This window comes from Paenibacillus brasilensis (genome assembly GCF_009363115.1).
In the GTDB taxonomy this organism is placed as follows: domain Bacteria; phylum Bacillota; class Bacilli; order Paenibacillales; family Paenibacillaceae; genus Paenibacillus; species Paenibacillus brasilensis.
In genome coordinates, this window is the sequence record NZ_CP045298.1 from 2,397,501 (window position 1) to 2,455,171 (window position 57,671).

Here is a 57,671-nt window from a genome sequence, read left to right on the forward strand (position 1 = left end):
GGGGAGTGAAATAGATCCTGAAACCGTGTGCTTACAAGAAGTCAGAGCCCGATCTATGGGTGATGGCGTGCCTTTTGTAGAATGAACCGGCGAGTTACGTTCCCGTGCAAGGTTAAGGTGAAGAGCTGAAGCCGCAGCGAAAGCGAGTCTGAATAGGGCGAATGAGTACGTGGACGTAGACCCGAAACCGGGTGATCTACCCCTGTCCAGGGTGAAGGTGCGGTAACACGCACTGGAGGCCCGAACCCACGCATGTTGAAAAATGCGGGGATGAGGTGGGGGTAGCGGAGAAATTCCAATCGAACCCGGAGATAGCTGGTTCTCCCCGAAATAGCTTTAGGGCTAGCCTCGGAAAGAAGAATCGTGGAGGTAGAGCACTGATTGGGTGCGGGGCCCGCAAGGGTTACCAAGCTCAGTCAAACTCCGAATGCCATGGATTTAGTTCCGGGAGTCAGACAGTGAGTGCTAAGATCCATTGTCGAAAGGGAAACAGCCCAGACCATCAGCTAAGGTCCCCAAGTGTGTGTTAAGTGGGAAAGGATGTGGAGTTGCACAGACAACCAGGATGTTGGCTTAGAAGCAGCCACCATTGAAAGAGTGCGTAATAGCTCACTGGTCGAGTGACTCTGCGCCGAAAATGTAACGGGGCTAAACACACCACCGAAGCTATGGCTTGATGCTTTGCATCAGGGGTAGGGGAGCGTTGAATGCGGGTTGAAGGTGTACCGGAAGGAGCGCTGGACTGCATTCAAGTGAGAATGCCGGTATGAGTAACGAAAAGATCTGTGAGAATCAGATCCGCCGAAAGCCTAAGGGTTCCTGAGGAAGGTTCGTCCGCTCAGGGTAAGTCGGGACCTAAGGCGAGGCCGATAGGCGTAGTCGAAGGACAACAGGTGGAAATTCCTGTACCACCGTAATCCGTTATGAGCGATGGGGTGACGCAGTAGGGTAGTGACGCGGACTGATGGATGTCCGTCTAAGCAGTGAGGCTGATGTGTAGGCAAATCCGCACATCGTAAGGCTGGGCTGTGATGGGGAGCGAAAATTGTAGTAGCGAAGGTCATGATCTCAGACTGCCAAGAAAAGCCTCTAGCCAGGAGAAGGTGCCCGTACCGCAAACCGACACAGGTAGGCGAGAAGAGAATTCTAAGGCGCGCGGAAGAACTCTCGTTAAGGAACTCGGCAAAATGACCCCGTAACTTCGGGAGAAGGGGTGCCTCGGTAGGGTGAATAGCCCGAGGGGGCCGCAGTGAAAAGGCCCAAGCGACTGTTTAGCAAAAACACAGGTCTGTGCGAAGCCGCAAGGCGAAGTATACGGGCTGACGCCTGCCCGGTGCTGGAAGGTTAAGGGGAGTGGTAAGCCCTTCGGGGCGAAGCTATGAACCGAAGCCCCAGTAAACGGCGGCCGTAACTATAACGGTCCTAAGGTAGCGAAATTCCTTGTCAGGTAAATTCTGACCCGCACGAATGGCGTAACGACTTGGGCGCTGTCTCAACGAGAGATCCGGTGAAATTTTAATACCTGTGAAGATGCAGGTTACCCGCGACAAGACGGAAAGACCCCATGGAGCTTTACTGCAGCTTGATATTGAATTTGGGTACGATCTGTACAGGATAGGTGGGAGCCGTAGAACTTTGAGCGCCAGCTTGAAGGGAGGCATCCTTGGGATACCACCCTGATCGTATCTAGGTTCTAACTTGGTACCGTGATCCGGTACGAGGACAGTGTCAGGTGGGCAGTTTGACTGGGGCGGTCGCCTCCTAAAGAGTAACGGAGGCGCCCCAAGGTTCCCTCAGAATGGTTGGAAATCATTCGAAGAGTGCAAAGGCAGAAGGGAGCTTGACTGCGAGACCTACAAGTCGAGCAGGGACGAAAGTCGGGCTTAGTGATCCGGTGGTACCGCATGGAAGGGCCATCGCTCAACGGATAAAAGCTACCCTGGGGATAACAGGCTTATCTCCCCCAAGAGTCCACATCGACGGGGAGGTTTGGCACCTCGATGTCGGCTCATCGCATCCTGGGGCTGAAGTAGGTCCCAAGGGTTGGGCTGTTCGCCCATTAAAGCGGTACGCGAGCTGGGTTCAGAACGTCGTGAGACAGTTCGGTCCCTATCTGTCGTGGGCGTAGGAAATTTGAGAGGAGCTGTCCTTAGTACGAGAGGACCGGGATGGACGTACCGCTGGTGTACCAGTTGTTCCGCCAGGAGCACCGCTGGGTAGCTATGTACGGAAGGGATAAGCGCTGAAAGCATCTAAGCGTGAAGCCCCCCTCAAGATGAGATTTCCCAGTATGTAAGACCCCTTGAAGACGACGAGGTAGATAGGTTGGGGGTGGAAGTGCAGTAATGCATGGAGCTGACCAATACTAATCGGTCGAGGGCTTATCCTAAAGATAAAACGCAATGAAGTTTCGGATCCAGTTTTCAGGGTGTAACACCTTGAAGGTATGTAGAAGATACATACACATAGGCGAATTTACGATGTAAATTCATGTTTGGTGGCGATAGCGGAGGGGTTCCACACGTACCCATCCCGAACACGACCGTTAAGCCCTCCAGCGCCGATGGTACTTGGACCGCAGGGTCCTGGGAGAGTAGGACGTTGCCAAGCAACAAATAAAGAGGATCATTATCTCAATGAGATCATGATCCTCTTTTGTATATGGTCAAACAATCTATAGGGTCGAATTACTCCTATACTGCTTTCCCAAGTTAGAAATATTCATTTAAATATCGTGATTTATTTGGAAAGACTTATTTATAAAGGATGTCCTTCGTAGGAGTACACTTGTTTGTACAGGGAAATACTAAGGGTTAGAGCTACTGATGAAGGCTTGACACCCCTATACCGCTTTGCTAAGATTGCAATAATATATTTTCAGAGAGCCTTGATTTGTCCATGTCGGACAGACAACAAGACTAATACAGACTAAACATTTGAAGGAGGATCATCTTGGTGTGGGAAGATAAATTCGGTAAGGAAGGCCTTACCTTTGACGATGTTTTGCTGGTACCTCGTAAATCGGAGGTTCTGCCTAAAGAAGTAAGCGTGGCGACCCGTTTAAGTGATAGCGTGAAGTTGAATATTCCTCTGATGAGTGCTGGTATGGATACTGTTACTGAGGCAGTGTTGGCAATCGCGATGGCTCGTGAGGGCGGTATCGGTATTATTCATAAAAATATGTCGATTGAACAGCAAGCAGAAGAGGTGGATCGGGTTAAACGCTCGGAGAGCGGTGTAATTACCAATCCATTTTCATTAAATCCAAACCATTTGGTGTCCGATGCTGAGGCGGTTATGGGGAAATATCGGATTTCCGGTGTACCTATTGTAAATGAAGAAAACAAGTTGGTTGGTATTATTACTAACCGCGATCTTCGCTTTATTCACGATTTTAATCTTAAAATTAGTGAAGTGATGACCAAAGAAGAACTGGTAACTGCACCTGTAGGCACGACTTTACAGGAAGCGGAAGTTATTTTGCAAAAGCATAAAATTGAAAAGCTTCCTCTGGTTGATGATGAGAATTATCTCAAAGGTCTGATAACCATTAAGGATATTGAGAAGGCTATTCAGTTTCCAAACGCAGCGAAAGATGCACAGGGGCGTCTTCTGGTCGGTGCGGCTGTCGGTATTTCCAAAGATACATTTGATCGGACTGAAGCACTTGTAAAAGCTGGCGTAGATGTGATTGTCGTGGATTCTGCTCACGGCCATCATATTAACATCATTGAGGCGGTTCGCAAGCTGCGTAGTGCTTACCCGGATCTGACCATTGTAGCGGGTAATGTAGCTACTGGTGATGGAACACGCGAATTGATTGAAGCAGGGGCTTCGGTTGTAAAAGTCGGTATTGGTCCAGGCTCTATTTGTACAACTCGCGTAATTGCAGGGATTGGTGTTCCACAAGTAACAGCTATTTATGATTGTGCAACTGTGGCACGGGAATATAATATTCCGATTATTGCAGACGGTGGTATTAAATACTCTGGTGAGATTACAAAGGCCATTGCGGCAGGAGCTTCAGCGGTAATGCTGGGAAGTCTTTTTGCGGGGACGGAAGAAAGTCCGGGTGAATCAGAAATTTACCAAGGACGTCGCTTTAAAGTATATCGTGGTATGGGTTCAATGGCTGCGATGAAGCAGGGTAGTAAAGATCGGTATTTCCAGGATGACGACAAAAAGCTGGTACCGGAAGGCATCGAAGGACGTGTTGCTTATAAAGGGCCACTATCTGACACTGTTCATCAGCTATTGGGTGGTCTTCGTTCCGGTATGGGATATTGCGGTACAGCTAATATTGAGGAGCTTCGTAACGATACAAGCTTTATCCGTATTACTGGCGCAGGTCTACGTGAAAGTCATCCGCATGATGTGCAAATTACGAAAGAAGCACCAAACTACTCTTTATAAAGTTCGGCTTTGATAGACTTGACGACAGGCAGAGCGCATTTCGCTCTGCCTGTCTTTTTTTAGAGATACCCCTGTGATAGAATAGACAAGTGTCCGCCATTTTACGGAGTTATTGATAAGGCAAAGACACATCAAGACCCTTGAATGAGTCCATGCTGGATCTAAGATACAAGCAGAGAAATATACGAGATTTCCAGACGTTTGTCGATTTCGCTCCATGCTGGATCTAAGATACAAGCAGAGCATGCTCATGGTAGCCCGAATTTAGAAGATGAAATCCAATGAACGATAAGACACTAAACATTAATTACATTGCCTGATAGAGGCTATAACCACCGTCCCGTTATACATAGCGGATCGGGTTGAGGTATGAGAGGAGTTTGTATTCATTTGAAAGCGAACAATCAGAAACAAAATAGTAAACGCAGCATGATTAAGAAAAGCGTAACTGCTGTTATGGCGCTTAATATGATGTATATGTCGGCGTTGCCTGTTGTAGGCAATTTCGATCCGACCGTGGCTACTTTTGCCGCGGGAGCGACAACAGAGGCTACTAAAATCACGGGGACAGGCTCTGTTAACCCGCCTAGTCTGGCACTACGTTCAGCCATTCTGATTGAGCCTTCCACAGGGCAGGTGCTGCTGTCCATGAACCCGGATGAGCCGCTCCCGCCTGCCAGTATGACTAAAATGATGACTGAATACATCGTGGCTGAGCAGGTTAAGCAGGGTAAGCTCAAATGGACCGATAAGGTTACTGTCAATGAGAACGCTGCTAAGAGTATCGGATCGCGTATTTTTTTGGCTCAAGGTGATCAACATACGGTAGAAGAGCTTTATATTGCCATGGCGGTAGGTTCTGCTAATGATGCAACAGTAGCCCTTGCCGAACGTGTATCTGGAACGGAGCAGGACTTTGTTAAATTAATGAATGAGACAGCCCAAAAAATGGGCATGAAAAATACGTATTTTATCAATTCAACAGGTTTGGATCGCAAGGATATGCCGAAAGCCTATCAGCCGAACACAGATCGGGAAACTGTAATGACGGCGAGAGATGCAGCAATACTAGCGAGCAACATTATTAAGGACCATCCGGATTACAAACGTTTTACAACGATTCAATCCTATAAATTCCGCCCGACGGACAAGGCGCCCATTGTCAATTACAACTGGATGCTGGAAGCAAACAAAAATATTACCAACTTTAGAAAGTTCGCTTATCCGGGTCTGGATGGAATGAAGACTGGTCATACGACCAACGCGGGTAACTGCTTTACCGGAACAGCCGAACGCAACGGAATGCGGCTTATTAGTGTAGTTATGGGAGCAGACTCTGAACCCCATCGTTTTACAGAGACAGCCAAAGTACTGAACTATGGTTTTGATAATTTTGAAGTGAAACAGGTTGTAGCACCAAAGACAGTAGTGAAGGGTATAGAGAATGTGCCTGTCACCAAAGGTAAAGAAACAGAAGTGCCTGTAGTGACCAAGGATGCAGTAAGTTTCATCGTACCTAAGGGCGCGAGCAATCCTAAGGTAACCTTCACAACGAAAATAACGCCAGCAAGCTCTCTTGTGGCACCGTTGAAGCAAGGGGCAAAAGTCGGAACAATCACGTATACGTATAAAACGGATGGCTCGGATAAAGGCCAGATGAAAACTGTAGATTTGGTAACGGCGACGGCGGTAGAAGAGGGCGGCTGGTTCCGGATGTTGTTCCGGGCAATCGGCGACTTCTTCGGTAATTTGTTCCAGAGCATTAAAAACCTTTTCTAATTTGCTGGAGAAAAAACGATGTGCCTGGTTCCTCATTACCTATTTTTCAGTTAGAAATGATTGTGTATTTGGCGTTTGTGCGGTAAAATATTAAGTTAGAATCTAAACGTAACCCTTACAGGAGGCAACGACATGGAAACGGGAACTTCGCGTGTTAAAAGAGGTATGGCAGAGATGCAAAAAGGCGGCGTGATTATGGATGTCATGAACGCTGAACAAGCTAAAATTGCAGAGGCAGCAGGCGCTACAGCGGTAATGGCTCTTGAACGGGTGCCTTCTGATATTCGTGCAGCTGGTGGGGTTGCCCGCATGGCGGACCCGACGATTGTGGAAGAAGTTATGAAGGTTGTTTCTATTCCTGTTATGGCTAAGGCACGTATCGGTCATTTTGTGGAGGCAAAGGTGCTGGAATCTCTCGGTGTCGACTATCTCGATGAGAGTGAAGTACTGACACCTGCGGATGAAGTTTTCCATATCGATAAGCGGGAGTTCACTGTTCCATTTGTTTGTGGAGCTAAGGATCTGGGAGAAGCACTGCGTCGTATCGGCGAAGGCGCATCTATGATTCGTACAAAGGGTGAGCCTGGAACAGGGAATATTGTTGAAGCTGTTCGACATATGCGTTTTATCAACGGACAAATTCGGAAGGTGCAAAACCTGTCGAAGGACGAGCTGTATGCAGAAGCGAAAAACCTCGGCGTTGCTTACGAATTGCTGCTGGAAGTGCATGAGCACGGTAAGCTGCCAGTGGTTAACTTTGCAGCGGGTGGCGTAGCAACGCCTGCTGATGCCGCATTGATGATGCATTTGGGTGCAGATGGTGTCTTCGTGGGTTCGGGAATTTTCAAATCGGACAGCCCTGAGAAATTCGCGAGAGCAATCGTGGAAGCAACCACTCATTATACGGACTATAAGCTGATTGCAGAAGTATCGAAGAATTTGGGTACTCCTATGAAGGGCATTGAAATTTCCAAGCTGGCACCGCATGAACGCATGCAGGATCGTGGCTGGTAAGGAAAGAAGGGACCAGCATGAAAATAGGAGTATTGTCGCTGCAAGGTGCTGTGGCTGAGCATATACGTAGTATTGAATGTGCAGGTGCTGAAGGTGTGACGGTGAAAAAGATCGAACAGCTCAATGAGCTGTCCGGTCTTATCATTCCTGGCGGTGAAAGCACAACCATCGGCAAGCTAATGCGCAAGTATGAATTTATAGATGCTATACGTCAGTTTTCCGATCAAGGTAAGCCTATATTCGGTACCTGTGCGGGATTGATCGTGCTGGCCAAAAAAATTCAAGGGCAGGAAGAAGCACACTTGGGACTGATGGATATTACAGTATCGCGTAATGCCTTTGGTCGCCAACGAGAAAGCTTTGAAACAGACTTGAATATTAAAGGGATTGAGCAGCCGGTTCGTGCTGTGTTTATACGCGCGCCGTTAATCATGTCTGTTGGAACAGGAGTAGACGTGCTGTCTGAGTACAACGGTGAGATCGTAGCGGCCCGTCAGGGGCATTTGCTGGCTTCATCCTTTCATCCGGAATTAACAGACGATTACCGATTACATCAGTATTTCGTGGATATGGTCCGCGAATAGCGCGGCAAGTCAGGTTTGTAGTGTAGGAGGGATTACCTGTGTTAGATATAAAGATTTTGCGTAATGAGCTTGGTCGGGTTGAAAAGGCTTTACAGAACAGGGGCAAATCGCTGGATCTGATTAATGGTTTTACAGATTTGGATGTAAGCCGTCGTGAGCTGCTTCAGGAAAGTGAAGCGCTCAAAAATCGTCGGAATGTCGTATCCGGTGAAGTAGCCAAGTTAAAAAAGAACAAGGAAAATGCGGATGATCTTATTGCTGAAATGCGTCAGGTCTCCGATCGTATTAAAGAATTGGATGATCAAGTACGCGAGCTGGAGGTTCAGATCGACGAACTGGTGATGTCCATCCCGAATATCCCCAATGACACAGTGCCTGTAGGCGCCTCGGAAGAGGATAATGTAGAAATCCGTCGCTGGTCGGAGCCGCTTGAGTTTTCTTTTACGCCCAAAGCGCATTGGGAGCTGGCACAGAATCTGGATATTCTTGATTTCGAGGCCGCAGCTAAGGTGACGGGTTCCCGCTTTACGTTCTACAAAGGTTTGGGAGCGCGACTGGAGCGCGCATTGATTAACTTTATGATGGATTTGCACAGCAGTGAACATGGTTATGAAGAAATGCTTCCTCCATACATTGTTAATCGCGACAGTCTGTATGGAACAGGACAACTTCCAAAGTTTGAAGAGGATTTGTTCAAACTGCGTGATACCGAGTATTATCTCATTCCTACAGCTGAAGTTCCGGTAACGAACTATCACCGCGAAGAGATTATGAACGCAGAGCAGCTTCCAAAATATTATGTGGCATATAGCTCTTGTTTCCGCTCAGAGGCAGGATCGGCAGGACGGGATACGCGTGGTTTGATTCGCCAGCATCAGTTCAATAAGGTAGAGATGCTCAAGCTGGTTCACCCGGACACCTCTTACGAGGAACTGGAGAAAATGACGAATGATGCTGAGCGTGTTCTACAGCTGCTTGGTCTTCCATATCGCGTGCTGGCACTTTGCACTGGGGATATGGGCTTTACGTCTGCCAAAACGTACGACTTGGAAGTGTGGTTGCCTGAGAGCGGCATGTACCGCGAAATTTCTTCATGCTCTAACACGGAAGACTTCCAGGCGCGTCGTGCGAACATCCGGTTTCGTCCAGATTCGAAAGCGAAGCCTGAATTTGTACATACGCTGAACGGTTCAGGATTGGCTGTAGGGCGCACGGTGGCTGCTATTTTGGAAAATTATCAGCAGGAAGACGGAAGCATTGTGATCCCTGAAGTGCTGCGTCCATACATGCGTGGTGTCGAGGTAATTACCCCCAAACAGTAGGTATTGCATTTGTAGAAATTCTGTGGTAAAATAATTTTGTTGCGCCTGAGTTAATTTTAAAAGGAAGCAACTTGATCCATTTACCACCTGGAGAGGTACCGAAGCGGTCATAACGGGGCGGTCTTGAAAACCGTTAGAGTGCAAGCTCACATGGGTTCGAATCCCATCCTCTCCGCCATATTTTAAAATAACCAAGCCATTTGAATACGATAGCTGGTACATTAGCCTTTAGGCGCTATGAATCAGGAATCGTGGTGAATGGCTTTTTTGTTGTATAAAAAGCCTGCTTTTTTCACACGTTATCAGATGTGGAGGTGCTGGCATGAATCGAGAAATGACAGTAGATCAGCAGAAACTGGTAGAAGCTTGGCAGGAACAGCTGCCGATTCTTTTGAATTCAGGAGATAAAGCACAGGTGCAGGCAGATGAAGCAGACAGCCGGACTATACGAATCCACATTGAGGTAGAAGGCCGACAAATGTACTCCTTCGACTTTGCATGCACCTATGTAGATTCCCGAGAAGTGCAGGTTAACTTGGTCGATGTAGAACGAGATGGGAAGACTGTGGATGAGCGCACAGATATCATCCAACAGCTGGTGTCTGATTACACTCGGCATATTCACCAATGTGCTCAGACGTTACAGTCATTGACGCATTCATAATCATGAAGGAATAAGGGGGAGAAGGTACATGACGAAAGCCAAAAACGGTTTGGATAAGAACCTGTCCAACATTGTAGATGATTTGGAGCAGCGTCCAGTGAATAGTCATCAGGCACAGCAAGTGCAGCAGGATCGTAATGACCGCCGTCATCAGGATTCACTAAATCACGATAAAACGGAAGACCTGCACCATCTATAGTCCTATTTTAAATGGTAATAAACGGATTTTCTAATGTGTCAGAGTATAGACTGAGAACGGAGGATGCATAAATGAGCAAGCCTAAAGCTATTCCTGTTCCCGAAGCACAGGATTCTGGTGGAGGAAACGAAAGACGTGAGCGTAATCATCAACAAGAGCCATTGTCTGGTTCTAAAAAGGTGAAACAACGAAATCACGTCGATCACCACAACAGAGAAGGGTCTTAAGCAGTTAGACTTTTTTCCTAAAAATATATTGCATGATAAGTACACCCTGGTTAGAGAGCCAGGGTGTCTTTGTGCTTATTGCAAGAAAATTTTCCAATAAGTGTTCCGTTGTCTGTGAAAATGCGGTAAAATAGGGGGTGTGTATTTTTTGGTTAGTATTATAAAAGGGGTTAATTACGAGAGGAGAGAATCTACACAATGAGTAAAAAGTTATCCGTCTTGGTACTCACTATGGTGTTGCTTTTGATGGTAGCCCTGGTAGGTTGTAGCAAGAAGTTAGAGCCGAAGGAAGCTGTTACGACCGGTACTGCAAATGCAATGAAGTTGAACTCTTATGAATCCAAAAGTCAATTTACCGTTAAGGATCTGACAATTTCATCCGCTACTCTACCAAGTCAACAAAGTGCAATGATAACCAGTATGCTGAAAAATGCAGACATTACGCTGGATGGTGTGTATCAAAAAGAACCTTTGCAATCTGAAATGACGCTGGGCATTCATTTGAAAGGTGATCTTTCCACCAGCTTCACGATCCCAATGGTTATGACCAAAGATAAATTGTATGTTAAAATTCCGAATATTCCATTCTACCCGCTTCCACAGGATGTAGTGGGTAAATTCCTGATTATTGATCCACAAGAACTGGCTAAGAAATCCGGACAAGAATTTAACCCTGCGACGATGGATCAGGAAAAATCGCAAAAATTTGCGAACGAAGTGATCGCAGCGATTATGGGCGAGTATGACCAAGCTACGTATTTCTTTGATATTGATCCTAAGGATGCTAAATTGCCACAAGGCGTTGAAGCTAAACAAGTGGTTCAATTCAAAATTACGAACGACAATGTGAAGCAAGCTGTCGATACATTTGTTACTAAAGCGATTCCTAAAGTTTTTGATATTATGTCAAAAGACGAGTACACCAGCTTGTTCCAATTGAAGAAAGAAGATCTTACCGCAGCAAAACTTGCAGTAGAAACAAACACCAGCGATTTCAAGAAAAAGCTGGATGAGTTAAAAAATTATTTGACGGTGAAACAATTTGACATTAACACGGCTTTGAACAAGGATAACATTCCTGTGTATCAAGACCTGAATGCTAATGTGGAGATGAATGATCCGGCTACAAAAGACAATGTGAAATTGTCTGTAACAGGCTACACGCAATATAGCAAAATCAATGAAAAAGCAACATTTAAAGTGGGTATTCCAACAAGCGACCAAGTGTTGACTATAGAACAACTGCAACAAAAAATGCAAACTGTCGCTCCTTAAGTATAGAATGCAGTCTTGCAAGGCAGCATTCATCATGTGATGTAAGAAACCGCTCGGCTTAACGCCGGGCGGTTTTTTGTCTACTGCTATATTAGCCCCTGTACAGTCATTTAGGTCTGCCACACGTCATCCTCAGCTAGAAGTGCGAACATCTGGTGATCCTGCCAAGTGCCCTGAATTTGTACCAGCTTGCGGGCAATACCTTCCGGCTGGAAGCCGCATTTTTCCAATACGCGCTGTGAGCGAACATTATGCAAGAGAGTACCCGCCTGAAGACGGTGCAGGGAGAGCGCACGGAAGGCATATTGTATGATCAGCTTCAGGGCAGCGGTCATATGACCGCTGCCCTGAAGCTGATCTATCATGTAGCCGATATCGGCAAATTGTCCAGCTCCACGTACCAGATTGGAAATGGAGATATATCCGATGAGCCGCTCTTCCTTTAAGAGAAAGATACCGAACATGTACCCTCGATCCTCTTCGGTTTGAAGCAGCTTTTGCCGGATGTAGTCCTGCTGCTTCTCTAATGTGAAAAATGAGTCCTCGTAAAGCGGCTCGTACGGCGCACATGACTCCCTGTTTCGCATTCTAAGGGCGAGAAGGGATTCACTGTCCTTCAAGCCTATTAGCCGTAAAAAGATACCTTGAGGCGTGTTATACAAGCTCATGGGCATAGCTGATCTCCTTCCAAAGGAATTCGCAATCAGATGTAAAACGACTGATCGCGGTTGGTAAGTGCTTCGGATTTCATCCTTAGGATGAAGGAGGAGGAGAAGACAACTTCGCAGCCGCTCTCTTTTGTCGGAGATTTCGGAAGAAATTCGTCAGCAATGAGGCGCATTCCTCTTGGAGGACACCACTGGTCACCTCTGTGCAATGATTGAACCGAGGCTCCTGTAATAAATTCATCAGTGTGCCTGCGCAGCCAGCCTTGGGATCTGTAGTGCCATATATCAAGTGAGGAATCCTTGACTGCACAATGGCTCCGGCACACATTGGACACGGCTCCAAAGTGACATACAGTCTGCAATCCAGCAGACGCCAAGCACCCAGATGTTCACTAGCCTGACGAATAGCAATAATCTCTGCATGTGCTGTCGGATCAGCGTCAGTCTCACGCAAATTATAGCCACGGCCTATGATTTCGTTATCTTTTACGATGACAGCTCCAATGGGTACCTCACCCAACGCTTCTGCCTTGTACGCTTCCTGAATGGCTTCTTTCATCCAATAGGCGTGATCCATAATGGTCACTGGGAAAATGCTCCTCTCAAACGCGGAATTATCCAACGAACAAATATTCCGTTGTTAACATGATGTGAATAAAATTGTGGATAACACCACACTTGTCCACAGACATATCCACAGTTAATAATAAAACCTGTGTATTTGTGGATTACTTGTGGATGATTATCTGATTATATTGTAGGCAAACGCCCCTGTGTTGACAATACTATACACTTGGTATGTATTTATGTATATCCGGGAAATGTAAATGCTGGTATCACGGGCGTTATTACGGTATCATTGAGTTAGCAATTGCCAGTAATCGCCAGCATACGGCAAGAGGTGAGAATTTAGTGTGTCGATAAAAATCAGAATAACGATTATTTTGTCGGGGTCAGTCCTGTTTATCCTTTTATTAAATATCGCACTTAATTATTACACGACCCACGAAAATCTAAGAAGTGACAGTGAAACTAAAATGGTTCTGACGGCTAAAATCATCGGAGGAGCCATCGAACAAACTCGGCATAGCTGGGAGGCGGTTGACAAACAGCTCGGATACAATCTGTGGCTTTCTGCCACGTTGGCTGCCAATCAACTAGATCCTGACATCCAAAAAATTCAGCAGAAACAGCTTCAACAGATGGCCACACTCCATAGGGATATTAACATTTCCTTGATGATTCGCGATGGGGAGGGGTATAGGGTTGTCAAATCCTCCAATCCCAAAGAATTAACGTCTTCCGATCCATTGAATGGGCATTGGAAAAATGCAGTCGACCAATTGTATGAGCATGGACAGGCTAGAATGGCGCAAGGACAGAACTTGGACCATTTTTGGACCGGATCGTTTGACTACACAGGTTTAGACGCCTCACATATTAATAAATGGGGATTTTATTATGACCAAAAACGTAACTACTTAATTCGAATTTCCTTTCAGGATACTTCAGTGCAAGATTTCGAATCCATCCTAAGCCCTGATGAGATCGTAAAGCAGACTCAGCAAGTGGATTATCGCATTATGGAGATTACAGGAATTAACCCTGCAACCTTTGGTGGTGCTACGATGGACAAGAACGGGAACGATTGGAAATACTACTATATGTACAATAAACCGATCCAATTCGGCACGTATCAACTCACTAGAGTGCAGGAGGATCGTTTGGCTGTGTCCAGAGCTATTCTCTCAGGGGAGAGTATTGTACAAGATTGTTATATTAAAGGCCAGCGGGTTCTCGTCAGTTACATACCTTTTTATCCAGCTAACCGTGAAGCCTATGTTATCCGTATTGTTATGAATTATGATACGATCACCTCTGTTATTTCTAAACAATTGATTAGTTTAATTGCCATTTCCATTGTCCTCTTGGAGGTTGTCATTATTGGCAGCTACGTGCTAGCCAGTCTGTTCATCCGTCCCATTCAGTCCATTCTGGAGAAGGTGAACGAGATGGCCGATGGACAATTTGATACACGGCTAGAGATTAAGGGTGGTCATGAGCTTGCACGGCTGGGTGAGCGGATCAACGCGATGGCCTACAACCTGGGTATGTATACACGGAGACTCGAACAGATGTATGAGGAGAATCGTTCTGTAAAGGAGCATCTGGAATCGATTATTAATCAGACAGCGGATGCGATTCTTGTGACCGATCAGGACGATCGTGTCGTTCGGGTTAATCATGCTTTTGAAGCTTTATACGGCTGGACCAAGAAGGAATTGGTTGGACGTAAGCTGGAATTTGTACCTCCACAGCAACAGGAGGAGTATGAATTGCAGAAAGAAAGCCTCCTTCAGGGTGAAAGCGTCGTGTCCATTGAGACCCTTAGAATGCGCAAGGATGGAAGTACAGTAGAGATTAGTATGAGCACGTCGCCCATTATGGATGAGGGAGGCGAAATTTTGGGATTTATCAGCGTTTCGCGTGATATTACAGGGCGCAACCGGATGGAGGAACTGCTGCGCAGATCTGAGAAACTGACGACAGTAGGACAACTGGCGGCAGGCGTGGCGCACGAGATTCGTAATCCGCTGACCACGCTGCGTGGTTTTCTCCAGCTGCAGCAGCAAAATCAAGTGCTAAATTTGAAGCACAACGATATTATGATGTCTGAACTGGATCGTATTAATTTGATCGTTGGCGAGTTTTTAATATTGGCGAAGCCACAGGCCGTACATTTTCAGAAAAAAGATGTTCGATATATTGTGAGTGATGTCATTTCGTTGCTTGATAGTCAGGCGCATCTGCTGGGTATTGTGTTTAACCTTCAGGTCACAGAGAAGCCTGCTCTTGTATACGCTGAAGAAAATCAGTTAAAACAGGTATTCATTAATTTACTTAAAAATAGTATGGAAGCTATGAGTAAAGGCGGTATGATCACGATTCGTTTGTTCTTGGAGGGAGAAAACGTTAAAATCTTCATACGGGATCAGGGGACAGGGATTCCCGCAGAAATGCTGTCCAAGCTGGGCGAGCCTTTTTTCACCAACAAAGAAACAGGTACAGGACTCGGACTTATGGTCAGTCAGCGTATTATACAGAGTCATAAAGGCACACTGGATATTGAAAGCACAGAGGGCGAGGGAACGACAGCCCTTGTACAGCTTCCGATTGCCAAGTCTGAGTAACGATACAGGACGCAGGAGGAAACGTGATAGTAGAAATGGAGGGTACACAGGTTGCGCATTAACAAGTTTATCAGCGAAACCGGCTTTTGCTCGCGTCGTGAGGCGGACAAGCTGGTAGAGAGCGGCCGCGTGACGATTAACGGTGAAGTTGCAGTGCTGGGCAGTCAAGCGGAGGAAGGCGATGATGTTCGCGTGAACGGCAAGCCACTGCGCGAGAAGTCCAATCATGTATATATTGCACTGAACAAGCCGGTGGGAATAACCAGCACAACAGAAAGTCATATTAGAGGCAATATTGTTGATTTTGTGGGGCACCCGCAGCGGATATTCCCAATCGGACGTCTGGATAAGGATTCAGAAGGTCTCATTTTACTTACCAATGATGGAGACATTGTGAATAGGATTTTACGGGCAGAGGGCAAGCATGAGAAGGAATATATCGTTACGGTGGATCGTCCCGTCACATTATCTTTTGTGCAGGGGATGTCCAGTGGTGTGAAAATACTCGGCCAGCGGACACTGCCCTGTGAGGTGACGCGTGTATCAGAGCATGTATTCCGTATTATTCTGACGGAAGGGAAAAATCGTCAAATTCGGCGGATGTGTGCGGCTTTCGGCTATGAAGTCCAAAAGCTGCAGCGCCTGCGGATTATGAATATTCGGTTGGGATCGCTCCAGAAAGGCGCCTGGCGTGACCTCACAGAGGCTGAAAAGCAGGAGCTTGGCCAGATGCTCGATTATACGCTTAGCTAAGCCAGAGGGGCTTCTCATGGCCTACAGATCATGATCGTCGTATAGGACAGGGCAGCTACAGGAATCGCTAAACCAAAAGGCACCAGCTGCATTTAAAATGCGGCGGTGCCTTTGCTCATATAACATATGCATGATCAACCTTCACTCGCACTTGAGGTAGGGCTAATAACTTGTGTACCGTTCTGATATTTGCGGAGAACGGAAATCTCAACACGGCGGTTTTTAGCGCGTCCTTGTCCATCTTGATTGCTGGCTATTGGACGATACTCGCCATAACCGATAGATACAAACTTGGTTGGATCAAGCTGCTGATTGAGCAGCAATATCCGCAAGAAATTGAGTGAGCGCTTGGCGCTCAAGTCAAAGTTGGACGGAAACTGGCTGTTGGAGATGGGCACATTATCTGTATGACCCGATACGATAACATCATAGCCAGGAAATTGCTGCAGCATGCCGGAAATGGACTTAGCCAGCTTTCTCGCCTCCGGCTTTACTTCGGCCTGTCCTGATGCAAACAAAGCATTATCGCTAATTGTGATCATCAGCTGAGATTGGTTCAGTTTGGTATTCAGCAGAGTAGTCAGGCCGTTATTTTGAATGTATTGATCCATTTGCTTTTTAAGCTTTTTCAAATCTTCTTCTTCCCGCTGGGCAAGCTGTTTTTGCAATTCAGAAGTAGAAGTAGCTTTAGATTTTACGGGTTGGGTTACCTGTTCTTTATTTTTCCCCATATCCATCGATTGTGACGACGGGTTAGCAGCCGATTGATCCAGTATGCCGGTACCACCGTTAAAGGCTGCAGTCAAGGATTGAGCCATCGTTTCGAATTTTTTGGCATCAAGCGAGCTCATACCGAATAAGACGATGAATAATGCGAGCAGAAGGGTCATCAAGTCGGAATATGGCAACAGCCAGCTTTCGTCTGCATGTTCTTCATGCGGTTCATGTCTTTTTTTACTCACTGGAGTCGCCATCCTTCTGGGCCATACTAGCGCGTTCGGTAGGAGTTAAGAAGATCGCCAGCTTTTGGCTTATGGCAATAGTCGAGATGCCCGATTGAATCGAAAGCAAGCCTTCGACCATCATCAGCTTCAATTCAACCTCTTTTTTGGAAAGTCGTTTCAGTTTATTTGACATCGGATGCCAAAGGACATAACCGGTAAAAATACCAAGCAACGTTGCAATAAAGGCTGCAGCGATGGCGTGAGACAGTTTTTCCATGTTACTAAGGTCGGCCAAGGCCGCAATCAGACCTACGACCGCACCGAGTACCCCCAGAGTAGGAGCGTACATCCCGGCTTGGGAGAAAATCAGCGCGCCGGCGCGATGTCTGTCTTCGGTAGCGTTAATGTCTTCCATTAGCACATCGCGTACGAATTCCTGATCATTACCATCAATGATCATACGCATACCTGTACGCATAAAGGGATCGTCGATCTCTTCGACCTTGGATTCCAGCGCGAGCAGACCTTCACGACGGGTAATCGATGCCCAATCGGTAAACGTGCTGATGAGCTCCTTGCGATCCAGCAGTTTCTGCTGGGTGAAAATAATTTTAAACAGCTTAGGTACCCGTTTAAGTTCTTCCATCGGAAAAGCCATGAATATACTCGCTGACGTTCCGACAAAAATAATCATGTAAGCAGCGGGATTGTTGACCAAGTTGACGACTGGCGCGCCCTTTAGGATCATCCCGACGACCAGTGACACAATCCCGAGCACAAGTCCAATAATGGTTGAAATTTGCATGATACACCTCATCCATGAGAATAGATTTTGAATCCTTTCATGCCGCCGGGGTCGTCCATGCCCCAAGCGCGTCATTACAAGACGGATTATAGTATTTATCGACAAAACTCTCTTTTTTGTTAAGTGTGAATTTCCGGTATAATAAGGTGACTATGTAATGAATGGCGGAAGAATTGGAGGAAAAGGCATGGGAGTGAAGCATGGGCGGGAGTATGAACAAATTTTGAACGAATTGACAGAGGCTGTAGGCCGCATTCCAGACAGCTATGAATTTTTCGAAATGGAAGCAGAGGACTGGGACAGGCTGGACCCGGTGGGACGTCAGGAGGTCAACGAGGCGTTGGCGGAGGATCTGTTTTATGCACTGGGCACAGAGCCTGTAATTACTGTAGGCAGCGGCGTTGTGATCTATGAGTCAGAGCAGCATCGGATTTATGTTCTCATTGGAGAAGAGGAGCTAACGTCGGTCCCTTTAATTTGAGGGCCGTCTTATGGATTTATCAGCGGGGCCGTGGTAATATGTACACCACTATATCGTAGTTTTAGCCGTACAAGCGGCTGAAAGGCTTCCGTATAAATGGAGAGGAGTCGTAACATGCCTTTTACACAAGAAGAGATTGAAGCACATCTGAAGAAACTGGAGGGCTGGGAGCTGGAGGAAGGACGTTGGATCGTTCGAAAATATAATTTTTCCAGTTTTATGAAAGGGATTGCATTTGTAGATGAAGTTGCCGCTATATCTGAGGCATTCAATCATCATCCTTTTATTACGATTGATTACAAGACCGTGACTTTACGTTTGACCTCATGGGATGATGGCGGTATTATGGCCGTGGATATTAAGGAAGCCCAACAATATAATGAAGCTTTTGAGAAAATGCGCAGCAGTCATTAAGTGTGTAATGATCTGCTGTATGATGATAAAGGCGCCTTCGCTATACAACAGAGAGTTGTATGCCGAAGGCGCTTTTATCATAGAACCCGGCTCTGGTGGTCGGGATGATATACCATACAATGAAACGGCTTTTTGCCATCGGGAGTCTGTCGTTCATAGGTATCTGTAATCTTAAACCCGGCTGCCTTATAGGCCCGGATGGCGCGCCCATTCCAGGTGAGCACCTCCAGATCAATTTCGTTCTGCGGATTGCGCCGTCTGGCTTCCTCAGCAATCGCTCGGACAAAATCGGAGCCTCTGCCTTGTCCGCATCTGTCGGGATGCATTCCAAGACCCAGCCGGGTTACACCAACCATCGGGAAATATTGCGCAAATCCCGTCAGCTTGCTCTCCTCATCCAGTACGGCAACATATTGCTCTTGCCGAAGTGTGGGATTTCCAAATTCGACTTCCAGCGCCTTCATTTGTTCCCAGGGTAGCCAGCCGTAGATATTGTAGGGTGGATCATAGCGCCATTCACAGATCGCAGCCGCCTGATGCTCGTCCATCGGTACGACCCGGAAGTTTGATATTGAGGCAGGCATATATTAGACATCCTCCTTTTACAGGTGCTTAAATTATTAACAACAGATTGTAGACAAGCTACAAAGGAATGGCAAGCGTGTTTATTTTTTCTCCAAGTCGGGTATACATTCAGTAAGAAGGTATTGCTGTTCATATGCTTCCCCTCATGACGGTAAAACCGACGATGTTCGCCAAAATTGAAACCTTTTGAGGTGTCATTTCGTCAGTAATAATACCATTTGCTGATGTTGGGGACATAAAAAACCGCAATTCGATTCCGGCCAGAATCAAATTGCGGCTAAGGTTAGCTTGCTGTGCGTCAGTTATTCTACGTTATCGTCATCAGGAATTTCAGAAGCTACGGCGTGGTAATCGTCTGTGCTCATAATTCTTTTTGCACCGACAAAACGGTTAGCGTAATAATTTTCGTTCAGTGAGCTAACTACTACACCACGTGAAGACGAGGAGTGGGCAAATTTCCCTTCACCTACGAAGATACCTACATGGGAAATGCCTCTCCCTGTGGTGTTAAAGAACACCAGATCCCCAGGTCTCATTTCATCGGGGGATACGGAAGATCCCATTTTGAATTGTGATCCAGATTGATGCGGCAATTTAATTCCCAGTTTGTTAAATACATACATTGTGAAGCCGGAGCAATCGAACCCTTCGAGTGTAGTGCCTCCGCTTCTGTAGCTTGTTCCTTTGGCATCCTGGATGATCTGGTCCATCTTAGAGTCTGCGTATGCACTGCCTCCGCCGAATGTAAAAGATGTAAAGGCAATGGCAAGACCCATAGCTGCGATCGTTAGCTTCTTCTTCAAAAAAAATATACCCCTTCCAATGCCTGCGAGGTTAGCTTAAGGATTCGGTAGAAGGTTCCCCTATGACCACTCTGTTGCGAGATCAATTCACCCAAACTGGTTCCCCCGCTTCCTAGGTGCCAGGAATTAGGCTTAACTTATGATGTGCACCTTGGAGAGCAGTATTCACGATAACGAGCTTTTGAGATAAAAGTTACAATAAAGATTACAAAGTTGTTACTATCAGTTCACTGCGATTATTGTAACAAAGTCGGCTGGTTTTGGCAAATGTTTCATCACAAAAAGCTACAAAAAAATCTGCTCCTGATACCTCAGGAACAGATTTTGTTAAAAGTATTCAGTTAGGTGCCGTTTGCACAGGGATAAGAAGTAGTTTGTCAACAGAGCTCAGCCTCTGCCGGAAATATCGGAATGCCACAGCCGGTATTGCGAGCTGATGTGCCACAGCCTGACCAGACTGGTAACAAAATGATACGATTGCTGGAGAATAAGTGCCAGTATCCCCGTCCAAATCAGCGCCACGGTGCCGAATAGAGCGAAGACAAGCAGCACACCAGCGCCCAGCAGAAGTGATATGCCAACAGCCGGGAGGATCTGGCGAAAAAAGGTAAGCAGGGACGAGAGTATAGCGTGACCCCCGACGGTGCCCAGCTGCATGTACAGGATGCACTGCCGGATGAACCAGCCGTAGGCAATCCATCCGATGGCGTAGGGCAGCATCTGCAACAGGTAAGAGGGAGATTGCAGTGCTCCTGCTACAATAGGATAGAGTCTCGGTACCAGCCAGAATGCGGGCAGAAGCAATAGTCCCAGCTCGATGATGTAATAAAGCAGCGATGATAAGCCATGGCGTTTCATCCCACGGAAGAAGGACAGGCTTTGCGGCTCGGTTGCATGGGTATGCAGACTTTGGTATATCCCGGCTCTAATGAAGGGAGTGATCAGCATACGCAGCACCGTCGCCCCCAGCAGTACCCACAAGTAGATATGCACTTCCCGGTTGTCCATCAGGGCAATCTGGCTCTCCATCCAGAACAAGGTCTGGCCCAACTCGTTGTGCCCCTGATCGGGATAACGCAGCAGCAGCGGGATAACGGCGGATTGCACCAGCCGGTAGAGGAATACTCCCCACAGCAGCCGATACAGAAACAGAATAATGACAATATAAAATTGTATGCGCACAAGCGCCCAGCCTTCCTTTATAACCGTCCGCATCTATAGACACCTCACCATGACAGACTTCCAAGCAGTGTCTCCAACAGCTTGGTTACACTTACGCTCCAACGAGTTTGTTGCTTTTCGTTCAGCTCGGCCTTCAGGTTATTGTTGATATGCTTGTTCTCCAGCGCAATAGTATAGAGCGGGTCAATGGTTACATATGAAACGGGAGAGGAGCTTTTGAGCCGATAAGTTGTGCTTTTACCCGCGCCGTCCCAGGCCTTGAATATCGTTGTCCCATCCTTGAAGGTAAACTGAATAGGGATCTTGGGATAGTCCGCACCTTTTTTGCTCAGTGTTACGACCGCTTCATATCCTTTCTTTAGCTTGTGGTTCGTGATGCGGTCCACCGAAAAGTCCGCCATTTGACCGTCATATACATATTGTTCAAAATAGTGGCTCCATGAGCGCCCGGTGACTCTCTCAACGATATGTTGAAAATCCTGAGATGACGGATGTTTAAATCGGTACGTCTGAACGTAGGTGCGCATAATGCGATCCATTTTTTTTATTCCAACCTGGCGCTCAATGCCACGTAATACCAGCTTTCCTCGAGAATAGGCATTTTGCCCGTACGCAGCTGAGGAGCCATACTTCCATGATTCGCGATTAAGCGGCTGTGGAGACGCTATCTGGCCCGCTTGTAACGGCAAGTTGGGGGTGAGCCCATATTCCTGCTCCATGAGTCGTTCCTCTGCATAAGAGGTGAAGCCTTCATCCAGCCACGGCTCCTCAAACTCGTTATTAGCTACCATCCCATAGAAATATTGATGTCCAATTTCGTGAACTAATGTCCGCTCCAGGTTATAGCCGGGGTTCAGGTTATCCGCAGCGGCGGCTGTGATCAGTGTCGGATATTCCATACCGCCAGCGCCACTGCCTGTTTTGGGCGGAACCACGATGGACAGAGTGGAATATGGATAAGGCCCGTACCATTTGCTGTAATACGAAAGGGCGGCCTTGGCTGCGCTCATATAACGTCCCTTGAGTTCCTTGTGCGCCGGGTCGAGGTACAGCTTGATTTTTACACCAGGGACTTCCGTAGAAGAAAAGGGTTCTTCTACTGTTACAAAGTTGGGTGAAGCGGCCCAGGCAAAATCGTGCACGTCATCGGCATAGAATTGATATATTTTTTGTCCATTCTGTCGGACTGCTCCACGAGTGGGGAAACCAGTTGCGGCTACGATGTACGTTTCAGGGACTCGAATCCGTATGCTGTAAATTCCAAAATCGGCATAAAACTCGGAGTTACCATGATACTGATGGAGATTCCAGCCCTCCTCGGCCCGTCCGCGCTGCCCTGCAGTTTCGTAAACGCTGAGCTTGGGAAACCACTGTCCTGCCATCACAAAATCATCTGTCGCCCCCATTCGTGCGAAGATGGCAGGCAGCTTTACCTCAAACTTCATATATAGTGTGATTTCTTCGCCACCGCGTACCGGCTTGGGCAAACGTACCTTCATGAGCGAGCGGTCGTTTGCGTTGCCGTCATCCGGTTGTACGTATTGGGCGCGGTGAATAAGGGATAAGCCGTCTTCTGTCTTTAGCTCAGTCAGCGTCATAGAGCCGAAGCCGTCCTTGGGCATGGTGTCTCCGCGCAGCTTGCCCCCGGACTCCTTCATAAAGGTGGTTTCCATGGAAGAAAAGGCATTTGGGTATAGATGAAGATACAGATCGTTTACGGTCTTCTTCCCCGGATGCTTCCAGGTAAGCGTCTCTGTACCTCGCAACACCTGTCCTTCTTCCAAAGACACATCAATGTGATACTCTACCACCCTTTTGCTGAGGATTTCTGAAGCAGGCTGTGGAGGATTCTTGGGCAGATCGGGCAGGATGTTTGCCTCTAGAGGCTTGCCCATATCCGGTGCAAGCGCAGACTCAGACTGGGAGCCGTATGATGGTTGGCCTATGGGTGACGGATCGGATTGCAATTGCGGTTCCGGCTGCCAGGCAAACCATAACGTCCCTGCGAGGAGACCAAGGGCTAGTGTGGACAATAAAACGATTTTGGGGCGTGCTGGGGTCATACAATGGATACCTCCCGTTGACAAGCATCTACAGCATGTATATGTTTGCTTTCGGGAGATTATTATTTAAAATATTTGTAGTGTAGAATAGAGTGTGAAGACGGAAAATGGAGGCCTAATGACGCATGAGTGAAAATCAGCTGGACGGGAAAAAACAGATTGCACTGAACATTGTCAGTGGCAAGAGTAAACATAAGGGATTCGGTGCAGGCTCAATTGATCTGAACAGCATGTCCCCGGTCATCATTGACCGGGGAGAAGCGAAAATTGATATTGGTGCCATGCATGCCAAAAGTAAAGTGGAGCGTGGGATCAAGTTCTCTACGAATAAAGAGGACGTACCGAACGGACGCCAGGTATGGCTGGTATGGGTAGCCGTGGACCGCACGCCCGAAGGACGTATGTATGGCGGCGCGACAGCTTGCGAGATGCTGATTGACGACGAGGCCAAACGCGGTTGGAAGATTCTCGCCGATCACGTCAACCGTATGGACTACGCGCTCAAGCGTCGTTTCATGCTGGAGGATCTCGGCAGCGAGGATAAAGCAGCACTCAAAAGCCTGCTGATTTCCCATAACGAGGAATGGTGGGACGCTTCGCCTGAGGAATTGAAGCAGGCGCTGGAAGGGTAAGAAAAGCGTTAACACTGTAAAAGTATTGTAAAAAGCAGCCGCTTCTGTCGGCTGCTTTTTTTAATGCAATAAGTGATAGCTTTCATCCTACCCGTAGGATCGGGATGATGGCTTAGAAGAATATATTATGACTGACTTGACACTAACCTTTGTGTAAGTACCTGTATTAAAAGTGCATACTTACATATTTGTAGTGCGCACTTTATAATCAGAAAATATTAATACTTAAGGAGGAAAAGTCTTTGAAAACTCTTGTTATCGTAACACACCCAAGCATAGAAACCTCTGTCATAAATAAGCGATGGGTAGAAGAACTCAAGAAATATCCAGAAAAGTATACTGTACACGAATTGCATAAAGTTTACCCTGACGGGAACATTGATGCGGAAAAAGAGCAGCACTTCATTGAATCACATAGTAATCTTATTTTACAGTTCCCTGTTTATTGGTTTAATAGTCCGCCTCTCCTTAAAAAATGGCTTGACGATGTTTTTGCTTATGGCTGGGCTTATGGTTCAAATGGAGGAGACAAATTAAAGAATCGTAAAGTTGCTTTAGCTGTATCTGCCGGAATTAAAAAAGAAGATTATAGTGAAGAGGGAAGATATCGCTATACACTTGAGCACTTATTATCTCCTTTTGAAACAACCTTCCTATATTGCAATGCAGATTATCGTTCGTTCTTTGCGTTTTATGGTGCAGAAAATGAGACCGGCGAAAATGACCCTGATGCTTTCGAAAGCGAATTGGAAAAAAACGCACGAGATTATTTGAAATTTATTGACAACCTGTAAAAATAGCTTTATTAAAAACTATAAGGGGTCGCTATGTTTGTTTCATGAATTAAACCAGGATAGAAGATAGAAGCAATTTGATAGAGAAGCAGGGGTGTTTCTGGGAGGAATCCAGGAGCACCCTTTTTTCATGAGCCGGTTTAAACCTGAAGGCTGGTTTTAACCAGCCTGGGTACTGTAGCAAGCAGGCTGGCTTCCCAATCGGTGAGCAGAAAAGTAGACCAGGGAAAGAGCGGGAAGCTGGCTTATGCTACTGGCCCTAAGGCGGCATCATGCTTATGGGATCAAAACCATATATCTAAAGAAGAGTGACGTATGGGGTTTGGTTAGAAATGGATTGCTTGGACTAGAAAAATTTGATGAGTAAAATAATGACCGCAAAAATACCAACTACAATAAGCAAGTTTACTGCATTACATAAAAAACTGAATCTTCCTGATAAGTATTCCTGCTCTTGCTCTTCATGTTTTCTTTTATGTGCTTCAGGGTCGTACTGATTAGGTGGATTTCGAAAATCCATAATCAATCACCTCTTTTGTATTAAATGTTTATTATAATCTCTTAAATAAAAAAATAAATAAAAGATATTTTAATTTCTGCACATATATAAATAAATATAATTTACGTTTTGCATTAAATATAATTTAGTTTTTGTTTGAATTAATTAAAACGATGTGTTACTATATTAATGAATAAGGAGGTGAAACATGCATGGATATAAAAAATGTGCCTAACTGGATATTATCCTTGGAAAACGAGGACTTAGAATTCATGAAAAATTTAGTTCTCAATTCAGGCTCTTTGAAAGAAATCGCAAGAGTGTATGAAGTGTCATATCCAACAGTAAGGATTAAGCTTGATAGATTAATCGAGAAAATAAAAATCAATGACGCTATAGATAATGAGGATTTCATCAAATTCATCAAAAACTTAACGATTGATGATCGCATAAGTTTAGAAGATGCAAAACTGATCATTGAAAAATATAAACAAGAAAGGAAAGAATAATAATGGATGATTTATACAGAGTTTTGGTTATAGCCGGGATATTAGCAGTTCAATACTTTCTTTCAACCAGGAACAACGTTTATTGGGGGGCGGTTATACCAGTAGCCTATATTGTTTTTTCAATATGGATGTTTGCTACTAATCGTATCAATAGCACTCTTGGTTTTATCCTTTATCTACTATTAGGGTTGCTTTTCCTTATTGTAGAATGGAGTGCAGGAAGAAAGTCCCTTAACCAGAAGAGAAAAAAAGAATTGGATAAGATAAAAACTCACGACTTAAAATAGTTTATCCTGAATTTTGAAAGCTCGATTCTCTGAAAACATGAAAAGGGCTCCGAATCTTTGGTAGAGTGGTGTTTGTCGGAACAACAAAGAGAGGAGCACCTTTTAGGTGAAGTCTACAAGGTTCCGGAACAACATGAGCTGGAAATTGTATTACGGCCAAATATCTTTGCCGAGGGTATGTACATGATGCAAGATTATTATGGGGCAAGGCCAAATCAGATACAGAAGTGCGGCTGGCAGCATATTTAGAGGTAGATATCAGCGAAATACAAAGGCCTTAGCAATATGTGTAGCTCGATCAATTGTCTGAAGCTTATTCAAAGATGGGGGATTTGTCCAGACTCAAAGAGTTCGTCCGGATCCCCTTTGTTCAGGGAGCTTCGGACAGGAAAATCAACTGAATACATAAATGGATGTTACAGAGCGATGGAAATCGCTCTTTTTTACGTTTCTATGTACTCTACCAGGAGCGAAGTGATCAAACTTCATCATTCTATATGTTGCCGATGGATCATCTTCTTTTGAAAAGTCTATCGTATATCACCAAAGCGACGACAATAGTAAACACCTGCATTAAAAACTGTGGTAATATCCTGCTTTGAGTGACGAAAGAATACTAAAAAATTGGGGGTTGATGGATGTGAAAAACGTGCTAAAGGCTGTTACAAGTCTGTTTTTTGTCTTTTGCTTAATTGTTGGTTTCTCCGTACCTACCACTCATGCAAGTAGTGACAACACCAAAATTCCGGATGCATTCAATGCCGAATTAGAAAAGCAAAAGTTGAATGAGTTGCAAGCAAAATTTAGTCTGAATTCTACTGAAGGACGTAAAGAAGGACGCATCTATGTATATCCAGATAAACCTTTAGTTCTTACATTTGATGATGGCAGCACCATTACTTATACCTCAAAGGTTGAAACAGCCGCAGGAAATCGTGGCTGGTCTATGGAAAAGTCTTATTCATATATGTTTGGATATGCCAAAATTGAGGGCCGTGTAGAGCACACTACTGTGGTTATGCAAGCGTTGATGTAGGTTCGACAAAGGCAAAAGAAATTCATCATGATTTATATAATGGTGGACTTCGATTACAAGCATGCGGGACTATTACCTACGGCATGGCTGGAGTAACTAAACAACAGGCGTACGAGTTCATTTGGGAGAATGATTTAAGAAATAACAGGGGAACTCCTTACCTTGTTGGTTCATATTAATCTGTAAAGAAAATGAAGAAAGACGTTTCTGGTATATCCGGAAGCGTCTTTTTTCATTTCCTTTTTTCAAATCCATTGGTCTATGCTATGACGTGTAGGAGAGAGTCAGAACCAAATTGGTAAATCGTTTGATGACCAGTTGCTCCTTCAGCTGCTTATTCTAAAAAAGAAGTATTTCCCTGTTGTGGAGATACTTCTTTTGATTTAAACAAAACAGGAATGCCTATCGCCGTCCTCCCTCCAGAGCTGGCAAACCGTTTTTCTCTCCCCACTCACACATCATATTTAACAATGGGATGAGCGAAAGACCGCGTTCAGATAATGAATATTCAACTTTTGGAGGTATTTGGGGGAATTCCTTGCGTATGATAAGGCCATCTGCCTCTAGCTCTTTTAACATGATGCTTAGTGTTTTGAAGGAAATAGTACCGATACTTCGTTTCAGCTCGTTATGCCGCATAATCTTATTTTCAGAAAGCCAATATATAATGATCATTTTATATTTACCGCCTATTAAGGACAACGTATATCCAAAGCCAGTGTCTTTTAAGACCACGCCAGACGGAACACAGGTTTCGCGCATAAATTACACTCTCCTTTAGGTAAGTATACGATGCAAATATGCATACTCTACAATGGATCATTATGCAGTTTTAATGAAAGGGTGTAAAGTAAGATCGCTAGAAGCCGCTTGCCTTAGGCGTTATCTTAGCCGGGTTATTTTGCGACGATTAGACAGTTAATTGTAAAAATAGCGGTTGTTTGACTGATACCGTCTTGACATCTTGGAAAGGCATTCACTATAATTCAGATAGAAATCGGTTCCAATCCGGTTTTTATTTAATTCTTTGTGGAACCGGTTCCTAAAGCGTGTAGTTAAGTCCTATTCACTGTTTATGAATATATTCTGTAGATAAGGTGGCATCGTTATGTTTAAATGGTTCAAAAAGAAAGCGGCCCCTCGTATTGAAGAATTCGACATGGTAGCGCCAATTAAAGGACAAGTGGTTTCCCTTGAAGAGGTTCCAGATCCTGCGTTCTCTACAAAGGCTATGGGAGAAGGTATCGCTATTCATCCGTCTGAAGGCAGGGTTACGGCTCCTTTTACGGGGAAAGTCGTTCATGTGATGGAGAAAAGCAAGCACGCCCTGATCATTGAACATGAATCCGGTGTACAAATATTGATACATGTCGGGATTAATACAGTCTCCCTCAAAGGACAGGGATTTAACCCTCACGTCCAGGCAGGAGATAACGTTAAAGCGGGGCAATTATTGATGGAGTTTGATCTGGATGCTATTCAACAGAATGGATTGCCGGTAATTACTCCGGTAATTGTCCCAGACGGGCAAGAAATGATTAGTCATGTAGAAATATTAGAAGGTTCGTCTGTTTCTCCAGATGCGCCTGTATTGAGAGTCCATTTGAAGGCCTAGTAGAAAATGGAGAGCCGGATGCGCTGAGAGGCGCAAGTCCGGTTCGGGAAAGAGAGATAGGGAGATAGTGTTCGACTACGCCTTATCTCTTATTTCACGCTATGTGATTGGACAGGAACGCTTCTTTTCGTCCTTAGCATAATTGATGTGTTTGACCGTGTTGTGGTCGGCCAATATAAAGGAACCACATGTGAGGCTAAGCACGCGGTTCAGACGCTTTGTTACGCTTTACAGAGCCGTATACAATCAGGTGATACTATGCCTGTCATCCGTACCGATAACGGTCCACAATTTGTCAGTATCCTATTTGGTGACATGTGTGAGTGCCTGGATGTGATCCATGAACGAATTCCACCACGGACGCCGAATATGAATGCTTACATTGAGTCGTTCCACAGCCTCCTGGAGCGTGATTTGTTCCGTATAAGATCCTTTACGACGCTTGAGGAGGCCTATGAAGCACTCGAAGCCTATATGGACTTCTATAACAATCGCAAGATGCATGGCAGCTTAAAGTTAATGCCGCCGACCAAGTTCTCGGCATGGGTTCGTACATTAGAAGATTCATCCAAGTTCCATAAAGCGATGTAATCACTCGAAAAAACAAGTAATTGTGCCCTCGTGTTATTTTTGGTGGGCAGGACTCCAGTTTTAGGGGGTCTAGCCGGTCATGACGATTTTAATAGCAATTTTCCAGTCGTTTTTCTACTTTCCAAATCTAAATGGGCTTGTGCTGCTTGTTCCAATGGATATATCCCAGATATGTCCACCTTTATTTCGTTATTTGCAATCATTTGTAAAGCTTCTCGTGCTGCCTTTGCTACCTCATTAGGAGCATGTACAGCATAAGGGCCTAGTCCAAATCCTATGATAATATGGTTTTTCAACATTGAATCATTATTGGTTGGATATAAATATTCATCACCACTGGAATTGCCTATAAAAATTAATTTGCCTAGGGGTTTTAAAAGTTCCAAGCTTTGTTTACGTGTTTCCCCACCAACTGGGTCAATAATGATATCAATCCCTTGTCCTTCAGTGACACGTTTTGTCTCACTTACAAAGTCCTCTCTTATAAATAACTCATCATATCCTAAACTACTGGCTAAATTTACTTTATCTAAACTGCCTACAGTGCCTAGTACCTTTTTGGCACCAAGTTTTTTTGCGATTTGCCCAAGAAAACTACCTAATCCTCCAGTTGCAGAATGGATCAGGATTGTCTCGCCCTTTTGTAATTTACTCACATGTTGGATAGCCATATATGCAGTTGTTAGGTTAATAATAGAAGCAACGGATTTTTCTAGTCCTACGGAATCCCCGAATTGTTCAAGAGATATTGTTAAATGCGGTCTAACCCTTGCTTGTGTTGCATATCCACCAAGATCTAACATCGTCATGGATACCACTGGTTCACCAACTTTAAAACCTACGACTCCATCACCAATCGAACGTACAAAGCCAGATACTTCTATCCCTGGAATCATAGGAAAAGGAATCATGGGGTAATCGCCATTACGCATTAATACATCAACCAGCCCTACTCCTGCGTATGCAACATCAATAATCATTTCCCCTTTATCAGGCTGTAAATCGGGAAATTCTTTAACCTGCAATACTTCACTTCCACCTGACTTTTCAATATGAATAGCTTTCATTTTAATAACCTGCCTTCATCTCAGTTTTGTACTTAAACAATTTAAAGATAAATACTTCTTAATAAATTGCTGTAAAAACAATATACATGAATTGCAACAATGCGACTAATGCAATATAATAATGGCCTTAATGAAATTTAAGCATGAAGGGTTTTGAAACAAAAAGTAAATAAGGATGTGTTACATAAATGGATATTAAGGAACTCATGACTTTTTCCAGTATTGTAAAAGAAGGGACATTTATAAAATCTGCTGAAAAATTAAATTATTCTCAATCAGCAGTAACAAGACAAATACAAAAGCTGGAAAAGGAATTTGGCGTTCAATTATTTGAACGTGAATGGGGAGCGACATTAACACCCCAAGGTGAGATTCTTGCTAAGAACATAAACAATTTAATTTCACACTTGGATTATATAAAAGACGAAATGATTTCTTTAGGAGAAGAAGAAAGAGGCGTTATAAACGTTGGGATACATGAAAACTATTCTAATATCATTCCGAGAATATTTAAGGAATTCATACAGCTAAAGCCGAATATGGAGTGTAATTTTATTTCAACCTCAACGGAAGAGTTGTATAACAAATTAATTAAAAATACGATTGATTTTGCATTTTGCGGTAAAATTGAAAATAATTCCATTACATTTAATCCTATTTTAAGTGAAGAACTTTGTTTTATCGTCTCAGAAAATCATCCTTTAGCTGGTCAAAAAGTGACTATGGAGGAGTTGTTTGATTTTCGTTTTGTAACAGGAGGGATGAACTGTTTGACGTATCACTTGGTAAGAAATCAATTTAACAATAGCTACAAAAACAACATAATTCATGCTACAACTGCAATTTCTGTTATACCTAAAATGATAGAAAATACTGAATTCATAGGTGCTGTTTTTAAATCACTGCCTATAGGCGATAAGAATAAGTATTTAGAAGTAGAAATTAACAATCAATATGTTGAATTAGGCATATTATCTAATAAAAAATTAGAATATATGCCAAAAACAAAAAAACTATTTATTGAAATCATTAAAAACTGTATTTGTTAAGAGTCTCTGTGTTGACAACACCCAAAGAAGTAATATCGGCGCTGAAAGGTTTTGATGCCCTTTTACATATTTAATAACTTAATTGGGGCAAGTGGAGTAACAGAACATTCTTACGGGGCATATTACATTTCAGTTCCTCAATCAATTGATGATAATTTACTTCAACTACCAGAAATTATGAATGACTCGCTTGCGAATCCAGATTTAGAAGGGGTTGTATCAACCAGAAGAAGTGCTGAAACAGTTAGCGTGGCGCAATCGGCAATGAGGATTACCTGGGAACAGAGTGCAGTACACTCTCTAGTAGATCGAATTCTGAAATAACATACTTTTTACGCTATCCCTGTATATAGGGCTTTTCGATAGAACTGGCGAACACCTGAACCGGGGATGAAGAAGCCTGGATTATATCTGCTAAGCTGCCGATATGATCAAGATCCTGGTGTGTAATGAATATGGAGGTTAGGTTATGGATGTGTAATCCGGTACTCAGAATAGCCTCATGTAAAAGTGATAGTTGCCCGGGGTAAGCGGTGTCGACTAAAATCATCGTGCAGAGTGTTCATCATAAATTTTAAGTATGATTAGAATCGAAAGGGGCGACACAAGTTGAATGCAGATCGTTTTTTAGAATTGGAAGAAGCGCTGTTTCAAGCTTGGTCTTTGGAGTCCAGCTCTAAATGGACAGCGGATAATCCTGCGGCGGGACAATGCGGTGTTACAGCACTCGTCGTTCAGGACAGGTTTGGCGGCGATATTTTGAAGACATGGCTGGATAGTGGCTGGCATTATTACAATCGAATCGGAGAGGACATTATAGATTTTACAAGGTCGCAATTTTCAAGCCTTCCACAGTATCAACATGCGCACTCTAACGGAGAAGAAGCTTTTTCAGACACCAATGCAGAGCAGTATGCAGCTTTAAGCCGGCGGTTAAGGGAATTTTTGAACGAAAAGGAATGATGCCTTTATGATTATTGTCCATGCTTTGCCAAAGGCGGAATGGTGCAGTAGAAGGGGCAATGATGGGAAGCACCATCCGATTCCGCGGTTGGATTTTTATATCGCTAGAATTTAATGTAGCCAATGGCTTGGAATACTTAAAGAAGAAGGGATTTTGGTTTTACGATTGCCCTTGGCCGAATTTAATTGCGCTTGTGTCAGAAAAATACTTCCTTCGAGATTAGCTCCACTTAAATCAGCGTCTCTAAAATCCGCACCGATAAGGTCGGTCATTCTCATATCAGCTTCTCGGAGATCAGCGGCAATAAGTAAAACTCCTCTCAGATTAGTGCCTCTCAGATTAGCGCCTCTTAAATTAGCACCCATAAGATCTTTGCGCTTGATTTTTTTACCATATTTACTGTGTTCCATATTTTTATTAACTTTTTTACGTACGAGCTCACTTGTTTGTAGAAGCAAATCATTAACGAGTGCCCTATGGGTTGGTACATAAAGATCTAAAAGGAATGTCGGAGCTTGATCCGTAAGCTGTTCGGTTTTCGCCATAGCTTCTTGTAGGTCTGTATAGATGGGTTGAGCTTCTTCTAAGCCAAGGGCTTCATTTAAGTAATAAAGCATTTCGTGAAGCTGTTGCATTATGGGGAGTATATTGAACATTTCCTCAGCTATTGCCGGGTCGTCTCTCCAACTTTTCCCATTGTACGTAACTTGAGAAATTTTTTGCCCTGCCCCAAAGCAATCGTATACCGTGCATCCCCGCAAGCCGTTATTTCTTAGATTCTTATGAATACTACAACGATAATCCGCATTTAGGTTTTGACAAGGAGTTCCTCCATCCTTGTTAAAAGCAAAATCAGCAGATTTTGCATAAGGTAAAGCTACGCAGCATAAACCAAAGCATTTTTCACAATCTGCACTAAATTTGTTTTGAGTATGATTATGGTTGAATAACTCATTAGACAATGATTCACACATCCTTTTATTAGCATCTATTAAATGTAATATTACCATAAAAAATATTGTTTTAATTATACTCATTCATATCAGGAGGAAAAGATGATCCCCAACCTTAATAACAAATAACCCGGTCGAGACCAGAGTGGTCTTAATCGGGTTATTTGATAAGACTATAATAAGTTAAGTAGGTTACGCTTTTGCCAAATTCGATTGCCATTTGGTCAATAGCCATGAAGGCTTGTCTTTTGAGGGTGAAAACAGCATGTAACACGGCTCCATTCTCCTGATGAAGGCGGTGGATCAGTGTTTGTTTAGTGAATTTTACGATCCAATCTGTTTTGTAGAGTCCGTTTGGGGAAGCTTACGGAACGGCCACAGGCAGTTGTGTGTGGACCCGCCTATTCGTGACGATATGGGGATTCGCCCAGTCCACGGGCTGATGTCCCGCATAGGATACATCAGCCTAGAACACAAGGAGTGAAACACAATGTCTTTAATGCCACAGGTGCCTTTCGGAACACAACCGGGCACTCCGGGTTCAATCACACCGTCAGGTCCTTCGATTCCCCAATTTCCTGGTACACAGGGTTCGTTCCCGTCACCGATTGGCCCACCACCAGGAGGAACTTTTTCGCCACAACCGCTGGCGCCTTTTGGCCCGCCATCAGGGCAAGGGCCGTTCTCGCCGCTACCAGGCCCGATAGGTCCTGGCGGACCGGGACCCCAAGCTCAAGCGCCAACTGCTCCGCCGCCGCAATTTACGCCACCGAGGCCGCTGGTCACGGCCTTTGCTATTGATCCCCGAGCCATCTCGGGCTGCTTGTTCCGCAACACGTTTATATGGCTGACGAATGGCGAGCGCTTCTGGCTGTATCCCGTCTTTGTAGGCAGAACATCTGTAGCGGGATTCCGGTGGAATGGTTTTTTCTGGACTTATTTTGGTATAGACACCAACCGGATTGAGGCGTTTAGCTGCTTTTGGTAAGCGCACCTTTGGGGAAAGCGTGCTGAACCGGGGTGTTGCGGCTAATCGTGACAAGAGAGATACATGGGACATATGAGTAAATAAAAGAAAGCAAAAAGACTGAGGAAACGATCATAGCGTTCCTTCAGTCTTTTTTTGACTGTTACTCCATCCACCATCGCTTGAAATTGCTCCACCATGATTTCTTTTCCGCTTGTCGCTCCGCTTGGTCAGTCTGTGTCGCTGCCGGTGGGTTGTTCTGCCCTGATATGGTTTCCTTCGGCTCCGTGCCGCTGACGAATACCTCCAGCCGCTTATCCGGACTGTCCGGCGCAGCCAGCTTGCCACTGGCCGGATCTATATAGGCGCTGACTACGCCGTCAGGGATGGGGAAGATTTTGGGCGGCACATTCTCCAGCGCTTTTTCTGTATATTGCGCGAAAATCGGTGCCGCTCGCCTGGCATCCTGCGTGCTGATGGCCTTGCCCTTGTCATAGCCGACCCAGACAGCGGTGGACAGCTCGGGTGTGAAGCCGACCATCCAGGCATCGGTGTTGGTCGTGCCGCTCTTGCCGGCAACCGGGCGCTTGATCAGCTTTGCGACCCGGTTGCCGGTACCGCCTTCCTCGAACACGCCTTCCATAAGGCGCGTGAGGACGTAGGCAGAGGCGGGCTTCACCACTTGCACCGGAGCGGCCTGCGGTGCTTCGTAGAGCGACCGCCCGGCCGCGTCGGTGATGCGCAGCACCGCCACCGGAGCGACCTTTTGTCCGCCGCTGCCGATGACCGAGAAGGCTGAGGCCATCTCGAACGGGCTGACAGGCGATACGCCCAGCGCGAGGGAAGGCACAGGCTTCAGCTCGCTCGTAATGCCCATTTTGCGGGCGAGGTCCATGACCTTGTCGGTCCCCACCTTCAAAATGGTGCTCACCGCATAAATATTATCGGACGCTGCAATCGCACGCCGCAGATCAATTTCGCCCAAATATTTGTCTCCGAAATTTTTGGGCTTGTAGGTTTTGCGGTTGTTATCGTAGTGAAACAACGTTGGTCGGCTTTCGAACTTGGACGTACTCGTCAATTCGCCGGAGTCCAGTGCGCTCAGATACATAATCGGCTTAAAGGACGAGCCGGGCTGCCGGGTCGTGGCAAGCGCATGATTGTACTGATTGCCGACATAGTTGGTCCCGCCGACCATGGCCTTCACATGCCCGTTGCGCGGGTCCATGGAGATTAACGCCGTTTCCAGTCCGTTGCTGTCCTTCATCCCCTCATTTACAGCCGCCTCGGCTGCTTGCTGCATGTGCATGTCCAGCGTGGTATAAATGCTTAGGCCGCCATGCTCCAGCACGCCTTCGCTAATTCCCAGCTGATTCGTTGCAAGTTGGCGGACATAATCGCGGAACCAGGGAGCGGCTTCTACCGTCCGGCGCTGGCTCTCAGGCCGCAGGGCGAGCATTTCCCCATAGGCCTTGGTGGCTTGGGCTGGAGTAATTTTGCCGGTGAGCGCCATGGAATCCAACACAATTTTTTGCCGATCCTTTGCGTTTTTCATATGATTATACGGCGAATAATAGGTTGGTCCCTTCGGAATACCTGCCAACAGGGCGCTTTCAGCCAAATCCAGATCTTTTGCCGATTTACCGAAATACATCTGAGAAGCCGCTTCAATGCCGTAAGCACCATGACCATAATAGATTTCGTTCAAATACATTTGCAGCAGCTCGTTCTTGGTGTACTTCATTTCCAGCTGCGCGGTATAGATGGCTTCCTTGGCCTTGCGTGTCCACGTTTTTTCATGAGATAGGTACAGATTGCGTGCTAGCTGCTGAGTCAGCGTGCTGGCTCCTTGCGACATATCCCAATGGGTCAGATTGACAAGCACAGCCCTGCCCAGGCCCTTGAAATCAAAGCCGAAATGATCGTAAAACTTTCGGTCTTCCACAGCCAGTGTAGCTGCAATCAGATCGGGTGAAATTTGATCCAGCTGGACGGGCATGGATTCCTTGCCTCCCGCAGAGAAGGTGGCAATGACTTGACCCTGGCTATCCAGCAGACGTGAATTCCGGTCCGTATCCGCGAGGGGGAGACTGGTAGTATATAAATAGGCGAGCAGAATGCAGGCGGCGATGACCGTCAGAATGGTAAGCGACAGTAGTCCCCGGAACCATCGAAGCCAGAGCGGCTTGCGTTTGGGGAATTGCCCGGTTGTAGCGGCCATCCTGCCACCTCCTTCCATGGTTGATGTTCTCAGTATAGTCAATCCGAAAGCGTCTATTCATCAGATGCGTATACGTATCTGTTTTAAACATGCTGAAACCTGAAAGTTGCTTTTGCAGTCTATCCAGGTATCCTTTATAATGCAAAAAGTGTGAAAGCATAGCGTGTTTGGTACAATAAATATAGCAAACTTGGCGTTTGCGTGTTGCATATATAAGGAAATCCAACATTTATGCTGGCGCGACTGGAATGATAAGAGTGCAACCTAGGCGATACAAGGATTGCCGGACACATACTTTGATCGGAAAGAAGGTTGGAATGATGGACTTGTGGTTTACGGAGAAGCAAACTCCCTCTTTCGGCATTACAGCAAAAATCAAACAAACGTATGTCTCTGAGAAAACGGAGTTTCAGGATCTTGCGATGATCGAGACAGAGGAATTCGGCAATATGCTCGTACTGGATGGCATGGTGATGACCACCGTGAAGGATGAATTCGTTTATCACGAAATGGTAGCACACCCCGCTCTGAATACCCACCCGAATCCCAAAAAGGTTCTGGTTGTGGGCGGCGGCGATGGCGGCGTTATTCGTGAGGTTATCAAGCACCCTGAGGTGGAAAAGGCTGTGCTGGTTGAGATTGACGGCAAGGTGATCGAATATTCCAAAAAATATTTACCTGAGATCGCCGGGAAGCTGGACGAGCCTAATGTGGAAGTTCTGGTCAATGACGGCTACATGCACATTATCGAACATAAAAATGAATACGACGTGATCATGGTCGATTCGACGGAGCCGGTCGGTCCGGCAGCGCCGCTGTTTGAGCGCGGATTTTACCAAGGCATTTTTGAAGCGCTGAAGGAAGATGGCATTTTTGTGGCGCAGACGGATAACCCTTGGTTCAAGGCTGATTTGATTCAGAAGGTCAACAAAGATGTAAAGGAAATTTTCCCGATTGTACGTGTGTACGGAGCGAACATTCCGACCTATCCGAGCGGTCTCTGGACGTTCACGCTTGGCAGCAAGAAGTATGACCCGCTCGAAGTGGACGAGGCTCAAATTCCGGAGATGGATACTCGGTATTACAGTCCACGTTTACACAAAGCGGCGTTTGTATTGCCTAAATTTGTGGAGGATTTAACGAAGTAAGGAAGTAAAACGAGCGGGATATACATCCCAGTATAAGGTGTTATGACATAAAATAAATGTAACTTTTAAGAAAGCGTCGCAGTGTTCTTTATCGCCTGTTTTTGGGTGAAAAAGAGCGCTGTAGACGCTTTTTTTGTGTTGTGGATAACATTGAAAACAGGCATGAAAGCATACTGGACACTGAATTTCCTATAAAAATAAAAGAAGGAAATTTAAGGGTATACGTAGAATATACAGAAAACCAGACATTTGACAGAATTGTAATATCAACAGGGGGAGGTTTGGTTATGGAAATACATAAATTGACGATGTACCAAAGAGGGGGAGATTTTTTTGATCAGACGCTCTTTTTATTACCTGTGGGGGTCGCAGACGGTTTCCAATGTGGCGGATATTATTTATCTGCTGAGTATCGTGGTATTGGTGTTTACTTCAAGTGATTCATTAATGACGACCATTTTGATCCCGTTGTTTCGTTTGTTTTCGCAGGTTCTTAGCGGGTTAGTGGCACCGATTATTCTCAGTCGCTTCCGGTTGAATCGGGTTCTGTTGTTTTCCCAGCTAGGGCAGTTTGTGATTTTCACGCTGTTATTGTTGTACCTGTGGAATACGCCTGGGCAGAAGTCTTTTTTCTTTATTTTTATTATGGTATTCGGCATGTCTTTTCTGGATGGATGGACCAATCCTGCTCGTAATGCGCTGGTACCTCGTCTGGCCACGGGTGAAGGACTCATGCGCGCGAACGGTATGGTGTCGGTCAGTGATCAAGTAGTTAAATGCGCAGGCTGGGCATTAAGCGGTATTGTCATTGTCTGGCTAGGCTCGTTGAATACGCTGGTGGTCGCATCGTGTTGCTATCTCGTGGCCGCCATCGTCACGTCCTTCATCCGTGATCCGCTGGCTCAAGAGGAAGTACGTTCTGAATCGTCTGATCCTTCTTCGAATGAAGCTGGGTTGGTCAAAGAGAAGAAGAAGGGGGCATACTGGAAGGAGCTTGGAGAAGGGTGGAAGATCATTTGGCATAACCGCCGCATCCGTTCTCTCATGATCGTGGATAGTGTGGATACCATTGGAGGAACCTCGTGGGTTGGCGTGTTCATCCTGGCATATGTGACTCAAGTGCTGCATCAAGATGAGAGCTGGTGGGGCTTTATGAATGCCTCCTTTTTTTCGGGCATGATTTTAGGCGGGCTTCTCGTCGTTGGTTTGGTGAAACGGCTGCAAAAGAACAGCTTTCTGTATATGCTGGGTGCTTTAATGGTATATGTACTGATTACCGTTGTGTTTGCGCTCAATACAATCCCAGTCGCTGCACTGGTTCTTTTTGCAATATCCGGTATACCTGTTCAAATGGCCGGAATTATTCGCCGCACCTTGCTGCAAACGAGCGCGCCGGCGGCTCAGCTCCCCAAAGTAATGGCGGGTATTGATGTGCTTACGAATCTCGCTTTTGGCCTGTCCTTGTTATTCCTGGGCTGGTATGCAGACCGTTTCGGTATGGTGCAGGTGTATTTGCTGGCTGCGGCTATGACGACCATTGCTGTCTTGATCGGCTGGTTCTATCGACGTGATTTTCAAGACAGTGAGCAAATTGACCATCCGACCGCTACGGGCGCAGGGATTTGAAGCTGAGGCATTCGTATAACAGGTCATATTGGCAGGTGCCATGTTCCTCCCCACGCTACAACCCAAAAAGCCGATTGCATCAGAGCAACCGGCTTCCCCCCTTAACCCGCCCTGCTAGGCCGTAGTAAACTGGCTATTATAGAGCGAAGCATAATGGCCACCGCTTGCAAGCAGCTCATTATGGGTTCCGCTTTCGACGACATCACCGTTTTTCATGTATAAAATCAAGTCCGCTTCACGAATGGTCGATAGCCGATGGGCGATCACAAAGCTGGTTCGTCCATTGATCATTTTCATAAATGCTTTCTGGATACGCGCCTCTGTCAGGGTGTCTATGCTGCTGGTCGCTTCATCCAGAATAAGCATAGGCGGATCAACCAGGATCACGCGTGCAATGGTGAGCAGCTGCTTTTGCCCTTGGGACAGGGTGTCGCCTGAGCCGCTGATGACGGTTTCGTAGCCATGAGGCAGGCGTTTAATGAAGCTATGCGCATTGGCAGCCGTCGCAGCCGCAATGACGTCTTCTTCTGTAGCTTCCGGCTTTCCGTAAGCGATATTGTCCCGAATGGTGCCGCTGAACAGCCATGTATCCTGAAGCACCATGCCAAAGTTCGTCCGCAAGCTGTCCCGGGACATGTCGTTGATATTCACCCCGTCGATGGATATGGAGCCGCTGTCCACATCGTAAAACCGCATGAGCAGGTTGACGAGTGTCGTTTTGCCTGCCCCGGTCTGGCCGACAATCGCGACCCGTGTGCCCGGCTTAACCTCGAGACTAAAGTCCGTAATGAGTGTACGTTCCGGGTTATAGGAGAATTTGACATGATCAAAAACAATCGTACCTTTGCTGCGCTCCAACTGCACTGCGTTTGATTTTTCCGGCTGCTCTGGCGGTGAATCCAGAATGGCAAATATGCGCTGAGCGGAAGCTGTTGCCGATTGGAACTGGGTGAGCACACCCGTAATTTCGTTAAATGGCTTGGCAAACAAATTAGTATAAATAAGAAAGCTTGACAGTCCGCCCACCGAGATCACACCCAAAATGATGGATATACAGCCAATCATCGCAGTAACCGAAAAAGTCATGTTGTTAACCAATCGGGTAGAGGGGTTCGATAATGATCCATAGAACTGTGATTTTACCCCGGCTTGATACAATTGTCCATTTTTGGCGGAGAATTCCTCGAACGTGCGGTTTTCATAATGAAAGGCAGTCACTACCCGCTGTCCGCCGATCATTTCCTCCACATAACCGTTCAGACTTCCCAAAATTTTGGCCTGTTCGCGGAACATGCGTTGAGATCTTGTGGTAATGAATCTGGCCACGCCATACGTGACGGGGGCTGAGACGAGCACCACCAGTGTCATCAAAGGACTGATATATAGCATAAGCACAATGGAGCCTATGATGGTAACAATCCCCGTAATCAGGGTAGAGAAACCTTGGAGCAATCCATCTGACACAGCATCCATATCGTTTACAAATCGGCTGATACTGTCTCCTTGAGGGTGATTGTCATGGAAGCTTAACGGAAGGATATTAAAATGATCAAATAACTCCCGCCGCATATCATTTACCGTCTGATAAGCAACCCGGTTCGTCAAATACGTAAGCAGCCAGCTAAACAGACTTCCTACCGCATATACAATGCCTAATCCGGCTAGAATTTGCGCGACACCTCTAAAATCCACTCCCCCCTGACCTGCCATATGGTCGATAGCTCGACCAATCATATAGGGCCCGACCAGACTGGCAAGCACGCTGATAATTGCACAGACAATGACCCCAAAGGTCGCGTTCTTATATTGATTCACATAGGTTAACAGTCTCTTCCACGTTTCCTTGCTGCTCATTGATCTACCTCCTGCGTTGAGAGCTGGGAACGATTAATTTCCTTATAAACATCTGAACTGCTCATCAACTGATCGTGTGTGCCAATACCGGCAATCCGTCCTTCATCAAATACGATAATCTTATCGGCATGCTGCACGCTGCTTACCCGTTGTGAGACCAGCAGGACGGTCATATGGGCGCTATTGTCCCGTAGCGATTTGCGCAGGGCAGCGTCGGTTGCAAAATCAAGTGCGCTTGAGGAATCATCCAAAATAAGGATTTCCGGGTTCCCTACAATAGCTCTTGCAATAGTAAGCCGCTGCTTCTGGCCTCCCGACAGATTAAGACCGCCTCGGGTAATCGGGGCGTGGTATTTTTCGGGTAAGCTGGAAATGAACTCATTCGCTTGTGCGATGGTGGCTGCCCGCGCGACTTCCTCATCGGTGGCATGTTCATTGCCCCAGCGGATATTATCCGCTATGGTGCCGGTGAACAGTAGCGCCTTCTGTGGGACAATCCCGATCTTTTGCCGCAGCTGCTTAAGTGTGTAATCCCGGACATTGATTCCATCGACCCGTATACTACCTTCCACTGCATCATAGAATCGGGGAATGAGATTCACAAATGTAGATTTTCCCGAGCCTGTTCCTCCGATGATGCCGACCGTTTCACCGGGATAGATATCTACGTCTATATCGCTAAGCGCCATTTGTCCTGTTGTATTGTATCCAAAGGAGACATGCTCAAAGGAGATAGCTGGTACAGTGTCTTGTGGGGACATATGATCTGCACGTGGCTGACCTCCAGATGCAGCAACATCAGAGATCGAAGCTCGTGTATCCAGCACCTCCTGAATCCGTGCCGCTGAAGTAGAAGCCTTGGTGAACAATATAATCAAATTGGTCACCACAATCAGAGCCAGTAAAATCTGCGTGATATAATTAATAAAAGCGATAATCTCACCTTGTGTAAGAGCTCCATACTGAATATGGATACCCCCGACCCACAGGATGGCGATAATGGCTCCGTTGACCACCAGCAGAGTGGCCGGGCTAAGCAAAGCGGAAATACGACCGACACGAATGGCAGTCTGGGTCAGATCATCGGAGGCTGTAGTGAACTTTCCCCGTTCGGCTCCTCTTTTGGCAAAAGCCCGTATTACCCGTACCCCGGTCAGATTCTCGCTTAGCACCAAAGCGATTTTATCCAGTTTTTTCTGATATAAGCGGTAGAATGGTGAAGCCTTCGTAATGACCAGATACAAAATCACAGCCAGGATCGGCGTAGCCGCCAACAGCACCAAAGCCAGACGGAAGTCCAGAATCATCGACATTATAATAGCTCCAATACAAATAAAAGGAGCGCGAATGACCAGACGAATCAGCATGGCCACTGCCGTTTGGAGCTGATTAACATCGTTTGTAATCCGGTTAATGAGCGAAGGTGTCCCAAACTTATCGAGATCCGCATAAGAAAGCGAAGAGATGTGCTGGAACATCGTGTTGCGCAGCGTCGTACCAAAGCCTTGAGAGGCCCGGGCTGCATAAAACTGGCACACCATTGAACTGCCGAAGCCCAGCACGGTCATAAGCAGCATTAAAAGGCCCATCTGCCACACATAATGGGTATCTTCTTTGCCAACGCCGTGATTAATCATGAGAGCAACCATGGTAGGCAGCAATAATTCCAGAATGGCTTCAATGAGCTTAAACAGAGGCCCAAGGATGCTTTCCTTTTTATAAGGCTTCAAAAAAACAGCGAATTTCAGCAAATCAACCATCACCTAACCTAAATAATATATAAAGCCTGTTGACCCAGCGCGATAACTGAATATGATTATGGCATATCCCAACCCATATGAATAATATTTAATATATATTAGAGGTATATGTATTACATATATCAGTACCGGAGGTCCATGATGGAATTGAGACATCTCAAGTATTTCCTGGCCATTGCAGAGGCCGGACAAATTACGGCAGCCGCGAAAAAGCTGAAAATGGCCCAGCCTCCCTTAAGTCAGCAGCTCATGCAGCTGGAGGAGGAGCTTGGTGTAAAACTCGTGCATCGAGGTCCACGAAGCCTTCATCTGACGGAGGCCGGCATCATTTTGCAGAACAGAGCCAAGCAGATTTTGGAGTTGACAGATGCTACGACAAGAGAAATTAATGATGTTGCCATGGGCATGAAGGGGACCCTCGCGATTGGAACCGTCTCTTCCTCCGGCGCAGCCCTGATGAAGGACAGGCTTTCCGAATTCCATAAAAACTATGCGGGTGTAAAATTTGAAATTCATGAGGGAAATACGTTTATGATTCTCGACCTTCTGAACAAAGGAATTGTGGAGGTCGGTATTGTCAGGACACCGTTCAACACTACCGATTTGGGCTGCAGATATGCGGCCTCCGAGCCGATGGTTGCAGTGATGACAGAAGAACACGACTGGGACCCTGACCAGAAGACCATCACATTGTCAGAGTTGAAGAACAGGCCGTTAATTGTATACCGTCGCTTCGAACAACTGATCCACGATACCTGCATGAGGCATGGCTTTGAGCCCAACTTCTTTTGCAAAAACGATGATGCTCGCACCACGCTTCACTGGGCTAATGAAGGTCTGGGTATCGGCATGATTTCACAGTCTGCGTTGTCACTGGGCAGCAATAACCAGTTAATCGTTAAGGAAATTATGTGTGAAGAATTGCATACTCGTGTAGCCGCCGTGTGGCTCAAGGATAAATACATGTCTTCCCTGGCTTCCCGATTTATCGAAAGTTTTAGTAGGCATCCGATGAGCGAACCTGTGATAGCTGATTTTTTTTGAATGAAAGCATCTTTTTGTAAAAACTCATTTGAATTGCAATCGGGAACTGGATATAGTAGTACAGTAGGATAGCGATAGAATGGAGTTTGAACACATGCCACACAATGCAAAGGTCCAAATCCGTCTTCATAGTCATCATGATGGGGAAGATGTGGTCCAGGAGCTTCCCGGTGAAGCCATCGTGCGTGGGAAGCATCTATATATAAGGTATGAAGAGCCACAAGAGGGGCCTCAGGGAGGAACGACACGGAACACGGTCAAAATCGGACCTGATGAGCTTAAGCTAATCCGTCACGGCGAGGTGCAATCGGAGCAGTCATTTGCGCTTGGACGCAGATTGCCGGGATTTTACCGATCGCCTTATTTGAACCTGAACATGTCTGCGCATACGCAGAAGCTTGATATTCGGATGAATGGATTTAGCGGATATGTGAGCTGGACCTATGATTTGTACGTATTTGAGGATTTCTCGGGGCATTTTGCCATCAGTTTGCATATACAGGAGGAGCAACAATCATGACAAGCAATCCACTGGAACTTATTAATCAAAAGGTAACCTCGGCAATCGAGGCCGCGATACTGGCTGCCGGAATCGTGAGCCGCGAAGAACTGCCGACCATTACGCTTGAAGTACCAAAGGACAAGTCACACGGTGATTTGGCTACCAATGCTGCGATGCAGCTTACCCGTATTGCCAAGAAAAACCCGCGTCAAATCGCTGAAGACTTGATCGCAAATATGGATTTGGCTGCCGCTTCTATTGAGAGTGCGGAAATTGCCGGACCGGGTTTTATTAACTTCCGTCTAAACAAGAGCTACCTGTATACCATTATTGAACAAGTACAAGCGCAGGGAGCAGATTACGGACGTGTACAGGTAGGGGCAGGCAAAAAGGTCCAAATCGAATTTGTCAGCGCGAACCCGACAGGCAGCCTCCACCTGGGGCATGCGCGTGGTGCAGCAGTGGGGGATGCTCTTTGCAATGTGCTTGATTATGCCGGATATCAGGTTACTCGTGAATACTACATTAATGATGCGGGTAACCAGATTTACAATATGAGCCGTTCGATTGAAGCACGTTATTTGCAGGAGCTGGGACAGCCTGCGGAGATGCCAGAGGACGGTTACCATGGTGAGGATATCATCGGGTTTGCCAAGGAGCTGGTGGCCGAAAAGGGTGATGCTCTGCTGTCCATGGAACCCGGGGACCGCGCTGCTTATTTCCGTGAATATGGTCTGGAAAAGGAACTGAACAAGATCAAGCGTGACCTGGAACGATTCCGTGTACCGTTTGACTCCTGGTTCAGCGAAACATCGCTGTACGACAACGGCGAAGTGCTCAAATCGCTGAACGAACTTCGTGACCGTGATGAAATCTACGAGAAAGACGGAGCTACGTGGCTGAACACGACCAAATACGGCGACGATAAAGACCGCGTATTGATCAAAAATGACGGCACTTACACATACCTGACGCCGGATATTGCTTACCATAGCGATAAATATGCTCGTGGTTACGATACGATCATCAACATCTGGGGCGCCGATCACCATGGCTACATTCCACGGATGAAGGCAGCTATGGAAGCGCTGGGGAATGACCCGGATAAGCTTAAAGTGCTGATTGCCCAAATGGTCAGCCTGTTCCAAAACGGGGAAAAGGTGAAGATGTCCAAGCGTACCGGCAAGGCCGTAACGATGGAGGACCTGATGGAAGAAGTAGGCGTGGATGCGATTCGTTACTTCTTCACGATGCGCAGCATGGACTCGCATTTGGATTTTGACATGGATTTGGCAATTTCCACCTCCAATGAAAATCCGGTATTCTATGTGCAATATGCTCACGCACGTGCGTGCAGTGTATATCGCCAGGCCGAGGAGCAGGGCATTGCTGTACTGCCACTGGCAGAAGTAGACCTGTCCAAGCTGACAGCTGAGCATGAATATGACCTGTTGCGCAAAATCGGCGAGCTGCCGGAAGAAGTATCTGTAGCAGCTGCGAACTTTGCGCCGCACCGTATGATTCGCTATGTCTATGAGCTGGCTTCACTATTCCACAGCTACTATAAGGCAGAGCGCGTCATCACCGAGGATGCTGCTCAAACGCAAGCTCGCTTGGCACTGTTTGGCGCGGTGCGCACCACCATTGCCAACGTGCTGAAACTGGTGGGCGTGTCTGCGCCGGAACGTATGTAAATGCTGTAACGATAAAAGAACCGCACGTACTATCCAGAACAGGATGGCACGTGCGGTTCCTTTTTATATGAAAGCAGCTTGGCTTAGTACCGTTCCAGCACCAGATTCGTTTTCAGGGAATCGGCAGGAACCAGCCATCCCTTGGATTGCAGCAAGTTGATCAGCTGGGTGCGGTTGCTGGCGGCAGCGCTGTAATCCGTGGTTTTAAAAGAAATTTCGATGATGGTATCTGTACCGGATCCGCTTGCACTGCGGATAGGCCAGACTTCAACGTCGGTATCCAGTCCTTGGAAGCTGCCTTCATATTTGCTGACCTGTACCGGACCGCGTACTCTGGAGTCGGCCAGAGTTTTCTTGCCCCAGTTGCTGGATTTCCAGTTTTGCAGCTTGCCCGGAAGATTGTCCAATAGTTGCTTTAACGCCTGATCCGGGGAAGGAAGAGTTAATCCTTTGGAAGCGTTCGTTTTTTTATCATTGGAAAAGCTCAGTGTCTGTTTGCTATAACCCCAATCCACCTCAGCATCATAGTTATCGTCGGATGCGCTAAAACCTTCTTTATTGGCTTGGGTGAGAGCCGCGTCGATATCTCCGTTCGTGACGGTGTACCGCTTCTTGTAGGTTAATTCATAATTCTTTTTATCCTCTTTTTTACGAAATCTGACGTTCCAGCCCTCGCCGTTCAATTGAAGCTGATCGGTATCGAAATACTCCACGCTCAATCTTTGTACTTCATCGCTAATGTGGAACTCATGTACTATGCTGCTTTTCAGAGAGCCATCTGCATTGAGAACCTGAGCCGTATCCAGCAGCAGCTTTACCTCATAGCTTGGAGTGGCATTGGCGGCGGCCTGTGCAGGGTCGGCTCCCTTCCATCCCATTACGAGCAGCACTGCGCTCAGGGTTAAGACTGACAATACTTTTGTAAAACGAAGCCTCTGTTTCATTCTATCCTCTCCTGTTCGTCCGAATGGTAGTACACGCTATACTTTACGGGGTTATTGTCAGTCGTATGTCAAGGCTGGGCGGTACTACGATTAAAAAATAACATAATTTCTATATAGCAGGTAAGATTTAATCTTGGTTCGATGACAAATATTCAGCAAAACGGCGAATCAGCGTCGAACGGTGGCGGTCTTGGTTGCTGACCATATAAATGTATCTTTCAACACGGTGACCCGGAATGGGCCGGATCACCAGCAGCCCGCGTTGGACTTCCGATTGTACGGCAATGCGGGAGACGAAGGAGACGTGTTCTCCCAGCATGACTGACTGCTTAATCGCCTCAAGCGAATCCAGCTCCAAATAGGAGGGGAGACGACGGTTGTCGTACTCCAACCATTTGTCGGTCATATGCCGTGTGCTGGAATCCTTGCCATGCAGCACGAAGGAGGAAGAAGCGATTCGTTCGGGCGTCAGCCCGGTTTCACTTGCGAGCGGGTGACCGGGTGCGCAGATGAGTACCAGTTCATCCTCGCTTAAGGGCTCGGCCACCAGCGTTGGCGATTGAAACGGCTCTGCCGAGATGACGCCGAGGTCAATTTCGTGGCGAGTGAGCATGTCCTTGATCACTGGAGCAGTTTTCACCGACAAGGAAATATGAATCCCCGGATGCTCACGGGCAAAACGGTGCAGCACCGCAGGGAGCAAGTAGGTAGCAGGTACATAGCTTGCTCCGATTCGAATGCTTCCCCGCTGAAGCGTGTCGAATTCGCAGACGACCCGCTCTGCCTCGGCAGCGAGTGCGTTGATCTTGGCGGCATAGTGGAGTAGCGCTTGGCCAGCATCTGTCAGGATGATTTTGCCCATCCTCGTGTCAAACAGCTTTACACCGAATTCCCGCTCCAGATTCTTCATATGAAAGGTAACGGTTGGTTGTTTCAGACCGAGAAGCTCGGCCACGGTGGTAATTTTATGGTGCTTGTCCAGCAACTCTACAATGTGCAGTTTTAGAAGACTCAAATTCACTTGGGATGCCCTACTTTCTGATTGGTCGGAAATGTATGCCTGCCCTCTGGTGCCACAGTATCAATCCCCTCTATATAGATTAAATCTATGAGTATTAACACAATTCATTGAAATAATTAATTTTGTTTTAACTTTCCAATAACACAGGCTGCGAATTCAAGTTTTACACTGGGGTCAGTCAGAAGAACAGGCGGGTAATGCGATGAATCAAGATCTACATATTCACGGGTTGAGTAAAACCTTCGGTCATATGACCGCATTGCACGAGACCAATCTGCTTGTGCGGCGGGGAAAATTCACAACACTGCTCGGTCCGTCCGGCTGTGGGAAAACAACGCTTCTGCGCATGATCGCTGGGCTGGAGACGCCAGATAGCGGCATGGTCACGTTGGGGGAGGAAATTCTATTTTCGGCTGAACGTAAAAAGGATGTGCCTGCACATCTTCGTCATTTCGGCATGGTATTTCAGGACTTTGCGCTGTGGCCCCATATGACGGTGTTTGAAAATGTGGCCTTCGGCCTGCGTGCAGGCAAACAGGCTAAACTTCCCGGTGGCGGGCGTGCCAAGGAGCTGCGGGCGGTGGTGCTAGAGGCACTGGACAAGGTCAGACTATCGGGGATGGAAGGTAGGTATCCCCATGAGTTGTCCGGCGGACAGCAGCAACGGGTCGCCTTTGCCCGCGCCGTTGCCGTTCGGCCCCGGCTTGTATTGTTCGATGAGCCACTCAGTGCACTGGATGCGGTGCTGCGGGAGGAAATGCGCATCGAAATGCTTTCACTGGTACGCGATCTGGGTCTGACCGCCCTGTACGTCACCCATGATCAAGTCGAGGCGATGTCGATGTCTGATGAGGTGGTCGTCATGAAAAACGGACATATATTACAGACGGGAACGCCAGAGGAAATCTATGGTCGTCCATCTCATCCAGAGGTGGCGAGGTTTATCGGTAAATCGAACTGGCTACAGCCGGAGCGGATGCTATTCCGCCCTGAGCATGTGCGCTGGCAACAGGATCAAGTGGACCAGCACGCTTTTACAGTAGAGGTTCAGCATGTCAGCTATGTGGGGGATCGGTATGAGATCCGTATACTGGCTGAGAATGGAGAGCTATGGAGCGCTTATCATTCGACCCGTTTGTCCATAGGATCACGAAAGCAAATTTGGGTATCACCGCAGTACATCCACCAACTCGAACCATAGGAAAAGGGGTAAACACAAGATGATGAACAGGCACGTTTTTCGTACAGGATGGAAAAAAGGCGCAATGCTCGCATTAACATTAACCTTCGGACTGGCTGTTGCAGGCTGTGGAGCCGCTACACCTTCTAAGGACGGAGCGCAAGCGACGGGAACAGCCGGACAAGCCGGGGCGGCATCCAGTGATAAGAAACTGGTCGTCTACAGTGCAGGCCCGGATGGGCTGGCGAAAAAGCTGGTAGCAGGCTATGAGGCGCAAAGCGGAGTTAAAGTTGAGCTATTCCAGGGGACAACCGGTAAAATTCTGGCTCGGATGGAAGCCGAGAAGACGAATCCGGTAGCAGACGTAGTGGTGCTGGCATCTCTTCCTTCTGTGCAAGGCTTGAAAAAAGATGGACTCACGCTGTCCTACCCCGAGGCCAAAAATGCGGACAAGCTGAATCCCGACTGGTCTGACAAGGAAGGCCATTATTTCAGTACCAGTGCCTCGGCGCTAGGTATTGCGTACAATACGAATCTGGTGAAGACGCCACCGACATCATGGGCCGATCTGGCAAAGCCAGAGTATAAGGACCAAGTTAACATTCCCGATCCGTCACTCTCCGGCTCGGCGCTGGATTTCATGACAGGTTATCTGAGCGCCAAGGGCGATGGGGGCTGGACGTTGTTCGAGCAGTACAAGGCTAATGGTGTTGCCATGGCTGGCGCGAATCAGGAAGCGCTGGACCCGGTCATTACCGGAGCCAAAAGCATGGTTGCAGCTGCGGTCGATTACATGACCTACAAGGCTAAAGCCAAAGGCGAGCCGATAGACATTGTTTATCCGAAGGAAGGAACAGTGATCAGCCCTCGTCCGGCGGCCATTCTCAAATCAACGCAGCATGAGCAGAATGCCAAGGCATTCATTGACTATCTGCTGTCGGACGAAGCACAGAAGCTGGTAGCGGATGCTTCCCTGCTTCCGGGCCGCACGGATGTCAAAGCCGACAAGCGTGCCAACCTGGATGAGATCCCTTTGCTGAACACCCGTTGGGAATGGATGGGTGAGCACGGGCCTGACGTGACCGAGAAGTTCACGCAAATATTTAAGTAAGCGGATGGGAGTCCTATCTGTCAAACAGATCAGAGCGTGGTGTCTGATGCTTGCTCTGATCGCGCTTGCTTTTCTGATCGTCATGCCGTTGCTGCAAATTTTTATCCAAAGTGTATATGCGGATGGGACATTTCAATGGACGGCACCTTTGCGGACGTTGGCTGAATCCCGATTTGCGGGTGTTCTGTTCAACTCCATTTGGCTGGGTATCTGTGTTATTGCCGGGACGACTGTACTTGCACTTCCGTTGGCATGGATCATGTCCAACACTTGTCTTGCAAGGTGGCGCTGGTTGGACGTGGTGCTGCTGATTCCGTTTATGACCCCGCCCTATATCGGGTCCATGGGCTGGATTTTGTTTATGCAAAAAAACGGGTATCTGGCGCAGCTGCTTCCCGAGCTTCATGTTTTAACGCCGTCCTTTTTTAGCTTTGGCGGCATGGTGATGATCATGAGTCTGCATCTGTTTCCATTCTTATACCTGCTGCTGCGTGGTGCGCTGCTAAGAATTGGCGGTAGCCTGGAAGAAGCGGGTGCTGTGATGGGCGGCAGCTTTTGGTACAGATTCCGCCGGATCATTTTACCCCTGCTGCTATCGGCTTACGGAATGGGGGCATTGCTTATTTTCGTCAAAACGATTGCGGAGTTTGGTACCCCCGCCACCTTTGGACGGCGTATCGGATATGAGGTCATGACATCGGAAATTCACAAATATATTTCCAGCTGGCCGATTGACTTTGGCAAGGCAACGTCACTGGCCTCGGTGCTGCTAACGGCCTGTCTGCTGGTCTGGTATGTGCAATCAGTAATCAATCGCAAATACACGTATAGACTGGTTGGGGGCAAAGGCTCTCGTCCTTCCCGTCTTCGTGTATCGGGTTGGACAACAGGGCTAAGTGTTGCCTTTATTCTATTATTGCTTATTGCGTCTATTGGCATCCCTTATTTCTCTATCATCGCTGCTTCTACCATGAAGCTAAGGGGAATCGGGCTGGCCTGGAACAACTTTACACTCGATTATTACAGGGAGCTGCTGTCTTGGGGATCGGAAAGCATGGAGGCGTTGCTGAATAGCGTATTTCTGTCTTTGGGCGCGTCGACGATTGCCGCCCTGCTAGGCACATGGTTTGCGCTTGTTGTGGGACAATCACGTTCCGTGCTTCAGCGGACGGTGGATGCCTTCAGCCTGCTGCCGAACACAGTCCCGGGGATTGTGATGGTCGTCGGCCTTATTTTATGGTGGAACTCGCCATGGATGCCCATTCCGTTGTACAACACTTACGGCATGGTTATTCTGACGTATGTGATCTTGTTTGTACCTTATACCGTTCAATATGTAAAAAGCGCCTTTACGCAGGTGGACACAGCCCTTTTTCAGGCAGGCCAGGTGTTTGGCGGACGTCCGTTTTACGTATTCCGCCGGATTATGTTACCGCTGATTTTGCCGGGGATGCTGGCGGGCTGGATGATGACCTTCACCATTGCCTCGCGCGAACTGGTGGGTTCATTACTGATTCTGCCACCATCCGTTCAGACGTCTGCGACCTACATCTTTGCTCAGTTTGAACAGGGACAGGTGTCGCTCGGCATGGCGATGGCAGTCATATCGGTCGGGTTGACTACCCTGCTGCTGATGGTGATGGAGAGCCTAAACTCGCAGAGAAAGTGGAAATGACGATGACCAAGCTTAGAATTTGGGGCGGAGCGGGCGAACATGGCCGCTCCTGCTATGTTTTTGAAGGAGAGCAGCACCGTATTATGCTGGATTGTGGAGTGAAAAAGGAAGGAATCGGACAATACCCTGTATTCCCGCCTCAGGAGGCGCAGGGACTATCTGCTGTATTGCTGTCCCATGCGCATGAAGATCACTCGATGGCTCTACCCTTACTTTATAAGTATGGATACCGGGGAGAGGTCTGGACGACCAAGGCTACCGTAGAGCAGTTGGATTCCTATTTTTGCTCCTGGCATTCTTATGTAGCATCGAGAGGTGGACAACTGCCGTACGATGAGCGGGATATTAAAGCTATTACATACCGTTATCTGGAGGATGAAGCGCCGTCAGGTGTATGGCGGGAGATTTGTCCGGGTGTACAAATCATATGGGGGCGCAGCGGGCATTTGGCTGGTGCAGTGTGGTTTGGAGTAGAACTGGAAGGAAAGCGACTGTTCTTTTCGGGCGATTACAGCCGAGAATCCGAGCTGCTCGCTGCGGATACGCCAAGCATGGGCGCGGGGAAAAGTGTACCTGACCATCTTGGAATGATGCCGGATATCAATCTGGCGGATATCGCCATAATGGATAATGCCTATGGCATGGATAAGGACCCGCAGGCTGTGAAGCTGGAGCGGCTGCGGGCCGAGCTGGGGCGGATATTAGCATCTAAGGGCCATGTGTTACTGCCTGTGCCTGCCTTTGGCCGGGGACAGGAGCTGATCGTTTGGACCAGGGAGCAGTTCCCCGGACAGACCTTAATTATAGAGCCGGATATATGGCAGGGGTTGCAGCGTTTAAGCAGCTTGAGAGAATGGCTGCGTCCGGAGGCTCTTGTGCGAATAGAACAGGTGCTGAGTGATGACAGCGTGTTTGTACCCCGTAATCATGCGGAACGAATAAGGTTACTGGAACAGAATGCGGCGGCCATTATCGTAACAGGAGACGGCATGATGGACTCACCACGCGCACGCTGGTACTATCAGTACCTGTCTGACCACCCGAGTTTGGGTGGTGATACAGACGATGGAAAAATCAACAACAATGGAGTTGTTTTGACCGGGCATGCTTCAAGGGGGTCTTTTGGTAAACATCTACTGGATTGCACGAGTCAGAAAACGGATCAAAAGGACCGCTGTACCGTTCGGCATGTAATTTACAAGGTGCATCAGGGAGTGTCGGATGTGAAGCATATGCTGGAGCGATTGCCCAGCAAGCAGGTTGTGCTCGTTCATGCACCGAAATCGCAGACCGATCTAGTATGTGATGAACTGATAAAAGAAGGCTGGATCGAACGTGGCGAAGGGTCTGTAAAAGCTATTTACTCGCTTGAGCCGTGCGCAACGTTAAAGGCCTAGCTGTTCCTGTGGCTTCGAAAATTCTTCAAACTGTATCATTACTTAGTTCCCTCCTGCATTAATCGGAAGGCATCCACTTCTCCAAGCTTGGTGGAGATAGAGCTGCGTCCATTGCTTTTACGAAGGCGTAGCGGTGTGGCGGTGCGTTTGAGCAGTGCTTTGATCTCCGCCGGCTCCAGTTCCGGTCTGAGTGAAAGGAGAAGCGCGATGCTTCCGGTGACATGGGAAGTAGCCATAGAGGTGCCGCTCATTTCGTGATGCCTGCCGTGTATCCAGGAGGATATGATTTTCTCGCCAGGTGCGTACACGTCTACAAATTGTCCCCGATTGCTAAAAGGTGCGATGCGTCTGTATTTATCGGTAGCTCCAACCGAGATGGTCTGGGAATAGCGAGCCGGGTAGTCAATAGCTCGACGCTTGCCTTCATTGCCCGAAGAAGCCACGATCACGATCCCGTTATGATAGGCTTTATTCACCATATCAAGCAGTGCCTTGCTGCGTGACTTCATGCCAAAGCTCATATTGATGATATCGACACGGTTTAGCACACACCAGTCGATACCGAGAATAATGTCGGAGACGTAGGCGGCTCCGTTATGGTCAAACGCTTTTACAGGATGAATCAAAGCCCTCGGCGCTACGCCGACCATACCCTCATCATAGTTGGAAGCAGCGATAGTACCGGCAATGTGAGTTCCGTGACCGTTATCGTCATAGGGTAACATCGTCCGATTAAGCAAATTAATACCTCTGGCAAGAGAATAACGAAGATCAGGATGTTGAAAATCGGCTCCTGTGTCGATCACCCCGATTCTGACCCGATTGCCTGTGGAGGAAGGCCAAGCCTTGTATGCACGGACCTGCTTGACTCCCCAAGGCATGGGAAGGTTTCTCTCTGCTTTCGGTATATGGGCTGTTTCTGCGTGAATCTTCATGCGCGTATCTTCTTCAACGGTAACACCGTTGTGATATTTGCCCAGCCTGTCTCCCCCTGGAAGGGGGGCGATGAGAGCGCGGATCAGTCGGGCCGGTTGCACTTGTCGTAATCCCGCGAGCTCAGGTTTCAGCTTCCTGAGATAGGACAGGCATTCCCGGTATTGATGAGGTTTATCGAACGTAATGATCTGTTTGTGCCGTCCACTGCCGGACGGCTCCGAAATACCCTCATGCAAACGCTGCAAAAAACCAGGATAGTCCATTTGAGACGGTCCTCCTCCGATGAGCCATGCTGAGGTATTGTATGAGCAAGCGTCAGCGCCTGCATGGGGAACCTGCCCCTTTTTTATGGAAATAGGCCTGCTTGTCGTGTCAAAGTGTTGGAGGACACATACGATACATGGAGGGCATAAGCTCTTGTGCAACAACTTTGGGGGACAGCTCCCGGAGTGGGTACAGTCGAAGACGGGGGGGACCCCGTCTTTTTTACATGTGTGGTCTTGTCCATGGGGATATTCCTGGAATTTGTGCCGATACCCATGTTTAACTTGCAATTTGCTTCCAAATAGGTTTTACTTAGTTTTGATAATGGATATGTTAGTATTGCATGTATCGTGTATGCTCTGAAACATGTTCTTGTGAATTACGTGTGAGAGGAAGTGTCCCTAGGTGAGTACCCCACTCAACTTAAAGATTGACCCGGAGAAAGTCCACGAGATCCCGATGGTGGATTTGGCATTTATGGTTTTGAAAGCGGCCAATACTCCATATTATTACCGTGACCTGATGAATGAAGTCGCCAAATTGCGTGGCTTGTCCGATGAAGAAATTAATGACGTAATTGCTCAGCTATATACTGAAATCAACATTGACGGGCGTTTTGCCTGTGTCGGTACGAATCTGTGGGGCCTGAAACGTTGGTATCCGGTGGATAAATCCGAAGATGCCCTGACAGGCGCCAAGCGCCCTCGTATTATTAACGACGAAGACGATGACGACGAAGACGACTATCATGAGGAAGAAGAAACCTACAACTCTGATGACGACTTCGATGCAGATAGTGAAGACGAGGACGGCGAAGATGAGCTGTTCGACGGTGAAGATGACGATAGTGATGAAGACGTAGTCATAGACGACGAAGACCTCAGTGATGAGGACGATACAGAAGATGAAAATGACGATGATTCGTTGGATGACGACGATGATTCGCTTCGCTAGGAACAAATCGTAAGGGGAGATATGCTCTCCCCTTTTTCATGACCGTTTTCCTGAAACCCCTCCTGATTTGAAGCTTTCGGGTGGAATCATTCCAATCTCGTGCAATGGGTAAATTAACATAGATAACTTCCTTGACAGGGGATTGGACACGGGGTAAACTATTGCTTGGGCTTATGATTGATTCACTTATATGTTTGCTTTTTTGTATAAAAGTGCCCCGTACTACGGGAGTGCTTTTTTGTTTTTTATAGGGGTGTTTTCACTCATGAAAGAGGGCTAAGGGCGGCGGTATGGAAATTAAATCCGCTGCCTTCTTCATGGATGATAATCCGTGTAAACGGGTTACGATAACATCATAATGTCGCCTGAATTTTGCATTTTATCTAGGAGGGTTTTGAACAGTGACAAAGTATATTTTTGTGACAGGCGGGGTTGTGTCTTCCTTGGGCAAAGGGATTACGGCAGCTTCACTGGGAAGGCTTTTGAAGAACAGGGGACTAAAGGTAACGATCCAAAAATTTGATCCTTACCTGAATGTCGATCCGGGCACCATGAGTCCTTACCAGCACGGTGAAGTGTTCGTAACGGATGATGGTGCGGAAACGGATCTTGACCTGGGACACTATGAACGCTTTATTGATATTAATCTGTCCAAGAACAGCAATGTCACAACAGGCAAAGTATATTCGAGCGTAATCAGCAAAGAGCGTCGCGGAGAATATTTGGGCGGTACAGTACAGGTTATCCCTCACATTACGAACGAAATCAAGGAGCGCGTGTACCGCGCAGGCCGCGAAGCAGGTTCGGACGTCATTATTACAGAAATTGGCGGTACAGTAGGCGATATTGAAAGCTTGCCATTTTTGGAAGCTATTCGTCAGCTTAAAAGCGAAGTTGGACGTGAGAATGTAATGTACATTCACGTAACGCTTATTCCTTATATCAAAGCTGCTGGTGAGGTTAAAACCAAACCAACTCAGCACAGTGTAAAAGAACTACGCAGCATCGGCATTCAGCCTAACGTCATTGTTTGCCGTACAGAGCACGAACTGTCCTCCGATATGAAGGCCAAAATTGCGCTGTTCTGCGATATTGATGCGAACGCTGTGGTAGAATGTCGCGATGCTTCAACTCTCTATGAGGTTCCGTTGAACCTGCGTGAAGAAGGCTTGGACGAAATCGTCGTTAACCATCTGAAGCTGACAACCCCTGCGCCGGATATGACGGAGTGGGAAGGGCTAGTTGATCGAATCAGCAAGCTGGATAAAACGGTCGAGATTGCCATTGTCGGTAAATATGTCGCATTGCATGATGCGTATTTAAGCGTGGTTGAGTCACTTTCCCACGCCGGCTTTGATGCCAATGCGGACGTGAAGATCCGCTGGGTGAACGCTGAAGAAGTGACAGACGAGAACGTAGCGGACATGCTGGGTGGCATTGGTGGTATTCTCGTGCCGGGTGGCTTCGGCGATCGCGGGATTGAAGGTAAAATCAGCACGATCCGTTATGCGCGCGAGAATAAAATTCCATTCTTTGGTATTTGTTTGGGTATGCAGGTATCTGTTATTGAGGTTGCCCGTTCTTTGGCTGGTCTTGAAGGAGCCAACAGCTCGGAGATCAACCCAGCTACGGATTATCCTGTTATTGACCTGCTTCCTGACCAAAAAGACATCGAGGATTTGGGCGGTACGATGCGTCTTGGCTTGTATCCGTGCAAACTAGTGGAAGGCTCCCTTGCTGAGGCTTGCTACAATGACGAGCTGGTATACGAAAGACACCGTCACCGGTACGAATTTAATAATGAATATCGCGAAGTGATTGAAAAAGCAGGTCTTCGTATTTCTGGTACTTCACCGGACGGACGTTTGGTGGAAATTGTTGAGCTTCCAGACCATCCATGGTTCCTGGCAGTACAATTCCATCCGGAATTTACTTCCCGTCCAAACCGTCCACAACCTTTGTTCCGTGAATTTGTAAAAGCAGCATTGCAGCTTCAAGGTTAATACAACGA

54 protein-coding genes, 1 tRNA gene, 2 rRNA genes and 1 riboswitch (1 of these 58 only partly in view) are annotated in these 57,671 nt (G+C 46.9%); of the genes, 38 read left to right on the forward strand and 19 right to left on the reverse strand.

What is annotated here, in order from left to right:
• The 12 genes from GCU48_RS11220 to GCU48_RS11270 all read left to right on the forward strand — a co-directional run.
• Nucleotides 1-2,389: ribosomal RNA gene (locus GCU48_RS11220) — 23S ribosomal RNA — on the forward strand; it begins 539 nt to the left of the window's first position.
• 104 nt (nucleotides 2,390-2,493) lie between these two features.
• Nucleotides 2,494-2,610: ribosomal RNA gene (rrf, locus tag GCU48_RS11225) — 5S ribosomal RNA — on the forward strand.
• Between the two features lie 345 nt (nucleotides 2,611-2,955).
• Complete coding sequence (gene guaB, locus GCU48_RS11230; protein ID WP_025720926.1) at nucleotides 2,956-4,413, forward strand: IMP dehydrogenase; 1,458 nt, start codon at nucleotides 2,956-2,958, stop codon at nucleotides 4,411-4,413.
• Nucleotides 4,414-4,803: 390 nt separating this feature from the next.
• On the forward strand, nucleotides 4,804-6,192 hold the full coding sequence (locus GCU48_RS11235; RefSeq protein ID WP_152380058.1) for a D-alanyl-D-alanine carboxypeptidase family protein: 1,389 nt from the start codon (nucleotides 4,804-4,806) through the stop codon (nucleotides 6,190-6,192).
• A 132-nt stretch (nucleotides 6,193-6,324) separates the two neighbouring features.
• Nucleotides 6,325-7,206 carry a pyridoxal 5'-phosphate synthase lyase subunit PdxS gene (gene pdxS / locus GCU48_RS11240; RefSeq protein ID WP_025720930.1) on the forward strand — a complete coding sequence of 294 codons (882 nt, stop codon included), beginning with the start codon at nucleotides 6,325-6,327 and terminating at the stop codon, nucleotides 7,204-7,206.
• 17 nt (nucleotides 7,207-7,223) lie between these two features.
• Nucleotides 7,224-7,790, forward strand: a complete 567-nt coding sequence (pdxT, locus tag GCU48_RS11245) for a pyridoxal 5'-phosphate synthase glutaminase subunit PdxT (protein ID WP_025720931.1) — start codon at nucleotides 7,224-7,226, stop codon at nucleotides 7,788-7,790.
• Nucleotides 7,791-7,828: 38 nt separating this feature from the next.
• Nucleotides 7,829-9,112: a serine--tRNA ligase gene (serS, locus tag GCU48_RS11250; RefSeq protein WP_152380059.1), complete on the forward strand. Its 1,284-nt coding sequence runs from the start codon at nucleotides 7,829-7,831 to the stop codon at nucleotides 9,110-9,112.
• An 89-nt stretch (nucleotides 9,113-9,201) separates the two neighbouring features.
• Nucleotides 9,202-9,290: transfer RNA gene (locus GCU48_RS11255), tRNA-Ser, on the forward strand.
• Between the two features lie 144 nt (nucleotides 9,291-9,434).
• Nucleotides 9,435-9,776: a hypothetical protein gene (locus GCU48_RS11260; protein WP_025720936.1), complete on the forward strand. Its 342-nt coding sequence runs from the start codon at nucleotides 9,435-9,437 to the stop codon at nucleotides 9,774-9,776.
• A 28-nt stretch (nucleotides 9,777-9,804) separates the two neighbouring features.
• Entirely contained in the window at nucleotides 9,805-9,975 is a 171-nt protein-coding gene (locus GCU48_RS26885; protein ID WP_007428073.1) for a hypothetical protein, read from the forward strand.
• Nucleotides 9,976-10,046: 71 nt separating this feature from the next.
• The gene (locus GCU48_RS11265; RefSeq protein ID WP_025720938.1) at nucleotides 10,047-10,202 is read left to right on the forward strand and encodes a small acid-soluble spore protein P; all 156 of its coding nucleotides are present in this window, start codon (nucleotides 10,047-10,049) and stop codon (nucleotides 10,200-10,202) included.
• A 198-nt stretch (nucleotides 10,203-10,400) separates the two neighbouring features.
• The gene (locus tag GCU48_RS11270; RefSeq protein ID WP_152380060.1) at nucleotides 10,401-11,477 is read left to right on the forward strand and encodes a hypothetical protein; all 1,077 of its coding nucleotides are present in this window, start codon (nucleotides 10,401-10,403) and stop codon (nucleotides 11,475-11,477) included.
• A 110-nt stretch (nucleotides 11,478-11,587) separates the two neighbouring features.
• On the opposite strand, the gene GCU48_RS11275 is transcribed toward GCU48_RS11270, so the two are convergent.
• Complete coding sequence (locus tag GCU48_RS11275) at nucleotides 11,588-12,151, reverse strand: GNAT family N-acetyltransferase (protein WP_152380061.1); 564 nt, start codon at nucleotides 12,149-12,151, stop codon at nucleotides 11,588-11,590.
• Between the two features lie 79 nt (nucleotides 12,152-12,230).
• Entirely contained in the window at nucleotides 12,231-12,731 is a 501-nt protein-coding gene (gene tadA / locus GCU48_RS11280; protein WP_025720943.1) for a tRNA adenosine(34) deaminase TadA, read from the reverse strand.
• A 328-nt stretch (nucleotides 12,732-13,059) separates the two neighbouring features.
• On the opposite strand from tadA, the gene GCU48_RS11285 reads away from it, so the two are divergent.
• Complete coding sequence (locus GCU48_RS11285) at nucleotides 13,060-15,336, forward strand: PAS domain S-box protein (protein ID WP_152380062.1); 2,277 nt, start codon at nucleotides 13,060-13,062, stop codon at nucleotides 15,334-15,336.
• A gap of 51 nt (nucleotides 15,337-15,387) precedes the next feature.
• Nucleotides 15,388-16,089 (forward strand): 23S rRNA pseudouridine(2604) synthase RluF, encoded by a 702-nt coding sequence (rluF, locus tag GCU48_RS11290; protein ID WP_025720947.1) that lies wholly within the window; start codon nucleotides 15,388-15,390, stop codon nucleotides 16,087-16,089.
• 134 nt (nucleotides 16,090-16,223) lie between these two features.
• Here rluF and motB read toward each other — a convergent pair whose 3' ends face one another.
• Nucleotides 16,224-17,051 carry a flagellar motor protein MotB gene (motB, locus tag GCU48_RS11295; RefSeq protein WP_152380063.1) on the reverse strand — a complete coding sequence of 276 codons (828 nt, stop codon included), beginning with the start codon at nucleotides 17,049-17,051 and terminating at the stop codon, nucleotides 16,224-16,226.
• Nucleotides 17,044-17,838: a flagellar motor stator protein MotA gene (gene motA, locus GCU48_RS11300; protein WP_025720951.1), complete on the reverse strand. Its 795-nt coding sequence runs from the start codon at nucleotides 17,836-17,838 to the stop codon at nucleotides 17,044-17,046. Before motA ends, motB begins: the two co-directional genes overlap by 8 nt.
• Before the next feature lie 187 nt (nucleotides 17,839-18,025).
• Here motA and GCU48_RS11305 point away from each other — a divergent pair, with 187 nt between their 5' ends.
• Nucleotides 18,026-18,319, forward strand: a complete 294-nt coding sequence (locus GCU48_RS11305; protein ID WP_152382142.1) for a hypothetical protein — start codon at nucleotides 18,026-18,028, stop codon at nucleotides 18,317-18,319.
• A gap of 114 nt (nucleotides 18,320-18,433) precedes the next feature.
• Nucleotides 18,434-18,733, forward strand: coding sequence for a 4a-hydroxytetrahydrobiopterin dehydratase (locus GCU48_RS11310; RefSeq protein WP_152380064.1), 300 nt, complete (start codon nucleotides 18,434-18,436; stop codon nucleotides 18,731-18,733).
• 77 nt (nucleotides 18,734-18,810) lie between these two features.
• On the opposite strand, the gene GCU48_RS11315 is transcribed toward GCU48_RS11310, so the two are convergent.
• The 4 genes from GCU48_RS11315 to GCU48_RS11330 form a co-directional block, all read right to left on the reverse strand.
• Nucleotides 18,811-19,317 carry a GNAT family N-acetyltransferase gene (locus tag GCU48_RS11315; protein ID WP_025720956.1) on the reverse strand — a complete coding sequence of 169 codons (507 nt, stop codon included), beginning with the start codon at nucleotides 19,315-19,317 and terminating at the stop codon, nucleotides 18,811-18,813.
• Between the two features lie 303 nt (nucleotides 19,318-19,620).
• A complete protein-coding gene (locus GCU48_RS11320) occupies nucleotides 19,621-20,121 on the reverse strand; it encodes a C40 family peptidase (RefSeq protein ID WP_025720958.1) in 501 nt (166 codons plus the stop codon).
• 5 nt (nucleotides 20,122-20,126) lie between these two features.
• Nucleotides 20,127-20,264, reverse strand: a riboswitch (cyclic di-AMP (ydaO/yuaA leader).
• 244 nt (nucleotides 20,265-20,508) lie between these two features.
• The gene (locus tag GCU48_RS11325; protein WP_152380065.1) at nucleotides 20,509-21,336 is read right to left on the reverse strand and encodes a hypothetical protein; all 828 of its coding nucleotides are present in this window, start codon (nucleotides 21,334-21,336) and stop codon (nucleotides 20,509-20,511) included.
• Between the two features lie 11 nt (nucleotides 21,337-21,347).
• Nucleotides 21,348-23,366: a M1 family metallopeptidase gene (locus GCU48_RS11330; RefSeq protein ID WP_152380066.1), complete on the reverse strand. Its 2,019-nt coding sequence runs from the start codon at nucleotides 23,364-23,366 to the stop codon at nucleotides 21,348-21,350.
• A gap of 125 nt (nucleotides 23,367-23,491) precedes the next feature.
• Between GCU48_RS11330 and GCU48_RS11335 the strand changes: the two genes are divergently transcribed.
• Entirely contained in the window at nucleotides 23,492-23,998 is a 507-nt protein-coding gene (locus GCU48_RS11335; RefSeq protein ID WP_152380067.1) for a YwhD family protein, read from the forward strand.
• Nucleotides 23,999-24,240: 242 nt separating this feature from the next.
• Nucleotides 24,241-24,792, forward strand: coding sequence for an NAD(P)H-dependent oxidoreductase (locus tag GCU48_RS11340; RefSeq protein WP_152380068.1), 552 nt, complete (start codon nucleotides 24,241-24,243; stop codon nucleotides 24,790-24,792).
• Nucleotides 24,793-25,138: 346 nt separating this feature from the next.
• On the opposite strand, the gene GCU48_RS26890 is transcribed toward GCU48_RS11340, so the two are convergent.
• Entirely contained in the window at nucleotides 25,139-25,312 is a 174-nt protein-coding gene (locus GCU48_RS26890; RefSeq protein ID WP_167518679.1) for a hypothetical protein, read from the reverse strand.
• Nucleotides 25,313-25,503: 191 nt separating this feature from the next.
• Here GCU48_RS26890 and GCU48_RS11345 point away from each other — a divergent pair, with 191 nt between their 5' ends.
• The 4 genes from GCU48_RS11345 to GCU48_RS11355 all read left to right on the forward strand — a co-directional run bounded on the left by GCU48_RS11345 (nucleotide 25,504) and on the right by GCU48_RS11355 (nucleotide 27,123).
• Complete coding sequence (locus GCU48_RS11345; RefSeq protein WP_152380069.1) at nucleotides 25,504-25,800, forward strand: DUF2089 family protein; 297 nt, start codon at nucleotides 25,504-25,506, stop codon at nucleotides 25,798-25,800.
• A gap of 2 nt (nucleotides 25,801-25,802) precedes the next feature.
• A complete protein-coding gene (locus tag GCU48_RS11350) occupies nucleotides 25,803-26,087 on the forward strand; it encodes a hypothetical protein (protein ID WP_152380070.1) in 285 nt (94 codons plus the stop codon).
• Nucleotides 26,088-26,236: 149 nt separating this feature from the next.
• Entirely contained in the window at nucleotides 26,237-26,368 is a 132-nt protein-coding gene (locus tag GCU48_RS29490; RefSeq protein WP_482812019.1) for a YhjD family protein, read from the forward strand.
• Nucleotides 26,369-26,727: 359 nt separating this feature from the next.
• Nucleotides 26,728-27,123 (forward strand): hypothetical protein, encoded by a 396-nt coding sequence (locus GCU48_RS11355; RefSeq protein WP_152380071.1) that lies wholly within the window; start codon nucleotides 26,728-26,730, stop codon nucleotides 27,121-27,123.
• Between the two features lie 402 nt (nucleotides 27,124-27,525).
• On the opposite strand, the gene GCU48_RS11360 is transcribed toward GCU48_RS11355, so the two are convergent.
• Nucleotides 27,526-27,885 carry a winged helix-turn-helix transcriptional regulator gene (locus GCU48_RS11360; RefSeq protein WP_152380072.1) on the reverse strand — a complete coding sequence of 120 codons (360 nt, stop codon included), beginning with the start codon at nucleotides 27,883-27,885 and terminating at the stop codon, nucleotides 27,526-27,528.
• 346 nt (nucleotides 27,886-28,231) lie between these two features.
• On the opposite strand from GCU48_RS11360, the gene GCU48_RS11365 reads away from it, so the two are divergent.
• Entirely contained in the window at nucleotides 28,232-28,738 is a 507-nt protein-coding gene (locus GCU48_RS11365; protein WP_152380073.1) for a PTS sugar transporter subunit IIA, read from the forward strand.
• Nucleotides 28,739-28,996: 258 nt separating this feature from the next.
• Complete coding sequence (locus tag GCU48_RS11370) at nucleotides 28,997-29,329, forward strand: integrase core domain-containing protein (RefSeq protein ID WP_341874660.1); 333 nt, start codon at nucleotides 28,997-28,999, stop codon at nucleotides 29,327-29,329.
• Between the two features lie 77 nt (nucleotides 29,330-29,406).
• Here the strand turns inward: GCU48_RS11370 and GCU48_RS11375 are convergent, their stop codons facing one another.
• A complete protein-coding gene (locus GCU48_RS11375; protein ID WP_025719926.1) occupies nucleotides 29,407-30,396 on the reverse strand; it encodes a quinone oxidoreductase family protein in 990 nt (329 codons plus the stop codon).
• Between the two features lie 188 nt (nucleotides 30,397-30,584).
• On the opposite strand from GCU48_RS11375, the gene GCU48_RS11380 reads away from it, so the two are divergent.
• Entirely contained in the window at nucleotides 30,585-31,445 is an 861-nt protein-coding gene (locus GCU48_RS11380; RefSeq protein WP_152380075.1) for a LysR family transcriptional regulator, read from the forward strand.
• 337 nt (nucleotides 31,446-31,782) lie between these two features.
• Here GCU48_RS11380 and GCU48_RS11385 read toward each other — a convergent pair whose 3' ends face one another.
• Complete coding sequence (locus GCU48_RS11385) at nucleotides 31,783-31,995, reverse strand: MBL fold metallo-hydrolase (RefSeq protein ID WP_231503727.1); 213 nt, start codon at nucleotides 31,993-31,995, stop codon at nucleotides 31,783-31,785.
• A 59-nt stretch (nucleotides 31,996-32,054) separates the two neighbouring features.
• Between GCU48_RS11385 and GCU48_RS11390 the strand changes: the two genes are divergently transcribed.
• Nucleotides 32,055-32,408 carry a YunG family protein gene (locus tag GCU48_RS11390; RefSeq protein WP_152380076.1) on the forward strand — a complete coding sequence of 118 codons (354 nt, stop codon included), beginning with the start codon at nucleotides 32,055-32,057 and terminating at the stop codon, nucleotides 32,406-32,408.
• A 111-nt stretch (nucleotides 32,409-32,519) separates the two neighbouring features.
• Here the strand turns inward: GCU48_RS11390 and GCU48_RS11395 are convergent, their stop codons facing one another.
• A complete protein-coding gene (locus GCU48_RS11395) occupies nucleotides 32,520-33,371 on the reverse strand; it encodes a pentapeptide repeat-containing protein (protein ID WP_025719932.1) in 852 nt (283 codons plus the stop codon).
• A gap of 481 nt (nucleotides 33,372-33,852) precedes the next feature.
• Between GCU48_RS11395 and GCU48_RS11405 the strand changes: the two genes are divergently transcribed.
• The gene (locus GCU48_RS11405; protein ID WP_152380077.1) at nucleotides 33,853-34,350 is read left to right on the forward strand and encodes a transporter; all 498 of its coding nucleotides are present in this window, start codon (nucleotides 33,853-33,855) and stop codon (nucleotides 34,348-34,350) included.
• 142 nt (nucleotides 34,351-34,492) lie between these two features.
• On the opposite strand, the gene GCU48_RS11410 is transcribed toward GCU48_RS11405, so the two are convergent.
• On the reverse strand, nucleotides 34,493-36,550 hold the full coding sequence (locus GCU48_RS11410; protein WP_152380078.1) for a transglycosylase domain-containing protein: 2,058 nt from the start codon (nucleotides 36,548-36,550) through the stop codon (nucleotides 34,493-34,495).
• 320 nt (nucleotides 36,551-36,870) lie between these two features.
• Between GCU48_RS11410 and speE the strand changes: the two genes are divergently transcribed.
• Both speE and GCU48_RS11420 read left to right on the forward strand, forming a co-directional pair.
• Nucleotides 36,871-37,698: a polyamine aminopropyltransferase gene (speE, locus tag GCU48_RS11415; protein WP_025716123.1), complete on the forward strand. Its 828-nt coding sequence runs from the start codon at nucleotides 36,871-36,873 to the stop codon at nucleotides 37,696-37,698.
• A 333-nt stretch (nucleotides 37,699-38,031) separates the two neighbouring features.
• On the forward strand, nucleotides 38,032-39,324 hold the full coding sequence (locus GCU48_RS11420) for an MFS transporter (protein ID WP_152380079.1): 1,293 nt from the start codon (nucleotides 38,032-38,034) through the stop codon (nucleotides 39,322-39,324).
• A 114-nt stretch (nucleotides 39,325-39,438) separates the two neighbouring features.
• Here GCU48_RS11420 and GCU48_RS11425 read toward each other — a convergent pair whose 3' ends face one another.
• Nucleotides 39,439-41,178, reverse strand: a complete 1,740-nt coding sequence (locus GCU48_RS11425) for an ABC transporter ATP-binding protein (protein WP_152380080.1) — start codon at nucleotides 41,176-41,178, stop codon at nucleotides 39,439-39,441.
• Nucleotides 41,175-42,929: an ABC transporter ATP-binding protein gene (locus GCU48_RS11430; protein WP_152380081.1), complete on the reverse strand. Its 1,755-nt coding sequence runs from the start codon at nucleotides 42,927-42,929 to the stop codon at nucleotides 41,175-41,177. Before GCU48_RS11430 ends, GCU48_RS11425 begins: the two co-directional genes overlap by 4 nt.
• A 150-nt stretch (nucleotides 42,930-43,079) precedes the next feature.
• Between GCU48_RS11430 and GCU48_RS11435 the strand changes: the two genes are divergently transcribed.
• From GCU48_RS11435 to argS, 3 genes are all read left to right on the forward strand, one after another.
• On the forward strand, nucleotides 43,080-43,982 hold the full coding sequence (locus tag GCU48_RS11435; protein ID WP_152382143.1) for a LysR family transcriptional regulator: 903 nt from the start codon (nucleotides 43,080-43,082) through the stop codon (nucleotides 43,980-43,982).
• 79 nt (nucleotides 43,983-44,061) lie between these two features.
• Entirely contained in the window at nucleotides 44,062-44,502 is a 441-nt protein-coding gene (locus tag GCU48_RS11440) for a YwiB family protein (RefSeq protein ID WP_081752181.1), read from the forward strand.
• The gene (gene argS / locus GCU48_RS11445) at nucleotides 44,499-46,178 is read left to right on the forward strand and encodes an arginine--tRNA ligase (protein ID WP_152380082.1); all 1,680 of its coding nucleotides are present in this window, start codon (nucleotides 44,499-44,501) and stop codon (nucleotides 46,176-46,178) included. The genes GCU48_RS11440 and argS overlap by 4 nt, the downstream gene beginning before the upstream one ends.
• Nucleotides 46,179-46,261: 83 nt before the next feature.
• Here the strand turns inward: argS and GCU48_RS11450 are convergent, their stop codons facing one another.
• Together GCU48_RS11450 and GCU48_RS11455 are read right to left on the reverse strand one after the other, a co-directional pair.
• On the reverse strand, nucleotides 46,262-47,122 hold the full coding sequence (locus tag GCU48_RS11450; protein ID WP_152380083.1) for a CYTH domain-containing protein: 861 nt from the start codon (nucleotides 47,120-47,122) through the stop codon (nucleotides 46,262-46,264).
• Between the two features lie 127 nt (nucleotides 47,123-47,249).
• Nucleotides 47,250-48,143: a LysR family transcriptional regulator gene (locus GCU48_RS11455; RefSeq protein ID WP_152380084.1), complete on the reverse strand. Its 894-nt coding sequence runs from the start codon at nucleotides 48,141-48,143 to the stop codon at nucleotides 47,250-47,252.
• Nucleotides 48,144-48,345: 202 nt separating this feature from the next.
• Between GCU48_RS11455 and GCU48_RS11460 the strand changes: the two genes are divergently transcribed.
• The 4 genes from GCU48_RS11460 to GCU48_RS11475 are packed head-to-tail and all read left to right on the forward strand — an operon-like array spanning nucleotide 48,346 to nucleotide 53,506.
• A complete protein-coding gene (locus GCU48_RS11460; protein WP_152380085.1) occupies nucleotides 48,346-49,344 on the forward strand; it encodes an ABC transporter ATP-binding protein in 999 nt (332 codons plus the stop codon).
• A gap of 19 nt (nucleotides 49,345-49,363) precedes the next feature.
• Nucleotides 49,364-50,434 (forward strand): ABC transporter substrate-binding protein, encoded by a 1,071-nt coding sequence (locus GCU48_RS11465; protein WP_152380086.1) that lies wholly within the window; start codon nucleotides 49,364-49,366, stop codon nucleotides 50,432-50,434.
• A gap of 4 nt (nucleotides 50,435-50,438) precedes the next feature.
• A complete protein-coding gene (locus GCU48_RS11470) occupies nucleotides 50,439-52,109 on the forward strand; it encodes an ABC transporter permease (protein WP_152380087.1) in 1,671 nt (556 codons plus the stop codon).
• Entirely contained in the window at nucleotides 52,106-53,506 is a 1,401-nt protein-coding gene (locus GCU48_RS11475) for an MBL fold metallo-hydrolase (protein ID WP_152380088.1), read from the forward strand. Before GCU48_RS11470 ends, GCU48_RS11475 begins: the two co-directional genes overlap by 4 nt.
• A 38-nt stretch (nucleotides 53,507-53,544) precedes the next feature.
• Here the strand turns inward: GCU48_RS11475 and GCU48_RS11480 are convergent, their stop codons facing one another.
• On the reverse strand, nucleotides 53,545-54,705 hold the full coding sequence (locus tag GCU48_RS11480; protein ID WP_152380089.1) for a S8 family peptidase: 1,161 nt from the start codon (nucleotides 54,703-54,705) through the stop codon (nucleotides 53,545-53,547).
• A 406-nt stretch (nucleotides 54,706-55,111) separates the two neighbouring features.
• On the opposite strand from GCU48_RS11480, the gene rpoE reads away from it, so the two are divergent.
• Nucleotides 55,112-55,660: a DNA-directed RNA polymerase subunit delta gene (gene rpoE, locus GCU48_RS11485; RefSeq protein WP_152380090.1), complete on the forward strand. Its 549-nt coding sequence runs from the start codon at nucleotides 55,112-55,114 to the stop codon at nucleotides 55,658-55,660.
• 401 nt (nucleotides 55,661-56,061) lie between these two features.
• Entirely contained in the window at nucleotides 56,062-57,663 is a 1,602-nt protein-coding gene (locus GCU48_RS11490; RefSeq protein WP_025719748.1) for a CTP synthase, read from the forward strand.
• The last annotated feature ends 8 nt before the right edge of the window (nucleotides 57,664-57,671 follow it).

Bases quoted from the DNA above. Each gene is read 5' to 3' on its own strand.
- pdxS (WP_025720930.1), top strand. From the start codon at position 6,325: ATGGAAACGGGAACTTCGCGTGTTAAAAGAGGTATGGCAGAGATGCAA.
- pdxT (WP_025720931.1), top strand. From the start codon at position 7,224: ATGAAAATAGGAGTATTGTCGCTGCAAGGTGCTGTGGCTGAGCATATA.
- GCU48_RS11260 (WP_025720936.1), top strand. From the start codon at position 9,435: ATGAATCGAGAAATGACAGTAGATCAGCAGAAACTGGTAGAAGCTTGG.
- GCU48_RS26885 (WP_007428073.1), top strand. From the start codon at position 9,805: ATGACGAAAGCCAAAAACGGTTTGGATAAGAACCTGTCCAACATTGTA.
- GCU48_RS11265 (WP_025720938.1), top strand. From the start codon at position 10,047: ATGAGCAAGCCTAAAGCTATTCCTGTTCCCGAAGCACAGGATTCTGGT.
- GCU48_RS11270 (WP_152380060.1), top strand. From the start codon at position 10,401: ATGAGTAAAAAGTTATCCGTCTTGGTACTCACTATGGTGTTGCTTTTG.
- GCU48_RS11275 (WP_152380061.1), bottom strand. From the start codon at position 12,151: ATGCCCATGAGCTTGTATAACACGCCTCAAGGTATCTTTTTACGGCTA.
- motA (WP_025720951.1), bottom strand. From the start codon at position 17,838: ATGCAAATTTCAACCATTATTGGACTTGTGCTCGGGATTGTGTCACTG.
- GCU48_RS11305 (WP_152382142.1), top strand. From the start codon at position 18,026: ATGGGAGTGAAGCATGGGCGGGAGTATGAACAAATTTTGAACGAATTG.
- GCU48_RS11310 (WP_152380064.1), top strand. From the start codon at position 18,434: ATGCCTTTTACACAAGAAGAGATTGAAGCACATCTGAAGAAACTGGAG.
- GCU48_RS11315 (WP_025720956.1), bottom strand. From the start codon at position 19,317: ATGCCTGCCTCAATATCAAACTTCCGGGTCGTACCGATGGACGAGCAT.
- GCU48_RS11325 (WP_152380065.1), bottom strand. From the start codon at position 21,336: ATGCGGACGGTTATAAAGGAAGGCTGGGCGCTTGTGCGCATACAATTT.
- GCU48_RS11330 (WP_152380066.1), bottom strand. From the start codon at position 23,366: ATGACCCCAGCACGCCCCAAAATCGTTTTATTGTCCACACTAGCCCTT.
- GCU48_RS11335 (WP_152380067.1), top strand. From the start codon at position 23,492: ATGAGTGAAAATCAGCTGGACGGGAAAAAACAGATTGCACTGAACATT.
- GCU48_RS26890 (WP_167518679.1), bottom strand. From the start codon at position 25,312: ATGGATTTTCGAAATCCACCTAATCAGTACGACCCTGAAGCACATAAA.
- GCU48_RS11345 (WP_152380069.1), top strand. From the start codon at position 25,504: ATGGATATAAAAAATGTGCCTAACTGGATATTATCCTTGGAAAACGAG.
- GCU48_RS11350 (WP_152380070.1), top strand. From the start codon at position 25,803: ATGGATGATTTATACAGAGTTTTGGTTATAGCCGGGATATTAGCAGTT.
- GCU48_RS11360 (WP_152380072.1), bottom strand. From the start codon at position 27,885: ATGCGCGAAACCTGTGTTCCGTCTGGCGTGGTCTTAAAAGACACTGGC.
- GCU48_RS11365 (WP_152380073.1), top strand. From the start codon at position 28,232: ATGTTTAAATGGTTCAAAAAGAAAGCGGCCCCTCGTATTGAAGAATTC.
- GCU48_RS11370 (WP_341874660.1), top strand. From the start codon at position 28,997: ATGCCTGTCATCCGTACCGATAACGGTCCACAATTTGTCAGTATCCTA.
- GCU48_RS11375 (WP_025719926.1), bottom strand. From the start codon at position 30,396: ATGAAAGCTATTCATATTGAAAAGTCAGGTGGAAGTGAAGTATTGCAG.
- GCU48_RS11380 (WP_152380075.1), top strand. From the start codon at position 30,585: ATGGATATTAAGGAACTCATGACTTTTTCCAGTATTGTAAAAGAAGGG.
- GCU48_RS11385 (WP_231503727.1), bottom strand. From the start codon at position 31,995: ATGATTTTAGTCGACACCGCTTACCCCGGGCAACTATCACTTTTACAT.
- GCU48_RS11405 (WP_152380077.1), top strand. From the start codon at position 33,853: ATGTCTTTAATGCCACAGGTGCCTTTCGGAACACAACCGGGCACTCCG.
- GCU48_RS11410 (WP_152380078.1), bottom strand. From the start codon at position 36,550: ATGGCCGCTACAACCGGGCAATTCCCCAAACGCAAGCCGCTCTGGCTT.
- speE (WP_025716123.1), top strand. From the start codon at position 36,871: ATGGACTTGTGGTTTACGGAGAAGCAAACTCCCTCTTTCGGCATTACA.
- GCU48_RS11425 (WP_152380080.1), bottom strand. From the start codon at position 41,178: ATGAGCAGCAAGGAAACGTGGAAGAGACTGTTAACCTATGTGAATCAA.
- GCU48_RS11435 (WP_152382143.1), top strand. From the start codon at position 43,080: ATGGAATTGAGACATCTCAAGTATTTCCTGGCCATTGCAGAGGCCGGA.
- GCU48_RS11440 (WP_081752181.1), top strand. From the start codon at position 44,062: ATGGAGTTTGAACACATGCCACACAATGCAAAGGTCCAAATCCGTCTT.
- argS (WP_152380082.1), top strand. From the start codon at position 44,499: ATGACAAGCAATCCACTGGAACTTATTAATCAAAAGGTAACCTCGGCA.
- GCU48_RS11450 (WP_152380083.1), bottom strand. From the start codon at position 47,122: ATGAAACAGAGGCTTCGTTTTACAAAAGTATTGTCAGTCTTAACCCTG.
- GCU48_RS11460 (WP_152380085.1), top strand. From the start codon at position 48,346: ATGAATCAAGATCTACATATTCACGGGTTGAGTAAAACCTTCGGTCAT.
- GCU48_RS11465 (WP_152380086.1), top strand. From the start codon at position 49,364: ATGATGAACAGGCACGTTTTTCGTACAGGATGGAAAAAAGGCGCAATG.
- GCU48_RS11470 (WP_152380087.1), top strand. From the start codon at position 50,439: ATGGGAGTCCTATCTGTCAAACAGATCAGAGCGTGGTGTCTGATGCTT.
- GCU48_RS11475 (WP_152380088.1), top strand. From the start codon at position 52,106: ATGACGATGACCAAGCTTAGAATTTGGGGCGGAGCGGGCGAACATGGC.
- GCU48_RS11480 (WP_152380089.1), bottom strand. From the start codon at position 54,705: ATGGACTATCCTGGTTTTTTGCAGCGTTTGCATGAGGGTATTTCGGAG.